This is a genomic window from Flintibacter faecis (assembly GCF_014287875.1).
Taxonomy (GTDB): Bacteria; Bacillota; Clostridia; order Oscillospirales; family Oscillospiraceae; genus Lawsonibacter; species Lawsonibacter faecis_A.
Map to the genome: position 1 here is coordinate 1 of NZ_JACOPN010000001.1, position 57,671 is coordinate 57,671.

The 57,671-nt window shown below is 59.3% G+C and carries 49 protein-coding genes, 1 tRNA gene, 1 pseudogene and 1 riboswitch (1 of these 52 running past the window's edge); of the genes and pseudogenes, 10 read left to right on the forward strand and 41 right to left on the reverse strand.

The genetic code is table 11. The features are described from left to right. The coding region (locus tag H8S55_RS14605; RefSeq protein ID WP_494545933.1) for a hypothetical protein at positions 1-175 on the forward strand (175 nt) is incomplete at its 5' end. Between the two features lie 41 nt (positions 176-216). Here the strand turns inward: H8S55_RS14605 and H8S55_RS00005 are convergent. From H8S55_RS00005 to H8S55_RS00145, 29 genes and pseudogenes are all read right to left on the reverse strand, one after another. Further along, a pseudogene (locus H8S55_RS00005) lies at positions 217-396 on the reverse strand (site-specific DNA-methyltransferase); the annotation flags it as partial. After that, entirely contained in the window at positions 386-526 is a 141-nt protein-coding gene (locus tag H8S55_RS14410; RefSeq protein ID WP_366467028.1) for a hypothetical protein, read from the reverse strand. The gene H8S55_RS14410 and the pseudogene H8S55_RS00005, both read right to left, overlap by 11 nt. A gap of 125 nt (positions 527-651) precedes the next feature. After that, a complete protein-coding gene (locus tag H8S55_RS00015) occupies positions 652-1,422 on the reverse strand; it encodes a DUF7768 domain-containing protein (protein WP_186877289.1) in 771 nt (256 codons plus the stop codon). Further along, positions 1,419-2,042, reverse strand: a complete 624-nt coding sequence (locus H8S55_RS00020) for a hypothetical protein (protein WP_243200406.1) — start codon at positions 2,040-2,042, stop codon at positions 1,419-1,421. Before H8S55_RS00020 ends, H8S55_RS00015 begins: the two co-directional genes overlap by 4 nt. A 26-nt stretch (positions 2,043-2,068) precedes the next feature. Then, positions 2,069-2,851, reverse strand: coding sequence for a phosphoadenosine phosphosulfate reductase (locus tag H8S55_RS00025; protein WP_186877290.1), 783 nt, complete (start codon positions 2,849-2,851; stop codon positions 2,069-2,071). Continuing rightward, positions 2,809-3,960 carry a methionine adenosyltransferase gene (metK, locus tag H8S55_RS00030; RefSeq protein ID WP_186877704.1) on the reverse strand — a complete coding sequence of 384 codons (1,152 nt, stop codon included), beginning with the start codon at positions 3,958-3,960 and terminating at the stop codon, positions 2,809-2,811. The genes H8S55_RS00025 and metK overlap by 43 nt, the downstream gene beginning before the upstream one ends. Further along, positions 3,950-4,339: a DUF3846 domain-containing protein gene (locus H8S55_RS00035; RefSeq protein ID WP_186877291.1), complete on the reverse strand. Its 390-nt coding sequence runs from the start codon at positions 4,337-4,339 to the stop codon at positions 3,950-3,952. Before H8S55_RS00035 ends, metK begins: the two co-directional genes overlap by 11 nt. A gap of 82 nt (positions 4,340-4,421) precedes the next feature. After that, a complete protein-coding gene (locus H8S55_RS00040) occupies positions 4,422-4,928 on the reverse strand; it encodes a gamma-glutamylcyclotransferase family protein (protein ID WP_186877292.1) in 507 nt (168 codons plus the stop codon). 1 nt (position 4,929) lies between these two features. Next, complete coding sequence (locus H8S55_RS00045) at positions 4,930-5,178, reverse strand: hypothetical protein (RefSeq protein ID WP_186877293.1); 249 nt, start codon at positions 5,176-5,178, stop codon at positions 4,930-4,932. 5 nt (positions 5,179-5,183) lie between these two features. Beyond that, on the reverse strand, positions 5,184-6,146 hold the full coding sequence (locus H8S55_RS00050) for an amidoligase family protein (RefSeq protein WP_186877294.1): 963 nt from the start codon (positions 6,144-6,146) through the stop codon (positions 5,184-5,186). Next, positions 6,143-7,288, reverse strand: a complete 1,146-nt coding sequence (gene dcm, locus H8S55_RS00055; protein WP_186877295.1) for a DNA (cytosine-5-)-methyltransferase — start codon at positions 7,286-7,288, stop codon at positions 6,143-6,145. Before dcm ends, H8S55_RS00050 begins: the two co-directional genes overlap by 4 nt. 14 nt (positions 7,289-7,302) lie before the next feature. Beyond that, positions 7,303-7,599: a hypothetical protein gene (locus H8S55_RS00060; protein WP_243200407.1), complete on the reverse strand. Its 297-nt coding sequence runs from the start codon at positions 7,597-7,599 to the stop codon at positions 7,303-7,305. Next, a complete protein-coding gene (locus H8S55_RS00065) occupies positions 7,589-8,515 on the reverse strand; it encodes a ParM/StbA family protein (protein WP_186877296.1) in 927 nt (308 codons plus the stop codon). The genes H8S55_RS00060 and H8S55_RS00065 overlap by 11 nt, the downstream gene beginning before the upstream one ends. Further along, positions 8,512-9,567, reverse strand: a complete 1,056-nt coding sequence (locus tag H8S55_RS00070) for a DUF4240 domain-containing protein (RefSeq protein ID WP_243200408.1) — start codon at positions 9,565-9,567, stop codon at positions 8,512-8,514. Before H8S55_RS00070 ends, H8S55_RS00065 begins: the two co-directional genes overlap by 4 nt. After that, on the reverse strand, positions 9,554-9,982 hold the full coding sequence (locus H8S55_RS00075; RefSeq protein WP_186877297.1) for a synapsin-1 (Synapsin I): 429 nt from the start codon (positions 9,980-9,982) through the stop codon (positions 9,554-9,556). Before H8S55_RS00075 ends, H8S55_RS00070 begins: the two co-directional genes overlap by 14 nt. Further along, positions 9,933-10,919 (reverse strand): ParB N-terminal domain-containing protein, encoded by a 987-nt coding sequence (locus H8S55_RS00080; RefSeq protein ID WP_243200409.1) that lies wholly within the window; start codon positions 10,917-10,919, stop codon positions 9,933-9,935. The genes H8S55_RS00075 and H8S55_RS00080 overlap by 50 nt, the downstream gene beginning before the upstream one ends. Further along, positions 10,919-11,293, reverse strand: a complete 375-nt coding sequence (locus H8S55_RS00085) for a single-stranded DNA-binding protein (protein ID WP_186877298.1) — start codon at positions 11,291-11,293, stop codon at positions 10,919-10,921. Before H8S55_RS00085 ends, H8S55_RS00080 begins: the two co-directional genes overlap by 1 nt. A 97-nt stretch (positions 11,294-11,390) precedes the next feature. Then, on the reverse strand, positions 11,391-16,304 hold the full coding sequence (locus H8S55_RS00090) for a SpaA isopeptide-forming pilin-related protein (RefSeq protein ID WP_366467036.1): 4,914 nt from the start codon (positions 16,302-16,304) through the stop codon (positions 11,391-11,393). Positions 16,305-16,319: 15 nt separating this feature from the next. After that, the gene (locus H8S55_RS00095; protein WP_186877708.1) at positions 16,320-17,087 is read right to left on the reverse strand and encodes a class D sortase; all 768 of its coding nucleotides are present in this window, start codon (positions 17,085-17,087) and stop codon (positions 16,320-16,322) included. Between the two features lie 2 nt (positions 17,088-17,089). Continuing rightward, positions 17,090-18,001: a hypothetical protein gene (locus tag H8S55_RS00100; RefSeq protein ID WP_186877299.1), complete on the reverse strand. Its 912-nt coding sequence runs from the start codon at positions 17,999-18,001 to the stop codon at positions 17,090-17,092. A 49-nt stretch (positions 18,002-18,050) separates the two neighbouring features. Then, positions 18,051-18,974, reverse strand: coding sequence for a toprim domain-containing protein (locus tag H8S55_RS00105; RefSeq protein WP_243200410.1), 924 nt, complete (start codon positions 18,972-18,974; stop codon positions 18,051-18,053). Between the two features lie 520 nt (positions 18,975-19,494). Then, a tRNA-Pro gene (locus H8S55_RS00110) sits at positions 19,495-19,571 on the reverse strand. A 114-nt stretch (positions 19,572-19,685) separates the two neighbouring features. Beyond that, a complete protein-coding gene (gene dapF / locus H8S55_RS00115; protein WP_186877300.1) occupies positions 19,686-20,498 on the reverse strand; it encodes a diaminopimelate epimerase in 813 nt (270 codons plus the stop codon). Positions 20,499-20,627: 129 nt separating this feature from the next. Next, entirely contained in the window at positions 20,628-21,167 is a 540-nt protein-coding gene (locus tag H8S55_RS00120) for an ANTAR domain-containing response regulator (protein WP_186877301.1), read from the reverse strand. Between the two features lie 29 nt (positions 21,168-21,196). After that, positions 21,197-22,528, reverse strand: a complete 1,332-nt coding sequence (gene glnA, locus H8S55_RS00125) for a type I glutamate--ammonia ligase (protein ID WP_186877302.1) — start codon at positions 22,526-22,528, stop codon at positions 21,197-21,199. 213 nt (positions 22,529-22,741) lie between these two features. Beyond that, a complete protein-coding gene (locus H8S55_RS00130; protein WP_186877303.1) occupies positions 22,742-24,892 on the reverse strand; it encodes a DEAD/DEAH box helicase in 2,151 nt (716 codons plus the stop codon). Between the two features lie 34 nt (positions 24,893-24,926). After that, positions 24,927-25,355: a GNAT family N-acetyltransferase gene (locus tag H8S55_RS00135; protein WP_186877304.1), complete on the reverse strand. Its 429-nt coding sequence runs from the start codon at positions 25,353-25,355 to the stop codon at positions 24,927-24,929. Between the two features lie 294 nt (positions 25,356-25,649). Then, complete coding sequence (gene rlmD / locus H8S55_RS00140) at positions 25,650-27,002, reverse strand: 23S rRNA (uracil(1939)-C(5))-methyltransferase RlmD (protein WP_186877305.1); 1,353 nt, start codon at positions 27,000-27,002, stop codon at positions 25,650-25,652. Between the two features lie 151 nt (positions 27,003-27,153). Further along, on the reverse strand, positions 27,154-28,572 hold the full coding sequence (locus tag H8S55_RS00145; RefSeq protein WP_227145421.1) for an alanine/glycine:cation symporter family protein: 1,419 nt from the start codon (positions 28,570-28,572) through the stop codon (positions 27,154-27,156). 156 nt (positions 28,573-28,728) lie between these two features. Then, positions 28,729-28,828: riboswitch (glycine riboswitch) on the reverse strand. A gap of 340 nt (positions 28,829-29,168) precedes the next feature. Between H8S55_RS00145 and secA the strand changes: the two genes are divergently transcribed. Then, positions 29,169-31,931, forward strand: a complete 2,763-nt coding sequence (gene secA / locus H8S55_RS00150) for a preprotein translocase subunit SecA (RefSeq protein WP_186877306.1) — start codon at positions 29,169-29,171, stop codon at positions 31,929-31,931. Positions 31,932-32,014: 83 nt separating this feature from the next. Here secA and H8S55_RS00155 read toward each other — a convergent pair whose 3' ends face one another. Next, positions 32,015-33,055 carry a hypothetical protein gene (locus H8S55_RS00155; protein WP_186877307.1) on the reverse strand — a complete coding sequence of 347 codons (1,041 nt, stop codon included), beginning with the start codon at positions 33,053-33,055 and terminating at the stop codon, positions 32,015-32,017. A 191-nt stretch (positions 33,056-33,246) separates the two neighbouring features. Here H8S55_RS00155 and H8S55_RS00160 point away from each other — a divergent pair, with 191 nt between their 5' ends. The 8 genes from H8S55_RS00160 to H8S55_RS00195 all read left to right on the forward strand — a co-directional run bounded on the left by H8S55_RS00160 (position 33,247) and on the right by H8S55_RS00195 (position 40,839). After that, positions 33,247-35,733 (forward strand): winged helix-turn-helix domain-containing protein, encoded by a 2,487-nt coding sequence (locus H8S55_RS00160; RefSeq protein ID WP_186877308.1) that lies wholly within the window; start codon positions 33,247-33,249, stop codon positions 35,731-35,733. A gap of 87 nt (positions 35,734-35,820) precedes the next feature. Next, positions 35,821-36,060, forward strand: a complete 240-nt coding sequence (locus H8S55_RS00165) for a hypothetical protein (RefSeq protein ID WP_147562502.1) — start codon at positions 35,821-35,823, stop codon at positions 36,058-36,060. A 22-nt stretch (positions 36,061-36,082) separates the two neighbouring features. Continuing rightward, the gene (locus H8S55_RS00170) at positions 36,083-36,742 is read left to right on the forward strand and encodes a hypothetical protein (RefSeq protein ID WP_186877309.1); all 660 of its coding nucleotides are present in this window, start codon (positions 36,083-36,085) and stop codon (positions 36,740-36,742) included. Beyond that, positions 36,739-37,557 (forward strand): hypothetical protein, encoded by an 819-nt coding sequence (locus tag H8S55_RS14310; RefSeq protein WP_147562500.1) that lies wholly within the window; start codon positions 36,739-36,741, stop codon positions 37,555-37,557. The genes H8S55_RS00170 and H8S55_RS14310 overlap by 4 nt, the downstream gene beginning before the upstream one ends. A 25-nt stretch (positions 37,558-37,582) precedes the next feature. After that, on the forward strand, positions 37,583-38,899 hold the full coding sequence (locus tag H8S55_RS00180; RefSeq protein WP_186877310.1) for a hypothetical protein: 1,317 nt from the start codon (positions 37,583-37,585) through the stop codon (positions 38,897-38,899). Positions 38,900-38,919: 20 nt separating this feature from the next. After that, positions 38,920-39,837: a hypothetical protein gene (locus tag H8S55_RS00185; RefSeq protein WP_186877311.1), complete on the forward strand. Its 918-nt coding sequence runs from the start codon at positions 38,920-38,922 to the stop codon at positions 39,835-39,837. 4 nt (positions 39,838-39,841) lie between these two features. Beyond that, on the forward strand, positions 39,842-40,642 hold the full coding sequence (locus H8S55_RS00190; RefSeq protein ID WP_186877312.1) for a hypothetical protein: 801 nt from the start codon (positions 39,842-39,844) through the stop codon (positions 40,640-40,642). Next, positions 40,639-40,839, forward strand: coding sequence for a hypothetical protein (locus H8S55_RS00195; protein ID WP_186877313.1), 201 nt, complete (start codon positions 40,639-40,641; stop codon positions 40,837-40,839). Before H8S55_RS00190 ends, H8S55_RS00195 begins: the two co-directional genes overlap by 4 nt. A 79-nt stretch (positions 40,840-40,918) precedes the next feature. Here H8S55_RS00195 and rpoC read toward each other — a convergent pair whose 3' ends face one another. The 11 genes from rpoC to H8S55_RS00250 all read right to left on the reverse strand — a co-directional run. Beyond that, on the reverse strand, positions 40,919-44,611 hold the full coding sequence (rpoC, locus tag H8S55_RS00200; protein ID WP_147562495.1) for a DNA-directed RNA polymerase subunit beta': 3,693 nt from the start codon (positions 44,609-44,611) through the stop codon (positions 40,919-40,921). Positions 44,612-44,631: 20 nt separating this feature from the next. Continuing rightward, positions 44,632-48,522: a DNA-directed RNA polymerase subunit beta gene (gene rpoB, locus H8S55_RS00205; protein ID WP_186877314.1), complete on the reverse strand. Its 3,891-nt coding sequence runs from the start codon at positions 48,520-48,522 to the stop codon at positions 44,632-44,634. Between the two features lie 459 nt (positions 48,523-48,981). Next, positions 48,982-50,394, reverse strand: coding sequence for an aminopeptidase (locus tag H8S55_RS00210; protein WP_186877315.1), 1,413 nt, complete (start codon positions 50,392-50,394; stop codon positions 48,982-48,984). 43 nt (positions 50,395-50,437) lie between these two features. After that, positions 50,438-51,046, reverse strand: coding sequence for a dephospho-CoA kinase (gene coaE / locus H8S55_RS00215; protein WP_186877316.1), 609 nt, complete (start codon positions 51,044-51,046; stop codon positions 50,438-50,440). 19 nt (positions 51,047-51,065) lie between these two features. After that, positions 51,066-52,091, reverse strand: coding sequence for an L-threonylcarbamoyladenylate synthase (locus H8S55_RS00220; RefSeq protein ID WP_186877317.1), 1,026 nt, complete (start codon positions 52,089-52,091; stop codon positions 51,066-51,068). Between the two features lie 55 nt (positions 52,092-52,146). Further along, positions 52,147-52,800, reverse strand: a complete 654-nt coding sequence (locus H8S55_RS00225; RefSeq protein ID WP_186877318.1) for an HAD family hydrolase — start codon at positions 52,798-52,800, stop codon at positions 52,147-52,149. Positions 52,801-52,814: 14 nt separating this feature from the next. Further along, positions 52,815-53,072 (reverse strand): hypothetical protein, encoded by a 258-nt coding sequence (locus tag H8S55_RS00230; RefSeq protein WP_186877319.1) that lies wholly within the window; start codon positions 53,070-53,072, stop codon positions 52,815-52,817. A gap of 49 nt (positions 53,073-53,121) precedes the next feature. After that, positions 53,122-54,180, reverse strand: coding sequence for a peptide chain release factor 1 (prfA, locus tag H8S55_RS00235; protein ID WP_186877320.1), 1,059 nt, complete (start codon positions 54,178-54,180; stop codon positions 53,122-53,124). An 88-nt stretch (positions 54,181-54,268) separates the two neighbouring features. Continuing rightward, positions 54,269-54,901: a YdcF family protein gene (locus H8S55_RS00240; RefSeq protein ID WP_186877321.1), complete on the reverse strand. Its 633-nt coding sequence runs from the start codon at positions 54,899-54,901 to the stop codon at positions 54,269-54,271. Continuing rightward, on the reverse strand, positions 54,898-56,805 hold the full coding sequence (locus tag H8S55_RS00245; protein WP_186877322.1) for an ABC-F family ATP-binding cassette domain-containing protein: 1,908 nt from the start codon (positions 56,803-56,805) through the stop codon (positions 54,898-54,900). Before H8S55_RS00245 ends, H8S55_RS00240 begins: the two co-directional genes overlap by 4 nt. Positions 56,806-56,868: 63 nt before the next feature. Beyond that, positions 56,869-57,671, reverse strand: the 3' portion of a protein-coding gene (locus H8S55_RS00250; protein WP_186877323.1) for a UDP-N-acetylmuramoyl-tripeptide--D-alanyl-D-alanine ligase. The gene runs 595 nt beyond the window's last position; 803 of the gene's 1,398 nt are visible here — the last part of the coding sequence; its start codon lies off the right edge, out of view; its stop codon occupies positions 56,869-56,871.

Genomic DNA, 57,671 nt, shown 5'->3' on the forward strand with positions numbered 1-57,671 from the left:
TTTCCTCAGCGAAGCCTTTCGCGGCAAGTATATAGCGGTCCGTGAATCCCATCTTCCGGGCCAGATCACCCTGCTTTTCCGGCAATTCCGAATCGGGCGTATTGACCTGGAAAAGCGGGTCTATACCATGAAGCGTATCTATCGTTTGGTAGATGACCCAAGAGAAAATGTGTAAACCATGTGCTTGCACAATCTGTAAACCATGTTGCTCTTGACAGCATTCTCCCCCATACTGGAATACTTCTTGGCGGTGGACTTGTTCTTTTCAGCCTGGGTCCGTCCGCCGGAGGCATACGGGGGATCGGTGATGACCGCATCAAAGGTGCCTGGCGCAAAGCCGCTCAGCACCTTCAAGGCATCCCCTTGGATGATCTCCCACTTCTGGTTATCGCTCATGCGTGTGATCCTCCTTCTTCTTGTTTTTTGTAGGGATATTGCCGGACAACTCCGTTTCCACATATTCGCTGATGATCCCCAGCGCTTCCTCGTAGCTGTGGCAGTCTCCGCCCATAATTCGGTCTTGCATTTCTTTTGCCTCGGCTGTCATACCGTTTTGCCGCAGTGTCCGGCTTGCAAGACCGATGAGATTGAAAATATTGCCGTTCTGCCCGACAAGGGGGCAGGACGGCTTTTTGCGTTCCTGTTCCAGCGTTATCGCTCCTTCCTGCCGGAACGCCTGGGCGGCGTCCGTCCAATGGTTGTCTGATCCGTCATCACGGGGATGCCCAGCTCACCGGCTTTATAGATCTCCTGCCACATCCCATCCGTCCAGACCGGACCGTACACATTCATCTGCTGGCAGGATTCCAGCAGGCGCAGTCCCATCGCCCTGGCTTTCTCGTCCTGGGCGGGATTGGTGGGATCTGCGACAGGCGGGAACAGCAGATGCGGACAGATGGGGATATTCCCCTCCGCAAACACCTCCTGCGCTTTCTGCCGCGCAAACTCTACATTGTTTGTCACATCGCCCCGCAGCGGAGCACAGATATAGACCAGCTTGGGGCCGCTCCGTTCCAGCTCCGGCGTGCGCTCCCGGAATGCGGACAGATACTGACCGACGGCATCCCGCAGAGCGGCATAGTCCGCGGCAGTGGGGTGATAGGCGTACCACTCCACTTTTCCGTAGTCATCCCACAGGTGGGGAATGACGCCGCTGCGGAAGTTCGGGTTGTTCGGCACCTGCTTTTTGCCCCAGACATCCTGAAAGCGCAGCAGCGTCCGTTCCACCACACCCTCCGTGCGGTTGAGCACCGTGAGGCGGATGGCGTCATATTGGCTGGAGATATGGGTAGAGAGAAACTCCGCCCGCACACGCAGGTCCTTTCCGAGATCTCCCACGCACACACGCCCGGAAAATTGAGGCCGATCCACGAGATCGCTGTGATCAAACAGCTTTCGCAATTCCTGCTCATATACGGTCATCGCTCCACACCTCGTTTCTTTAGCGTTTTTGTTTTCATGTGACTTACTTCTTTTTGCAGAGGTTTCAAGGTCTCACGCCCGATACCGCGGATCACGCTGCGGCTCTTGCCGCTCAGGACAAAGGTATCCCTTGTATCGTTGCGGACTTCCTCGCAGGGTAGGATCACGGCGGAGCCGGTGACGCGGACATCACCCTGTATCGTGCCATACACCTTGCAGTTGCCGGACAGGATGGGAGTCCCCATCGTATGGGGATCGTGAATGATCTGCGCGTTTCCGGAAGCCAGCGCTTTTCCGGTCATGGAGGCTCCGCGGAGATAGGCGTTGTCCTCGGCGCGGCTGTGACCGCTCATCACGCTGCCTTTGGAAATATAGGCTCTGTCACAGGCAATGGCATCGCCCCGCAGACAGGCATCCCGATCCACATAGGCGTCTCCCGCTGCGATAGCGTCATCGAAGATCCAGGCGCAGTCGGACGGGTCGGTTCCCAGATTGCTTTCACTCTCCACAAAGCCGCCCAGATCCCCCGCTTTCACCTGGTCGCCAACATCCCGCAGCGCACGGATGCGGCGGAGGAAGGGATATTCTTCGTGGGCAATGTCAGTGATCTCATATTTCAAATTGCTCGTTTTTATCAGCTCCTTCTTTATGCCGCGTTTTCAAAGAGAGACTTCTGGGCATCCTCCATGCGGAAACGGGCGTCGATATCTGAAAATGTTTCTGTGCGGTTGAATTTCTCAGACACCTTTCCCGGCAGGGCCTGCAGTTCCAGCATCCGTTCCCACAGCTCCGGGTGGTGATCATAGAGATGCCGAAGTTCTTTTCTCTTGGCGTTAGGGCAGAACCAGCATCCGCCCCGGTCGGTAAACGCATACACAGGAGAAAGCAGCCCCGCCTTATAGCAGAGCTGCTTCGCATCTTCCTCTGTAAACTTGTATTTTGCCAGCAAGGACACCTGATGGTTCTTCAACCGTGACAGCCGTTTTTGCTCATCGTAGGCGATGCCGATATACTGCACCGTGTCAGCAGGCAGGTTCTTTTGATACTGACAGATCGGTTTGATCTTGCAGTCGCGCTGGACATAACACTTTCCGCACAATGGGAAGGCTCGCAGCATCCCCTTCTTGGGTCCACGGGTGACTGTCCCTGTGAACAGATCTACATAGGTCTTCTCCGCGCGCAGGACACGCACTTCCACCCCCATCCGCTCCAGTTTGGGAATGGCAGTATGGTAGATAAAGTCTCTGTGTTCCGGTACCTCACCTGAAATGGTTTTATCAAACATCACCTCGCAGTAGACGGCTTCGTCCAGCGGTTCCCCATACTCCAGCGCCAGCAAAATGGTGGCAAGACTGTCCTTACCAAAGCTGCAGCTGACGATGTGTTTTAACGCTGCGATACTCCCGCCTCCTTCGCACGGCAGGCACATTCCAGTACCTCGGTCATGTCCGTCTGTTCCCAAGGCGCGTCATCGTGCGTGAAATGACCGTAATTGCAGAACCGGCGGAAGATGGGTCTGTCCAGTCCCAGCGTGCCGATCATGCCGTCCGGCGTCAGATTGAATACTACACGGACAGCCTGCTCCAGCACAGCATCGGAAAACTTGCCGGTGCCGTGGGCATCCACCTCCACCATGACCGGCTGCGCCTTGCCGATGGCATAGGCGAGGCTGACCGTGCAGCGCGCTGCCAGTCCTGCGGCAACGATGTTCTTGGCGATGTAGCGCGCCATATAGGCGCCGCTGCGATCCACCTTGGTTCCATCCTTGCCGGAGAGCGCACCGCCGCCGTGAGGCGCAAGACCGCCGTAGGTATCCACCATGAGTTTGCGGCCTGTGAGTCCGGTATCCGCTTCAAAGCCGCCCTCCACAAATCTGCCGGAAGGATTGATGAGGATCTCCGTATGCTCGTCCGGCGGCAGTTCCCGCAGGGCAGGACGAACGACATACTGCATCAGATCCCGACGCAGCTCATCCAGGTCGGCATCCGCTTTGTGCTGGCAGGAGAGAACGACCGCGGCAATGCGCTTGGGGCGACCACGCTCATATTCCACCGACACCTGGGACTTCCCGTCCGGGCACAGGCCGGGCACGATCCCCAGCACACGCACATGAGTCAGGATCTTCGTCAGGCGGTGCGCCAGCATCACGGGCAGCGGCAGGCACGCAGGCGTTTCATCGCTGGCGTAGCCGTACACGATGCCCTGGTCGCCTGCTCCGGTCTCTGTGCCGCTATTGACTGCTCCGGCGATATCGGGGCTTTGCTCATGGGTGATGACCTCCACCTCATAGTCGCTGCCGCCATATCCGGCTTCCCGCACAGTGCGGCAGATGACGGCAGGGATGTCCGGGAGCCGCGCTGCGGTGATCTCACCTGCCGCGATGATCTTGCCCGCGGTCGCCATGACCTCACAGGCAACGCGGGCAGCGGCGTCCTGCGTAAGACAGGCATCCACCACCGCGTCCGCGATGGTGTCGCAGAGCTTGTCGGGATGTCCCTCGGTGACTGACTCAGCAGTCAAAATGCAGTTATCTTTCATATTCATGTTTCTCCTTTTTCATCGGTTTCTTTTGTGCTTGCGGCTGTTTCGGAACAGAAAGGATCATTTCATGGCTGTATTTGTTCTTGTACTTTTCGATCTGCTGCTCCGTCAGGGATGTAAAATTCTCATCTCCAATTCCGACTACAAAAAAGGTGCCGCAGACAATGTCATACGGCACTCCGTGATCATCGGTCAGGGCGCGGTTCCACGGCAGGCCCAGCAGCTTGCCCTCGTCATTGCAGACGAGCGCCACCGGGTCATCGAAGGGGTAGACTGCCTGAATGGTGCCGCCTACGAGCTCCTGCATGGATCGCAAGCTGCCGTCGATCTCCTGTACAGTGGGCGTTTTCATCGGCTCCACGACGAGGATCTTCATTTTTTCTTTGCTGATAGGACATCCTCCTTCCGAAAAGGAAACGGCAGCAACAGTTTCCGTCTGTCGCTGCCGTTTGTGTTCATCATCTTTCTATATCTCGATGTTTCGTGCTTTTGGGTCGGTCGGGTCTCTCCATCGTTCCGGTGCATATTTCATCGATGGTCCTGTTCCACGCTTCCTCCAGCGACTCCACCGGCAGGCCGTTTGCTTCAAAACCTTGCTGAATTGCGCGGTAATAGCGTGGATACGGCAGTGCGGGCTGGCGGCACATCGGTTCCGCCATGATGTAAGCCATGACGGGAATTTTTGAGCCATCCGCAGTTTGTACCGTTACCGCTTCCTTGATATAGTGGCGGGGATACCCCTCGTAGCGATCTAGCGACTGTTCACACGAAGGCGTGAGTTTCCACAGCAGACCGTGGACGACACAATCCTTCTTGGGTGCAACGGTAGCAAAGCCGCTGCCGCGGAACTGCAATTCGTAGTTTTGCAGCGTCACCGGCCCAACGAGCAGGGCGTCTGGACAGCGATGCTTCATCTGTTCTAAATTGATATTGCTGCCGTAGGCGAAATACAGAGTTTCTTCCATCTTAGTCCTCCAGCAGTCTGAGTCCGCCGATCCTGTCCAGATGGCGGAACATGGCCTGCGCCTGCGTTTCCACATCGCCATCCGGCAGCGGGCAGTCCATTCCTGTGGTGCGGATCACATTGCTCTGTAAAAACCAAATATAGCTCTCAATATCAGGGAACTCTGTGGGGTCGAAGGTCTGATTCCGCAGGCGGCCCATGATCTCTGTGGCCGTTCCCTCATAGACGGTTTCTTCGATTTGTATCTTCAATGGCTTCACCTCTCCATTTCTCTGGATTTTTTCTTCTTTTTATTGGCTTCATAAGTATCCTTGTCATAGCGCCATGCCCGATCACCCTCCAAATTGGCCAGCAGATGATTGCGGGTATTCTTGAACTCGTCACCGTTGAGTCCCAGCCGCACCAGCCAGACGCGGAAGGTAAACAGTTCGTTGTCGCTATGGGTTTTCCGCATAACGGTGCTGCGCTGGCTAATGGCTTGAGCAGACATGGCAAGGCATAAATTCACATAGGCCGCGACCTTTCCGGCATGGAGCGTCGAGTTGAAACAACGCCACTCAACGGTTCCTCTATAAAACACAGAATGCAGATTCAGGGCATAATAGCGGGTCCAGTTATAGTGGTCTGCGCTGCCGTTATCCCCCTCATACCAGATATTCTCCAACTGCGTCAGATCCCTTGTCTCATCCGACGAGAGCCTGCGTGCCTGCTTCAGCATGGGTTCCCGCACCTTCTGACACCAGCGGGACGCCCGGCTTTCATTGACCTGCAGCGCTTTGAACAGGATATCCTCCTTGGAGTACATGATGCCGATGAGGTTTTTCAGGCTCTGCCGGTTATGATTGGCTGCGTCCACATGGACATGGATGCCGCAGGAGCTGTTGGCCTTGGCTCCTGCGTGGCGTACCTGCCGGACACATTCCTGCAGCTTGGGCAGTTCCGCGTAGGTGAGTTTTGGGGTTACCATCTCCACACAGTATCTGCGGTCGCCCGTTGCACGATAGCCGCTGCCGATCTTCTGCTCCCCGTGGATGCTGGAGTCACTCATGACCGTCCACTCTTTGCCGTCCCGATCCGTCACACACCATTTATCGTAAGCGCCGCCCACATAGCGGGCGTCCGTTGCAAAATACGCGGCCAGCGCTGTTGCCGCCTGCTCACGAGTGATGCCGGTCATCTCTACTTCAACGCCGAAGTATTGATCCTTCATTCCGATCATGCTGCGGCCCCCGCTTTCAATTCCTCGTCCACTGCCTGGATACGCTTGGCAATCGCCTCAATTACATTGACGGTGACACTGTTGCCCGCCTGCTTATAGGCCTGGGCATCGGACTGGATGGCGAGGATGCGGTCGATCTGCCATTCCTCAAATCCCTGGAGCCGCAGGCATTCGCGTGGCATGAGACGGCGGATGCGCCCACCGTTTTCCACGATCCCTTGGATACAGCTGGTTTCCAATGTATGGGCGATATCACGCCCAACGCGCCCGCGGCGGGTGTTGCTGCCCGCGTAGCCCAAGTCCACCGTATCGCCGGGGAGCGCTTCCTTATAGCCTTTCTTGGTCGCTTCCTTGATGAGCAGGATGCCGGAGCGTTCCGCCCGATGATTGGAGAGAGTTGTCTGCCCATACCGGGCAGTGAGGCAGCGGGCGTTATCCGTCCGTGCGGGGATTCCCGCGCACAAATCCACAAACGGCTCTTTGGGTGGGATGATATACAGTCCGGTCCGCCCGCCCATGCCGCCTGCACTGGCAGTCTGGGTGCAGGCTACTCCGTCTGCGCCATAGACACGGGAGCCTTGCGGCCCTCCGAGGACTTGTACAAGAGCTTTTCCACCTGTGCCGAAGACAGGTAATATTTTTCCGGCGCATCGGGGATCAAGATAGCCGATAAGGAACACCCTTCGTCTTGATTGCGGGACTCCAAAACATTTGCTGTTAAGCACAGTCCATTCGACATGATACCCCAGGTCATCCAGTGCGGAGAGGATGACCGAAAAGGTTTTCCCTTTGTCGTGCGATAAAAGGCCGGGAACATTTTCAAGCAGCAGATACGCAGGTCGTTTGGCTTGAGCCAGTCGGGCGATCTCAAAGAAGAGAGTGCCTCTGGCGTCGGCAAAGCCCCGTCTGCGGCCAGCCTGAGAAAATGCCTGGCAAGGGAATCCTCCGCAGATGAGGTCGAAGTCCGGCAGGTCTGCGGGATCGAGTTTGGTTGCATCAGGATAGTATCGTTCCTCCTTTCCCGGTTCGTAGATCGCTTGGTAACTGGCATTGGCGTGCTTGTCGATCTCGCAGTGTCCAACACACTGGAAACCGCCCGCGCGGGTCAATCCGGATCGGAAGCCGCCAATGCCGGCGAACATATCAAAGTATCGGATCAGGTCGTATCATCTCCTTCCTGCAGCGACGCAAGAAAGCCGAGGACATCGTCATCGACATCCCCGGCCTGCGGCGCTGCTTGTGCGATTTGGATCTGGCTGCCCTGCAATTCCTGACGGATGACCTGCCGCACAGCCTCCAGCAGTTCCCGCTGCTCTCTGTGTTCGCAGATCATGCGGCACACAGCGGCGGAACGCTGCCCGGCGGGGATATCCATCAGCTTTTTCCATGCCCTTTGTTGGACAGGGGAGGTCATAGAGAAGGACAGATTCAGCCGTTTTTTGTTACTGCTCATACCTTTGCGCCATTTGTTCCGTCAGTCGTTCATATCCTTTGGCGTTCAAAGACACATCATCCAAAATGATAGGCCGGCACAGGCCGTCCGCAGCGGAGACATACTGCTTGAGCAGTGCCGCACCACCACCCAGAAATACAGCGGGCATAGCTCGGACATCCAGGCCGCTCTCCGCGATGGCAGAGAGCAGGTGCTTGGTGTAGTGCTCCGCCTCCTGACGGATGATCTTTTTCGCATCCTCATCCATGCGGCTGGCATCGGCTCGAAGAACGCTCTCGATCTGCGCCGCTGTCATAGACAGGCCGAGGCTGCGGCGGATTTGTTCGCTGATTTCATCCAAACAGCGGATCATCCCAAGCTCCATACTGCGGCAGGTGGCAGCGTTGGGAATACGATCATCCAGCCGCATGAGATCCACCGTCCAGCCGCCGATGTCCGCAACGATGACGGACGGCTCGTCCAGCAGTCCGTTCTGCGTCAGCACGGCGGCGTAACCCTGCGGGAACAGAGACACTTTGGAGATTGTGACGGCATAGTCATGTCCTTCATAGCGGAAGGACACCGGTTTTCCGCCCCGGCACAAGTAGTCCTGGAACGCTTTCTTATCCCTGCCGAAGCTGGTGAGCGGCAATCCGGCTGCCAGATGGATGTCCGCTGCCGTTCCGGCATTGCGGTATGCCAGTTCCTTTGCGATGGCGGCCAGCGTAAGAAGGTAGTAATCCTCCGTCTGTGTCTTGTTCTTTTGGATCGGCTGGCGTCCGCTGCCCACCACATAATATTTACCGCCGTATTCCAACACATCGTTCAGCGTATATGGCTCATGCTCATAGGCCACCAACCCGGTCGGAAAGGAAAAATGCGCGGTTTTCATGGCAGCGTAGCCATGATCCACACCGATGATGATGGATTCGCTCATCTGGCCTCACCTCCATGACTGCGGTGTTTCTTTTTGGGCGCTTGCCGCTGGTCATACGCCTTTCCGGCACGGACAAGGTCCCGGATTTCCTTCAGCTGCAGATTCCAGCGCGTTTGACCGTCCCAATCCGGATGCTTCGCGCAGAGCCGGGGCAGATATTTCTTCAGATCCGCGCCCTCTCTGGGAAACTCGATGCCGCCCTTATAGACGATATCCTGTTCCAGCTTCATCAGAAGCGCTTCATATGCGCTCCAATCTGTCTGATCATAGGCGCTTTTGCCGGTGAGCTGCTCATAGGCATAGTCCCCGACATAGCTCAACTGCTCAAAGCGGCAATCGCCGTAGGGAACGACATCCGCAAGGTTGTCCGGGTCTGCCAGCGCGGCAAAATAGACCTCGCGCCCCTGTGCGATGAGCCAGGCGCGGAAGTCGATAAAACCGTCATCGCTGCAGCCGTATTCCTTCATGATCCCTGCCGCGTCCCACAGGCCGTACTTGTCCGCGAGATCTTCATAGGCGTGGATGATATCGTGGAAATTCTGCGCCTGCGCGGGGCCCATAGAAACCAGCCGGTCTTTCAGATAGGCCAGCATGGCGTCCATATCCTGCCCGCAGGCGTTTTTTGCCTCATGGATCAGGTCCCAGAAGGATTCTTTGTTGATCTCTGTGATCGGTTCCTTCACATTCTTCATCTCCTTTCCAATACGTTTTTTGATGTGCGCTGCCGCACCCGCGCAGACCTTTTGATAAAACGCACGATACTTCGGTGAGGTTTTGTCCACCTCACCGAGGATGGCACGCTCATAGGGTGTGCCGGGGACGAGCTCCCAGGTAACGGTCCCAAAGTATGCCGCTTCCAGATACCGCAGCAGCGTGTGTCCGTCTGCCATCTCAAACATTCCACGGTTATCCTCATAGGGAAATTCTTCATAGACCTTGAGCCCGGTGACTTCTTCCGCGGCGGCATACAGCGAGAAACCGTCTGCGTCCATCGTCGGCGCAAGCTGCCCGTACTGTTCCTCCGGGGACAGCATTTCCTCATGCCGCTCCATCTGACCGCTCCTTTCTTACCCAGCCCATAAAGCGCTCCAAAAGGTGAACCCGTCCGCGCACCTTCCCGGCAGATACATCCAGCCCATTCATCTGCGCCTGAATGCGGCGCTGGATGGCTTTCAGTTTCTGTGGGTCATTGCAGCAGTCTACGATGACATACTCGCCGCCGCTGGTGGAGAGGATTTCCCGCTTGCCGTTCTCGTCCCGGATGCCGGACAGGAGCCGCTGTCCCAGCCGTTTCCGGTAGGCGTCCTGGAGCGCGTCCATATCTCCGCAGACATCGTGCTTTTTCAAGATCTCCGCGATCTCACAGGAAGTGATCTTCGTCTCGGCAGACAGCTTTTGCAAAATCTCCGCCTGCGCGTCAGGCGGGATTCCCGTCCGGCTGGGCATCGTTTTCTTCACTTTCTGCATTGGTACACCTCCAATCCGCGGGCAGGATCTTCTGCTCGATGATATCGGCAATGGCAGCGAACACCTGGGCAATCTCACGGGATTCCTTCACGGTATCCCGCATTTCCTCCGGGGTCATCCGCGTCCCGTCCGTCCAGCAGCGGACATTTTCCTCGGACGGCGTCAGCAGGATGGCTTTTTCATACGCCTTACAGAAAAGCGCTGCGATCTTTCCTTTCCGGTCGATCTCGGCATCCTGCTTTTTCAGTTCTTTTTTCGCTTTTTCGTATTCCAGCGCTTCGGCGGCCGCCTGCTCCCGCTGCTCTTCCGGAATATCCTGAAGCTGCCGGGTCAGGTCATAACCCTTGTTGATGGAAAGTTCCTTCTTATCCAGAGCCTCCTTGATGACCTCCGGGGCGTTCTCATCGATCTGCATGACCTTGCCCATCGTGCGTTCGCCCAGACCAACTGCTTCGGCCAGCTCCTTGCGGGTATCTACCGCTTTTTCAACAGAAGGAAGGTTTGGCAATGTTGCCAAACCTTCCTCGGCCTCGCTGGGGCGGAAATTCTGTCCGCCAGCAGCCATGTTGGCTTTGGCCTTGGCTTCAATCTCGGGTTTCAGCTTCAGGGCGATCTTGCCCAGCTCCCACTTTTCCAGATTGCGGCGGTTTTTCTGTGTGTCCAGCGCCCACTGTTTGGCTTCCAACAGATCCTCAAAGGAAAATACCGCCATCGTATAGGGCAGGCCATGCTTTTCACACAGTGACTGACGGTTATGCCCATCCACGATCACCATGTCCTCATTGACGATGATGGGGGAGTAACAGCCGTTTCGCAGCAGATCCTCTTCCAGAGCGGCAGACTGCTCCGCGCTCAAAGGCGGGAGCAGTTCGGCCATCTCCGGCAGGATCACAGGGCTGCGTTCTGCGCTGGTATATGTGATCCCGGTGTTTTTCATCAGGCAGCGACCTCTCCGGTACTCTCATTCTCCAGTGCAGCAGCAGAAGCCTCCGCCTTGCGGGGAGACAGGAACTCCACATCGTTGGCTTTGATGAGAAAGCCGGGCTGGCGCTCCGGCTCATTCTCAAAGGTGATGGTCTCGAAATCACCGAACGCCGCCAGCTTGCAGCCCTTCCAGGCAAACTCGGCGCAGCGCTCGGCCAGAGGACCGCGCACCTTGATGGAGATAAAGTCGGTGAGACGATTGCCGGCCTTATCCTTGTAGCGGCGGTCCGAGGCGATCCGCAGAATGGCGTAGGGCTTGCCGGTGGTCTCGTTCATTTTCAGTTCCACATCGTTGGTCAGGTTACCAATAGCAGTGATCTTCAGCATAGTTCAGTTCTCCTTTTTTTGTTTGATATGTTGTTGAATGGGATAGAAAAAGCGGCAGACGCTCCGCTTCGTGCGTCTGCCGCAGTTTTCATGTGAGTCAATAGCCCGTCTTGGGCAGTGTGGGAATGACAGGTTTTCCGTAGACCGTTGTGACCCAACGGCTGATGCCCTGTACCCAGGTGCCGCCATAAGTGCCGCCAACATCGGCTACATTGACGAAGGAACCTGCGGACAGCCCGGTCACCGCCTTGCAGTGGAGGTACGGTTTCTCTACCTGTGCAAAACCCGCGGGAGCCTGTCCGAACACGAACATGATCTCTGTCACGCGCTCATTGGATGCCAGTTTCAGCGCCGTGGCCGATGCGGCAAGCGTATAGTTCTTCTGCGTAGACAGATTGTCGGCCAGTGTGCGGTGATCGCCGCCGTTGACGCGGTAGACGATCTTATAAGTATCGGCTCTGTTGTAGGTGCCGGTCACTACGGTATCCAACCGCACCTGCGCCGGCAGCGTATCGCGCCAGTAGAAATTGCTCAGGCTGACATTGGAGGTGTTGGCGATGCCGGAGAACGCATAACGCACCGGCTGTCCGGCCACGATTTCCTTCGGTCCTGTTTTTGTGATAGCTACGCCGGTACTCAGGCTCTTGTCCTCCACCTCAAAGCGCAGGATCTGACCCTCGTATTCCAGATAGGCAGTCAGCTCCTTGTCGTTGATACCATAATGCTCCGGCGCCTTGATCTCTCGCACAAAGTAGCGGGACAGGGGTAGTTGCTTGGAAACAGCCAGTCCTCGGCTGTTAGAGCGAATGGTATCGACCACATTGCCTGCTTTGTCAGTGATCTCAAAGACTGCACCCTCCAGCAGTGTCCCGGCTGGCAGGCCGTTGGTGGGATTATAGTCGGCAGACTTTTTCACGATCTGGATCTGGCCTGTGATGGGCGTGTTCTTCCATGTGATCGTAGAAGTACCGCCATATTCCACATAGAAGGTGCGAACCGTGGTGTCCAGCACATAACCGTCCGCCGCCTGGATTTCCCGCACCAGGTACTTTCCGTCCGTCAGCGTCTTATCGATGTAGACATAGCCGTTCTGGTCGGAGGTGTACTGGCCGATGGGATTGCCCTTGCTGTCCGAAACGAGGAAGGTCACGCCGTAAATGCCCTTGCCAGTCACACTGTCGATCTTGTGGATGAGCATGGAGCTGGCCTGTGTGTTCTCGACGGTCAGCGAGGTCGTCCTACCAGCCTTTACCTCGAAATTGTGGGGCGTACTGTCCAGCAGATACCCCTTTGCGGCTTTAATCTCGGTGGCGGTGTACCAGCCGTCCGCAAGCTGCGGGAGCGTGATAATGCCGTTGCTGTCCGTGGTATAAGTGCCGATGCGCTCACCATTCATCTTGGCGATTTCAAACTGCACACCCTTGATGCGCTTGCCACTGTCCGCGTCCACCTTGATGATCTGGCCGCCGCCGATGGGCGTGTTGGTAAAGGTCAGTGTCTGCGTGTCGTTTCGGTCAACCTTGACGGTCTGCGAGGTGCTGTCCAGTACATAACCGTCCGGAGCCTTGATCTCCGTTACCACATAGGTATCCGGTTTGAGGTTGACCAACTTGATCTGGCCGTTGCTGTCCGTGGTGTAAATGCCGTTGGAAGTGACCGTGCCGCCGTAATTGCCGACAAAGGAGCCGTCCGAGTTCGTGATCTTGAACTGTGCGCCGGGAAGCGGCTGCTTGGTCACGCTGTCGATCTTGTCGATGATAAGATCGCCGTGTTTGCCGTTGGAAAACTCCACCGTCACCACATCCTGCTCCTTACCGGAGAGATAGACGGTCTGCGGCGTGTCGTCGATCTCATAGCCTGTGGGGGCTTTCGTTTCCTCAACGACATAGATTCCGGCCTTCAGCCCGGTAATGACGATGGTGCCGTTGGCCGAGGTGGTGTATTCTCCGATGACCGTGCCGCCGGTGCCCGAGGTCCCGCCCAGATAGCGCACACGGAACTTTGCGCCTTGCAGCATGGTGCCGCTGTCTGCGTCCACCTTTTTGATGATGAGCGCTGAAAGGGGCGTGTTCTCAAAGGTCAGCACTTTGCCGGTGCCTGCCTGAATGAAACAGTCCTGCGTGGCCGGGTCTTTGATGGCGTAGCCCGCTGCCGGTTCCACTTCGGTCACACGATACCAGCCGTCGCGCAGCTTGGTGAGTTTGATTTGACCGTTTTCATCGGTGAAATAAGTGCCGAGGTCATTCAGTTCTCCAGTGAAGCTGTTGTTGCTGGCATAGGTGATGTGGAACTTTGCGCCCTTGATCGGGTCTTTTGTGACGCTGTCCACCTTGTCGATGGTCAGGGTAGGCTTTGGATAATTGCGGAAACGCACCGTACCCGTTTTATTGGGGACAAGAGTAATGGTCTGCGGTTCGCTGTCCAGCAGATAACCGTCCGGCACACCGGTTTCACGCACCACATACACACCGGGGTCAAGGGCGGTGAGCAGAGCCTCGCCGTTGGCGTCGGTCTTGACGGTGGTGAGCGTGCTGCTGTCTGCCTTATTTACGGTGAAGGTCACACCAGAGATCGGTGCGCCGGTCACAGCGTCAGTCTTTACGATTTTGAGATTGGGCTTCTTCTCGTTGTTCACCACCAGCGTGCTGTCCTTGCCGGGAAACAGCTCTGCATGGTATTCCGTGTCGTTCAGCACATAGCCGCTGGGCGCTGCGATCTCCTTGACCGAGTACACGCCCGGTTCCAAATCAGAGATGGAGATGCGCCCGTTGGTGTCGGTCACGCGGTCGAGATAGTGGCTGCCGTCCTCGATCTTTGCGATCCTAAAGGTTGCACCGGCGAGATAGGTGTCGTTCTCCGCGTCGTATTTCATCACGGACAGGACCGGCTTTTCCGTGTTGGTGAACACGAAACGAGCATTTTCTCCGGCGTTGATCTGGATAACGCGCTTGTCATCATCCGTCAGATAACCATTCGGCGCGGTGATCTCCTCCACGGTATATGCACCCGGCTCCAGTGCAGTCAAATCGATCTCGCCGTTCTTGTCGGTCACATATTCCTTGGAGAAGGTGCCGCCCACCAGAGAAATGCGGAACTTGACATTGGTCAGCGGCTCCATCGTGCGGCTGTCCACCTTGATGATGTGGATACCGGGCTTGACGGTGTTGAAGAAGGTCAGTGTTTTGATACCGCCGCCTGCGGTCAGCTCGATCTGCTGCGGCGTGCTGTCCAACACATAGCCTGCACTGGTGGAAACCTCTTTCACCAGATAGGTTCCCGGCTGGAGGTCGGTCAGGCGGATCTGGCCCATCTCATCTGTGGAGAACGAGCCGATGAGGACGGTATCGCGGGTAACTTCAAAGGTCACATCGGGCAGAACTTCGTGGGTCTGCTCATCATATTTAGTGATGATAAGACCCGGTTTGGCCTGATTTTTCAGCACAAAGCTGGTTTCCGTGCCGGAAGTCACATTCACGGTGTAGGTCTGGTCGTCCTTGACATAGCCGCCGGGGGCAGACACCTCCCGCACCTGATATGCACCGGGCTTCAGCTTGTCGAAGTACACACTGCCGCCGAGATCAGTTTTTCCGGTCTGCGTGACGCCGCTTTCGATGTGCTTGATCTCCACCGTTGCCCCTGCGAGAGAAGCGCCGCTGTCCGCGTCGATCTTGTCCACGCGCAGATTTCCGTAGGGCGCGTTTTCAAAGGTGACAGTCGCGGTATTGCCGTAGTCCACGGAAACGGTCTTGGTGGTTTCCGTACCCAGCAGGTGCCACTTGGGCGCTGCTTTCTCTGTAATGACATACTGGCCGGAGAGGGTCAGCGGAATAATGATCTTGCCGCTGGTATCCGTGACAAAGCTGCCGAGGACCGTCCCATCCGGTGCCTTTACCTCGAAAGTTGCGCCGGAAAGGGGCGTATTCGTTCCGGTTTCTACCTTTTGGATGATAAGGGTCGTTTCTGTGGACGTTTCCGGTTCGTCTGGGGTATCAGACGGCGTGGAAGAATAGCGGCTGAAGGTAGACTGGCGGATTTCCGTCGTAGGATCGGTGTCGCACATATAGCGCTGGAGGGTGCCATACTTGTTGGTTTCCGCGCACAGAGCGTAGTAAATGGCGTATTTGTAGACATTAGCGTGCAGCGACATCTGCACCGCGCCGGTCTGGTCGCTTACGCTGTCCTTGGGGTACAGCACCTTGAACTGACCGGCATAGCTGGCACCATTGGGCGAGGTCCTGATCTTGGTGATGTCGTTGTTGTTCATGTCTACGATGCGGGTGCCATCCGGCACTTCATCGGGCATGGTGAAACCGATGTCGATGTCGTAATCGCACACCCATGTTTCCGAATCCGCTGTGAACACCTGCTGCAAGTATTCCTTGCCGTCTATGGTGACGGGATAGGCCGAATCTTTATCGGCTGTCACCGTGATGGTAGGCTGCGGCACACGGTTCCACCAGATACCGCGTTTGTAGATGTCCTTTGCCGCCGCCAGCAGCTTTTCGCCGCGTTCCTTCTCCACACCGGACAGGGACGGGTTGACCGTCAGCCGGTCAATGCTCCAGCCGTCGATGAGATAGCACCAGAGTGCCATCTTCGTGGCGTAGTACGCCTGATACTTATTGTCCAGCTTGAGTTCAGACAGACCGCGATGGGGGTAGCCATTGGCGATGATGCCGACGATCTTCGGGTCGTTGCTGGCTTCGTTTGCAATATATTTGATGCTCGTGCCGGGACTGACCGTCTGCGGCACACCCTTTGTTGTAGGGTTGATGCAGTAGGCGGGAATCTCCTTGATTGCGCCGCTGGCCGACTTGAAATTGAAGTAGGTATAGGACTGGGAACGGACAACGCCGTTCATGCTGAGATAGGACATTTTATAGCCGCCGTTGGTGATGTTCACCTCGCCCAGCGCACCGCCGATGGTGCTGCTGGCGGCAAAAGCGGAGATGGGGAAAAACCCAAGCGCCATCACCAGCACAAGGAACATAGAAATCAATCGTTTTTTCAAGGTCACACCTCCAATTTATTGTGCTGCTGCTCGGACCATCCATCGGTACGAGGGCTGATCCATGACACAGGTGTACAGAGTCAGGCAGTTCTCATCAGAAGCAGAGGCTCCGCTGGTATCGGTGTACAACACCTTGGAAACGCTGCGGACCGTGTAGCTTCTGGTGCCGAGCTTCGTCGTATAGGTGATGATGGTTCCTGTTTTCAGCGTATGGATCTTACCAAAATGATTGGCGACGCCTCGGTTATGCCCCGCAAGGCAGACATTTCCGTCCCATACGCTCGTTTCTGAGAAGTGTCCCGCCCCTTTCCGCAGTGCGGCACTGTCCGTGCCCTGGTAGACCTTGACATTCAGACAGATGGACGGAATGCTCAGAGTTCCAAGATGATCGTCATTGTAATAGAGGTTTGGCGTGACCGCCGTAAAGGATGTACCGGTCCAACGATCCGCAGTCGAGTCAACCGTCGGATAACTCACTTCGCTGCTATCCGTTTTGACTGAGCTGATCAGTCCGCCGGACATCGCGCCGGGGAGCAGGTTCGGCGTCAACGGCTCGCCGCTGCCCGGCAAATAGCTGGTGGCCGTTCCGAAACCGGGCGGGATCAAGGCGGTGTTTTTCCCGCGATCCACATTGTTCGATTCCTGCTCGTACACAGTTCCTTCACTGGTGGGCGTGCCGAACAGATAGTCCTCCGGCGCATCTACGGTGTATTCCAATGCGCTGGCCTGTCCAACACACAGAGTACAGAGAGCCGCAGCCGCGATCAGGCTACGAAATTTCATTTTCACGATTCGTCCCCCTTTCTTTTTTTCTTTTTGATCTGTGTTGCTGCTCCGCCAAGCATTGCTCCCAGCAGTGCCGCGCCGCCAAGCACAATGGGCAGGCGGTGATCCGTTTCTTCCACCGGCTGTTCCCCTTCCAGAGGCCTACTGTCAAAGATCGCTGTGTAAACGACAGTATCACAGCTTGTTTTTGTGACCCTGCCGGAGTAATCCGCAGTGACCGTGTAACCGGTCACATACTGACTGCTGCTTTCTCCGGTGTACTGTGCGGTAGCACAGTAGCGCACCACGGCTTCGTCTGCTTCGGTTTGGTAAGCACTGTCCCACCGGACATCTGCCAGCGTGAGGGTATGGCCATTGTCCTGGATCGTCTTGGGGATCAGAGCTACATCGGCATCCGACAAATTGGGATAGGTGCGCGTCGCTGAGAGGGTGCGTTTCTTTGTACCATACCCGTCCGCAGTTACCTTGACGCTGGTATGATCCAGTGTCAGAACTCCGGTATGACCATCCTCTGTGGTGACCTCTTTCTGCGCGTCCAGTCTCTGGAGGATCTGCTCCATCTCTTTGGTATCGCTGGACAGCTTGACCGTTTCGCTGTGTTCTTTCGTATCTACGCCGATCTTATCCTCTTTCGTCATGTCCAAAAGGTAATACCGTCTGCCGTCGCGCTCAAAGTCTGCGACAGGGAGTTTTTGCGGGTCATCCGAAACGCTCAGCTGGTAGGTCTTTCGGATCATGGGATTCCCGGCGTCATCTTCGGTCATTTCCACCGAGGTGGGATAATACGAAGACTTATTGTCGGTTTTGGTTGCTGGCTGCTGTGTGGGATCTGCCGCGAAAGCAGTGACAGTCAGCGCTGCCGTCAGCACGAGCATGAGCGCCGTGCTGTGAACAAATTTTCTCGGTCTCATCGTGTTTTCCTCCTTGTTGTTTTTTCCCGGCTATTGTGGATCGATCGCGTCATCGCCCCCTTTCCGGTGCTTTCCTTTTTTGCAGGTACTCGTTCCAGTCCTTCCCGCTGCGGGGCTTCTCCTGTGATATCTCATATCCCAGTTCCGCATATTTTTTTCGGAGCTGTTCCGCCGTCTCTTGCCCTGGTTGATCCATATCCAGACAAAGAATGATCCGCTTGATCTGGGGATTGTTCCGAAGATAGGTTCGCAAGGCGCCATCATACAGCCCGCACAAGGCGACTGCATTGCAGCAGCTTCGGTGGAGGGTGTAATAACTCATAAGGTCGATAGGCGCTTCAAAGACTCGGACTTGGTCGGAAACAGGATTGCAAGGGATAGCGAAGCCGATATCTTTGTCACTGCCGGATACATCTCCACGAAATCCTTTCCCGTCACGGTCATAGGTGCCGCGCAGTCCTGCATATCTGGCTTGTCCGGTGTGATCTCTGCCAACAAAAACGCAGTTGTGATGGACTGCATCCTCATACAGTGATCCGCTGTTCATAAACTGACGGATCACCTGTGTGGCGATGCCGCGTTTGCGAAGATAAGCGAATACGCGGCGGTCATCGGCATTGCGCGGTGGCAATGCAAACTCTTTTGGCGGCTCGTCCTGCTTGGTGACTGGTTTTGTTTTGACGGGAGCGTCTCTCGGTCTGCCTTGAAAGGTCAGCAGGTACTCTACTGCCTCCGGAAAAGACTGGTTGCAGAAATGCTGCAGGAAAGTGATCGCGTCGCCGCCGATGCCTTGAGAGTAGCGGAACCAGGTGCGCCGATCCTTGATGCGCAGACTGTCCATCTCCGCAGTGGTGTGGTACCTGCCGATGCGTTTGACCTGATAACCCAGATGGGTCAGCAGCTCCGGCAGGTCGGTTTCTCTGGCCGTCTGCATTTCTGTGTCTGTGAAGCGTCTTTTGATCTCGCTTGTCATTGTGATGTCCTCCTCTCTGGTGAAATGCAAAAAGCCACCCAGGGCATCCGAATATCTCGGATGCCCTGGGTGGCTTTTCCCTAAATCGTGTTCTTTTGTTTGGGCTTTAACGTGGGCCTACACGGCGTTATCTTCGTTGGGGGTGTCCGTGCCTGTGGGGACGGTCTCGTTGGCTACACAGGGCGCGACAGGGGCCTCAGTGTGGGTGTTCTGCTCCATGGCGTTCTCAGCGCCTGCGTGAGTAGGTTCAGCACGAAGTCCCGCTGGAAGAGTTCCTCGGAGATTTGGAATACCATGGTTCTTCCTTTTTATTCTTTTTTTGGAGCCTTGGTGTTCGAGTCACACCAGTCCATAAAAGAGTTCCGTTGCATCTCTGAAATGTCGCCTCTCGCGTGGAAAAACTGATTTTCCGAAAAAATCGTTTTTTCGAACTTTTCCCTGCATGAAACGGCGTTAAATATGCGAAAACACCGCACTTTCGTGCGGCGTTTTCGGTGTTGCATCTTTCATCAACACATTTTGGTCCGAGTGCTGAGATTCGAACTCAGGGCCTCTTGAACCCCATTCAAGCGCGATACCAAACTTCGCCACACCCGGAAGTATTTTGTTGGCCGTCCGTGTCAGACAGCTTAGTTATAATAGCATACCTCCAGGAGAAATGCAAGCCCTTTTTTCGATTTTTCGAGATTTTTTCTTAAAACCTTTTACGCCTCAGTTTTCTGTCTCAGAATGCCATAAAAAGTCGGTTTCGCCCCGGAAAACAGTGTGGGCCGGGCCGGTCATGAAGAGTCTGTTCTCCCGCTCCTCCACCCGCAAGCTTCCCCCGGGCAGGTGGACCTGCGCCTTTGGTCCGCACAGGTCCCGGCGGCGGGCGGCGGCAAAACTGGCGCAGGCCCCGGTACCGCAGGCCAGAGTCACGCCGCTGCCCCGCTCCCACACCCGGACAGTCAGGTGTTCCCGGTCCTCCACCGTCAAGAATTCGATGTTCCGCCGTCGGCCCAGCCGGGGGCAGTGCTCTAGCAGAGGGCCCACTCGGGCCGTCTCCTCCTCCGTCCACTCCGGGCAAAAGACCACCCCGTGTGGGTTGCCCACCTCCACCGGCGTGACCCAAAAAGCCCCCGCCGCAGTCTGGCAGTACACCTCCTCGTCTATCTGAGCCTGGCCCATGTCCACCGTCACCTCCGCCACCCGGCCGTTCCGGACGGACAGCTCCAGTCCCCTGGGGCCAGCATCGGTCTGGATGGTCAGGCAGCACTTGCGGGTCAGGCCGCTGTCGTACACAAACTTGCCCAGGCAGCGGATGCCGTTGCCGCACATGGCCCCCCGGGAGCCGTCGGCGTTATACATCTCCATCGTGAAGTCCCCCGCCTGTCCCGGCTTGACGCAGATGAGCCCGTCCGCCCCCACACCGAAATGCCGGTCGCTGAGCGTTTTCGCCAGCCGGGGCAGCTCCGGCGGCTCCCCCTCCAGGCAGTTGAGAAAGAGATAGTCGTTGCCCAGGCCCTCCATTTTTACAAACTTCATCCCACGCACCACCCTTGTACCAAGATATAGCTGGTACTAAGGTATGCCGGCTCCCATAGAGTTATGAGTTAGGAGTTAGGAGGGATGAGTGGAGTGGCCAACTCCTAACTCATCCCTCCTAACTCCTAACTATTTTTCTAGCTCTCGAATGACCTGTCTTGCCGTGTGGCTCAGGCGGGCTCCGGTATCCATGCTCCGCTTTTGCAGCTCCCGGTGGGCCTGGTCCTCCGTCATGCCCAGGCGGTCTATGAGCAGCCGTTTCGCCCGGTCTACCACGGCCTGGTCGCTCCCGCTGCGGCGGGCGGCAGTGAAGCGCTCCATCCGGTGTCCGAACTGGAGCAGCAGTTTCACGGTGGACACCGTCTCCTCCCGGCGGATGGGGGTGGCCAGGGTATACACGTCCCGGCTGGCGCAGGCATCCAGCATGTGCTGTGGCCCCACCAGCAGCAGGGAGCAGGCCGGAGGCAGGTCCTCCGCCAGCCACTCCGCCGGACCGTCGGACAGATGGGGGCCGCAGACCACGCAGTACACCGTCTGTTTGCTCATCAGGCGGCGGACCTGGTCCCCGGAGCGGCAGAGGAGACATTTGGCCGTGCCGGTGTTCTCCAGCAGCTCGCCAAAGCGCTGGGCCATGGTGCCGTTTTCAAAGGCCACGATCACCGTCTCCATTCCCTTTCCCCCTCTCTGTCACATAGCGGTCAACAAGTCACCAGGTACTTCTCCAGTTCCCAGCTGGACACCCGGGTCTGATACTCGTTCCACTCCTTGCGCTTGCCCTGGATATAGTGCCGGGCCACATGCTCCCCCAGCACATCCATGATCAGTCTGTCCTGCTCCATAGCGTCCAGGGCATCCTTCAGCGTCTCGGGCAGGGCCCCGATGTTCTGGGCCGCCCGTGCCGCGTCGTCCATGGCATACACATCCCCGGATATCTCCTCCGGCGGCTCCAGCCCCTGGGCGATACCGTCCAGCCCGGCGGCCAGACAGGCGGCCACCGCCAGATAGGGGTTGCAGGAGGGGTCTGGGCTGCGCAGCTCCACCCGGGTACTCTGCCCCCGCACCGAGGGGATGCGGATCAGGGTGGACCGGTTGCCCGAGGACCAGGCCTTGTATCTGGGGGCCTCATACCCCGCCCCCAGGCGCTTGTAGGAGTTCACCAGGGGGTTGGTCAGGGCGGTGAAGCCATCGGCGTGGCGCAGCAGTCCGGCAATAAAGGACCGGGCCGTCTTGGACAACTGCCGCTGGCCCCCCTCGTCATAGAACACGTTCCGCCCGTCTTTAAAAAGGGACATGTTCAGGTGCATCCCCGACCCGGCCACGCCATACACCGGCTTGGGCATAAAGGTGGCGTGCAGGCCGTTTTTCTGGGCCAGGGTCTTCACGGCCAGCTTTAGCGTCATGATCTTGTCCGCCCCGTCCATGGCGTCCACATATTTAAAGTCGATCTCGTGCTGACCGATGGCGCACTCGTGGTGGCTGGCCTCGATCTCAAAGCCCATCTCCTCCAGGTTCATGCACACCTCCCGCCGGGTGGATTCCCCGTGGTCCAGTGGGCCCAGGTCAAAATAGCCAGCCTCGTCCCGGGTGATGGTGGTGGCCCGGCCCATTTCGTCGGTCTCAAACAGGAAGAACTCCAGCTCCGGGCCGATGTTAAAGGTGTCGAAGCCCATGTCCTCCGCCCGGCGCAGCACCCGGCGCAGGACACCCCGGGGGTCGCCCACAAAGGGGGTGCCGTCCGGGTTATACACATCGCAGATGAGCCGGGCCACCTTGCCCTGGGAGGGCCGCCAGGGGAAAATCGTAAAACTATTCAAATCGGGATACAGGCACTGGTCCGACTCGTTGATGCGGGTGAACCCCTCGATGGAGGAGCCGTCGAACATGATCTGGTTGTTCACCGCCTTCTCGATCTGAGAGGCGGTGATGGCCACGTTTTTCAGCTGGCCAAAAATATCCACAAACTGCATGCGGATAAACTCGATCTCCTCGTCCTCTACCAGACGGATGATGTCTTCCTTGGTGTGACCCATGCAGAACGCTCCTTTTCTCCTCCCGGGGGGAGGGGTCTTCTGACATTGATAAAAGCTGTTTGTTTTCCTTCTTTGACGTGTGTCAGCAGCATTGCCGTCTTGACAGATGCTTTTCATTCATTCTACCACAGATCGCGTCAAAAGACGAGAGGCTTCCGATCATAGGTTGCACAGGCATCTGCTCACTTTCCAACGTTAATAATCAGCACCCCTTTACTTTGTATTGCCATACTTGGCATTAATTCGGTCTATTTCTTCTTTGATGATATTTCCGAAAGTACGATCATCTATTTGCTGGCTCTCCGCTGCTGCAACTGATTTATCAGCAAAGGCATCAAATATAGCCTGCTTGCTTTCCAAGGTTGACATGATTTTTTCATCAACTGTCCCCTCGCATAAAAGGCGATACACAAGAACATTTCTTGTCTGTCCCATACGGTACGCTCTTGAAATAGCCTGATTTTCTATGGATGGCTTAAATTGAGGTTCACATAGCACCACCACACTAGCAGATTGAATATTTAATCCAGTTCCCCCGGATTGTATTTGAGCTACAAGAACAGTTCCTGCCGGAGCCTTATCAAATTCATCAATAATTTCCTGTCTTCGTTGCGGTGTAACAGATCCATTGATTGGATTAGTACACCGATTTCCAAGCAACATCGTCACCTTGCGAATTGTATCCAAAAAGAAAGAAAACACGATTACTTTTCGATCTTCAGATTCAGCTTCCTCAACAAGTTCTAACAGCCTTGAAGCTTTTGAAGAATCCTTTAAGTCATCTACATTCCAAGATACTCTTCTTGCTTCTGCATAATTTTTTGATAAAACAGCATGCTCATAAGCAAGCTCTTCATTATGTGATAAACTACACCACTCTTTGCTTTCAATCAGATCCGGTAACTCTGTAAGAACATCTTCTCGTTTCCTGCGATAATAAACTGGCGCAACCGCCTTTCTAAACTGTGGAGCCGCAGACATAAATGCCATTCCCTGAATCTGCGATGCAATGTGTGGTTGGAGGATACGTATTAGAGAAATCATTTCTTCAACTTTATTTTCCAAAGCTGTACCTGTCATGAATAGCAAACGCTCTGCGTGCATACTGATATTCTTTACATTTATACTTCTTCTTGCTTCTGGATTTTTTATGTAATGAGCTTCATCGACTACCAACATCTTAAATTTAAAATCTTCTGGCGGTTCAAAATACGCTGTAGTTTCATACGTGGTAACCGCAACTCCACCACTCTTGATCCAAGATTGGAGCGCTGCTTTACGGCCGGTACCATGGATTTTTGTGACACTAAGCAAGCTCATTTTTCTTATTTCACGGCACCAATTTGTAATGACACTGGCCGGGCAAACAACAACGAAGTGCGTTCCTCCCGTATTACGAAGAGACACCATCGTCGCAATAGCTTGAACTGTTTTTCCTAAGCCCATTTCATCGCCAAGAAGGATTCTTTCCTGATGAAGCGCATATTTTACACCCCATTCCTGATAACGTCTCAATTCACACAGGAGTCCATCTGGGAAAAAACACTCCTCTTGGACTTCTCGCGCAAGATCCTCTGGCAATCCGTACATCGAATCATCATTTCCCAATACACCTGGATTGATATCTTCCAGATCATTGAAAAATCGAACAGAATTCGTTGCAAAATCCTGCCAAGCATCGCTATTTAAGCTTCTATCAATTACATCAGCGTTGGAAATTTGAGTTTCCGCTTCACTTCCATAATCGCCATTGATAAGGCCAATTAGACTGTTATATGCTTCCGTAGCCTTTTGCTTTTTCGCTTTGGATGAGAGCAGCCACTTCAGAGTACCCGTTGAAGAATTCAGGTCTTCCACAGCATAATCGATTGTTTGCTTGTTTTTATTAAGCAGCTGTCTGCATTCATCTGCAACTTTTTGGCTTCGACGATATTGTGATAATGCAAGCACAAGTGCTGTTGCCTCTTTAGAACGATTGTCTGTGCTTAACCTAATTTTTACTCCCTGTCTTGCCTTGGAAACAATATCATTTACGATACTTTTAATTGAGTACGCAGCATCTTCACTTATTCCATGAACAGAAGCAATAGAGTATACCGATGCTGTTGATATGTCAGCTATCGTTCTATAGCCATAGTCTCTTAATACTTTTACGCGAATGCCTCTTTTATCTCGATTAATTTCCTCTATCGGAATATCAGCAAGAACTTTCAGTACTTCCTGCGCTACTAACGCATCTGACGTCTCTTTTGCCTTTGTGCGGTATTTCTCCACAGAGGATACAGCATTATTCAGTTTTTCAATTATGTTTTGATGCCGTTCAATTATTCGCTTTGCATCAGTAGCGCTGAATGGTCTTGTCATGACTATACTCCTCTATGATTTTATAAATAGGAATTTAACGCTTCCATACCATTGTAAATTCCTTTTCTCCCGTATTATCATCTACACATTCAGATTGGATACTAAATTTTTCTCGTAGATAAAATTGAATTGCTCGCTCATTTTTTTGATAAACGTTCAATTTTAGAGTGGACTTGATTTTCTTCACCTGATCCAATAATTGTTTTCCGATTCCCTTTGACTGTGCTACAGCTTTTACAAAGATTCCTTCAATATAGTCGTTATTTAATCCAATAAATCCATCTATCTGATTTGCATTGTCAACTTCATGCACATATATTTCTGCAAGTGGCATCATTTCTTTTACCATATCAAAGTTGCTTTTCCAGTAATCTTGAGATATAAAACTATGTGCCTGAATATTCGTACTCAACCATATTTGCATTACTGCGTCTATATCACCATCAACGTATTTCCTAATCATTTCATCGTCTCCGCAAATTCCGAGTTGTTAAACGCTTTCTCTGTCCCAGCTTCTTGCCCTTCGGACAAGAAGCATCCCTCGCTCTAAAGAGCTCGGTCAATTCCGACTCGCCATTTTTTCCTTCACATCTAATCCACTGTCTCAAATCGCGCCATCTACTCCGAGGTTACAACCTGACACACATTTTGCAGCAGATATGTTTCCATATAAGAAAACCGAGCTTTTTCAGAAGTCTGGCTTCAAATCCAAACCTCCGAAAAAGCCCGGAAATACGCCGCTTTCTGGCACTTGATTTTATTTCCTTGACATCAAGACTACCGTCTCCACGTGGCACGTTCTTGGGAACAGGTCCACGGCCTGTGCTTTCTGCACCTGATAGCCCAGTTCTCCCAGCCGTTTCACGTCCCGGGCCAGGGTGGCGGGGTCGCAGGAGACGTAGACGATGCGCTCCGGGGCCATGGAGGCCAAGATAGCGGGAACCTCCGGTCCCAAGCCCTTTCTGGGCGGGTCCACGCAGATGACCCGGGGGCGGACTCCTTCATTGGCCAGCTTTTGGGCCACCGCCCCGGCATCGCCGCAGAAAAACTCTGCATTCTGGATATCCGCCCGGGCGGCATTCTGTTTGGCATCCTCAATGGCCTGGGGCACCACCTCCGCCCCGATGACCTGCCCCGCCTGCCGGGCCAGGGCCAGGGAGATGGTCCCGATGCCGCAGTACAGGTCCAGCACCGTCTCGTCCCCGTGCAGCCCGGCAAAGTCCAGGGCCACCTGATAGAGACGCTGGGTCTGGGCCCGGTTGATCTGGAAAAACGACGGCACCGACAGCCGGAAGGTCAGGCCGCACAGCTCCTCCTCCAGATAGTCCCGGCCCCACAGGGTGCGGTATTCCTCTCCCAGGATCACGTTGGTATCCCGGGTGTTGAAATTCAGCACCACCCCTACAAGGCCCGGGCACACCCGGCGCAGAGCATCCACAAGCTCCTGTTGGAAGGGCAGGCCGGTCCCGTTGACCACCAGGCAGCACAGAGCCTGGTCACGGCTGTTGGTGCGCACATACAGGTGCCGGATCAGTCCGGTTCCGTCCTCCTCCCCATAGGCGGGGACCTGATATCGCTCCATCCATTCTTTCACGGCCCCCCGCAGGGCGGTGACGGTCAGGGGCTGGAGCAGGCAGTCCGGCGCATCCAGCACGTCGTGGCTGCGGGGGCGGTAATAGCCGATGGCCAGCCCCCGCTTCTCCTGGGCCACAGGGAACTGCACCTTATTCCGATAGCGCTCCGGCTCCTCCGCCCCCAGCACCGGGGGCAGTTCCAGCTTCACGCCGCCCACACGCTCCAGCGCATCGGCCACCCGTCGGCCCTTGGCCTGCAGCTCCTCGGCATAGGTCATGTGCCGGAACTGACAGCCGCCGCACCGGCCCGCCAGGGGACAGTCGGGTTCCAGCCGCTCCGGGGAGCCCTCCAGCAGCTCCACTCCCCGGGCCCAGGCCACGTTCTTCGTCACCTTCTCCAGACGGACGGTCCAGCGCTCCCCCCGGATGGTCCCGGGGACAAAGACCACCCGGCCCTCCAGCCGGGCCACCCCCATGCCCTCGGCGGTGTAGCCGGTGATCTCGGCGGTGTGGACAGCATTTTTCTTCCAGTTCATGCGGTACATCCTCTCTCCCCCGGCACTCCGGGGCCTTGCGTCGCTCTTGTATGCTCTATCATAACACGCCCCGGGGCCGGGGACAAGAGAAAAGCCGACAGCGCAGCAACGCAGTCGGCCTTTCTGGATGCTCTATTAAATAAGGAGAAGATCACTTCTCGATCTTCTGGCCCTTGTTGGCCGCCTTGTGGACGGAGGACAGGACCATACCGGTGAGGGCGAACAGAGCGATGGCGTTGGGCAGGACCATCAGGTTGTTGAACATGTCGGTGAGCTCCCAAACCAGGTCGTTGGACATCACAGTGCCCAGATACAGGAACACCAGAGCGATGACGGCATAACCCTTGGCGGCCTTTTTGCCAAAGAGATAGATGACGTTGATCTTGCCGAACAGATTCCAGCTGAGCACGGTGGAAAAGGCGAAGAAGAACAGGCACACGGCCACAAAGGCAGAGCCCACGCTGTCGCCCAGCACGCTGCCGAAGGCCAGCTGGGCCAGGTTGGTCTTGTTCACGCCCTCGGGGATAACGCCGTCAGCCAGCATACCGCCGTCGGTGTACAGGGTGCAGATGATGACCAGGGCATTCAGGGTCAGGACGATGAAGGTATCGATGAACACGCCCACCATGGCCACCACGCCCTGATCGTGGGGGTCCTTCACATTGGCCTGGGCGTGGGCGTGGGGGGTGGAGCCCATACCGGCCTCGTTGGAGAACAGGCCGCGCTTGGCACCCTGGCTGATGGCGGTCTTGATGGCATAGCCGAAGGAGCCGCCGATGATGGCCTGGGGCTGGAAGGCATACTTGAAGATGAGGGCAAAGGTAGCGGGGACATCCTGGATACGCACCACCAGGATACCCACAGCGCCCACCAGGAAGATGACGGCCATCACGGGCACCACCTTTTCGGTGACAGCGGCCAGACGATTCACGCCGCCCAGGAAGATGAAGCCGCAGAAGATGACCAGCACCACGCCCACAAACTGAGAGGGCACGCCAAAGGCGGTCTGGAAGGCGGAGCCGATGGAGTTGGACTGGACCATGCAGCCCATAAAGCCCAGGGCCAGCGTGATGGCCACGGCGAAGAAGCTGGCCAGGAACTTGCCGAAGCCGCCCTTAAAGGCGGTGGTGATGTAGTACGCGGGGCCGCCGTGGATGGTGCCGTCCTTGTCCACCCGGCGGGTCTTGATGGCCAGGGTGGCCTCAGCATAGATGGTAGCCATGCCGAAGAAGGCGATGACCCACATCCAGAAGATGGCGCCGGGACCACCGGTGAGAATGGCGCCGGAGGCACCCACGATGTTGCCGGTTCCCACCTGGGCGGCGATGGCGGTGGCCAGGGCCTGGAAGGAGGTCATGCCGCTGGACTGCTTGCCGCCGTTGAGAGACAGGTTGCCGAACACCTTGCGCATACCCTCGCCGAAGAAGCGGATCTGCACAAAGCCGGTGCGGACGGTGTACCACAGACCCACGCCGATGAGCAGGAACACCAGGATGTAATTGGACAGATACTCGTTGATCCGGCAGACCACAGGATAGAGTACTGCCTCTACGGAAGCGAACATAGACATTTGCGATCTCTCCTTTTGCGCCCTTGGCGCACACACAGAATTTCTCCCCCTGAAAACAAACATGGACCGGGGAGCCAACGCTCCACAGTCCATAAGAAAAGCACCTGCAACGACTTCCCCGTGTGCGAATAGAATTGCGCACACCGGCCAGCCGGTGGGTTTTCCTCTGTCCTTTTGCCTGAGAGATTAGCGGCGTTCAGCCGCATTGCACCTTCGGCACTCGTATCGTGGGGCGAGCTTCTCCAGAGTCACATCCGTGCACAGTCCTCGTCCCCCATCCGGGACACCTGAGAGTGTTACTCCTTCGGCAAGCGGACCCCCGCTGTTTTCCTGCACACTTCGTCTGTCTGATTCAGTTGTGACTGTAACAATAGCACAACCGGGGCCGTTTGTCAACCCACGAAAAACATTTATGCGTCTCTGACGGATTTCTTCCGGTTTCGGTTCTGGATTCTGTTGGAAAGTTTACAATTTGGTCTTTCTTCCACCGGAGAATTGTGATATACTAAGTCGATATTGTTAAAGTGCGGGATTATGGTCATCCCGCCGCACAAAAACAGAGACAACAAATCACGACCAAGAGGTGTTTTGCGAATATGAGTTTGTTTACCAAGATCTTCGGCACGGCCTCTCAGCGGGAGCTGAAGTCCATCTATCCCATTGCGGACAAGGTGGATGCCCTGGAGGAGGAGTATAAGGCCCTGACCGATGCCCAGCTTCAGGCCAAGACCCCCGAGTTCAAGGCCCGTCTGGCCAACGGCGAGACCCTGGACGACATCCTGCCCGAGGCCTTTGCCGCCTGCCGCGAGGCCGCGTGGCGTGTGCTGGGCCTGCGCCCCTATCGGGTGCAGGTGGTGGGCGGCATCGTGCTGCACCAGGGCCGCATCGCCGAGATGCGCACCGGCGAGGGCAAGACCCTGGTGGCCACCCTGCCCGCCTATCTGAACGCCCTGGCCGGAAAGGGTGTCCACGTCATCACCGTGAACGACTATCTGGCCAAGCGCGACTCCGAGTGGATGGGCAAGGTCTACCGCTTCATGGGCCTGACCGTGGGCCTGGTGGTCCACGGGGTCATGGGCCCGGAAAAGAAGGCCGCCTATGATGCCGACATCACCTATGGCACCAACAACGAGTTCGGCTTTGACTATCTGCGGGACAACATGGCCATCTACTCCCAGGAGTTGGTCCAGCGGGGCCACTCCTTCGCCATCGTGGACGAGGTGGACTCCATCCTCATCGACGAGGCCCGCACCCCCCTGATCATCTCCGGTCAGGGCGAGGAGTCCACCCAGCTGTACACCATTGTGGACCAGTTCGTCTCCCGCCTGAAGTGCAAGCGTATCGCCAAGGTGGACGAGAAGGAGGAGGAGGACGTCGACATCGACGCCGACTATGTGGTGGACGAAAAGGCCCGCACCGCCACCCTCACCGCCCCCGGCATCCAAAAGGCGGAGGCGTTCTTCCACCTGGAGAATCTGGCCGACCCGGAGAACACCACCCTGTCCCACCACATCAACCAGGCCATCAAGGCCCGGGGCGTGATGAAGCGGGACATCGACTATGTGGTCAAGGACGGCGAGGTCATCATCGTGGACGAGTTCACCGGCCGTCTGATGTTCGGCCGCCGGTATAACGAGGGCCTGCACCAGGCCATCGAGGCCAAGGAGGGCGTTCAGGTGGCCAACGAGTCCAAGACCCTGGCCACCATCACCTTCCAGAACTATTTCCGCCTGTATGACAAGCTGTCCGGTATGACGGGTACCGCCATGACCGAGCAGGAGGAATTCGGCACCATCTACGAGCTGGACATCGTAGAGATCCCCACCAACAAGCCCATCGCCCGTATCGACCATCCCGACGTGGTGTATAAGAACACCGCCGGAAAGCTCCGGGCCATCCTCAACCAGATCGAGGAGTGCCACAAGAAGGGCCAGCCCGTGCTGGTGGGCACCGTGTCCATTGAGAAGTCCGAGGAGCTGTCTGACCTGCTGCGCCGCCGGGGCATCCCCCACAACGTGCTCAACGCCAAGAACCACGAGAAGGAAGCCGAGATCGTGGCCCAGGCCGGCAAGTTCGGGGCCGTCACCGTGGCCACCAATATGGCCGGCCGCGGCACCGACATCATGCTGGGCGGCAACGCCGAGTATCTGGCCAAGTCCGACCTGAGACGGGCCGGCCTGTCCGATGCCCTCATCGCCGAGGCCACCGGCTTTGCCGAGACCGACGACGAGGACATCCTCAACGCCCGGAAGATGTTCACCCAGGCCGAGGCCAAGTATAAGGAGTCCATCAAGGCCGAGGCCGCCAAGGCCCGTGAGGTGGGCGGTCTGTTCATCCTGGGCACCGAGCGCCATGAGTCCCGGCGCATCGACAACCAGCTGCGCGGCCGTGCAGGCCGTCAGGGCGACCCCGGCGAGACCCGTTTCTTCCTGTCCCTGGAGGACGACATCATGCGCCTGTTCGGCTCTGAGCGGGTAATGGGTATGATGGAGAAGCTGGGCGTGGACGAGGACACCCCCATCGATGCCAAGATCCTGTCCGGTGCCATTGAGAACGCCCAGAAGAGCGTGGAGTCCCGGAACTTCCAGACCCGGAAAAACGTGCTGCAGTATGACGACGTGATGAACACCCAGCGCGAGGTCATCTATAAGCAGCGCCGCCAGGTGCTGGACGGCGAGGACCTGCAGGCCTCCATCCAGACCATGCTCCACTCCATGGTGGAAAACGCCATCCACGGCCACATGGGCGAGCAGAAGCACATGGATGCCGAGGCCTTCCGAGAGGCCGTGGCCCCCTTCCGTACCATGTTCCTCAAGCCCGGCGAGCTGGAGCTCACCGACGAGGAGCTGCAGCAGTACGATGCCGAGGGTCTGGTAGACCTGGTCAGCGGCAAGGCCCACGAGGTCTATGCCCAGAAGGAGCAGGAGATCGGCGCGCCCCTCATGCGGGAACTGGAGCGGGTGCTCATGCTCCGGGTGGTGGATGAATACTGGATGGACCAGATCGATGCCATGAACGAGCTGAAGCAGGGCATCGGCCTGCGGGCTTACGCCCAGACCGACCCCGTAGTCGCCTATAAGAAGGAGGGCTACGAGATGTTCGAGAACATGGTGGCCGCCATTCAGGAGGAGACTCTGCGCCGCCTGTTCCTGGTCCGTCTGCGCAAGAACGAGGAGGTCAAGCGTGAGCGTGTGGCCAAGGTCACCTCCGAGTCCGGCGGCGGCGAGGATGTCATCCGCAAGGAGCCCGTGAAGCGGGTCATCAAGATCGGCCGCAACGACCCCTGCCCCTGCGGCAGCGGTCTGAAGTGGAAAAAGTGTACCTGCGCCCAGTATCACCCCCAGGGCACCCAGGAATAAAACGTAACACTTAAACTGAAAGGAAAGCTGCGGAGAACGCCGGTTCGGCAAGTTCTCCGCAGCTTTTTTATGCTTTTCTGTCTTTATGCTTTCATCTCCACGCAGGGTATCTCATATCGCTCCGCCATCTGGTACAGCTCCGTCATAAAACCGTCCCTCCCGCGTCTGAGCCGGGCCAAGTTCAGCTTATACACCCTGCCCTGGGTGTACAGCCGCAGGGTCTTCCAGACCCTGACCTGCCCCTTGACCGGGACCACCTCCACCCGCTCTATCTCCCGCCAATAAACCTCCCGCTTTTTTCTCAGGGGATACCGGAGGACCAGTTTCTCCTGGGAGTAGCGAATGCTGGTGGCGGCGCAGATGAACAGCCCTATGATGCTCACCAAGCCGCACACCGGGGCAAACCAGACGGCAAACCACTGGGAGGGCTCCCGCTCCAGCAGCATTTCGATCAACTTTTTGCCCCCCAACTGGGCCAGCATAGCCAGATAGACCGCCAGGATCAAAATACCCATGCCAGCCAGCAGGAAATACTCCCCGCCATAGCCCAGGGCGTGTGTCTCGGGTCTCTCCTGGGTCTGCTCCCAGTAGTAGTCCGCCACGGCCCCGGGGCACGCCTTTTTCAGCACCAGGAAGAAGACGTCATAGTTCAGCATCCCCACGTCCACCGACAGGATTTTTGTCCCGTCGAAGAGATACAGGTGGAGTATTCGGTCAAAGCTGCCGGATATTCTCCGAATGTCGCTCCAGCGATAGACCTGAGTCTTTCGGAAGGCCCGGTGTATCTGAAGCTCCTCCCCGTTAAAATAAACGCACTCCCGGGCCATCATGTTGCCCCCCAGGGTGGTGACCACCATGGTCAGGATGGCCTCTGCGATACACAGGGCCCACATGGGCCGCGCCTTCTCCGGCGCTCCGTCCAGGATATACAGGACGCTGAAAAAGGCGACCACCGCCGCCACCACGACCCCCAGGGCATAGAGCACATAGCGCTTCCCCGGCGGCTGGCACAGGATGCCCATCCCCTCCGGTATTTTTGCCACCTGCCGCCGTCCGCCGCCAGTAATTAGTGAGATGACCCACGCCACCACGGCCAGGGCCAGCGTAAATAACAGTCTGCTCATCCTTCGCCCCCGTTGTCTGAAAATCTTGTCGTATTGGTACTATCCTACCACACTCCCCCGCCGGTGACAAGGATTCTGGTCAGGGCGGTTTTCTTTTCCGGTATCTACCCAAATTCATCCTGCTATGTTACAATACAGGAAATGATGACCCAACAAAAGTTGTAACTTCTCAGAAAATGGAGGGCACTGTTATGGCCAAGCGGAAGGGCGACCTGAATACCGTCTATATCTCGGAGCGGCTGCAGGAGTGCCTGCGGCCCATCGCCCACTGTGCTCTGACCACGGTGGTGGCCCCCATGGGCTATGGCAAGACCACGGCGGTAAACTGGTACCTCTCTCAGCGCGCCCAGGAGGGGCCGGTCCATATCGTCCGGGTCAGCGTCTACTCCGACAACCTGGCCATCTTCTGGAAAAGCGTGCAGGATGCCTTTGTCCACGCCGGACTGGATTTTTTGGCCGACTGCCCCTGTCCCACCGACGATGCCGGGGCCAGCCTGCTCTCTGACGACCTGTGCCGGGCCTTTGCCGGGGAGACACCCTGGTATATCTTCATCGACGACTTCCATCTGCTCACCGATGGCCGGGCCGCTGCCTTTCTGTGTACCCTGGCCAACCGGCTGCCCCAGTCTGTCCACCTTATCGTGGCCAGCCGGGACCGCTTTCTCCCCCCGGAGGAGACCGTCCGCCTGGGGCGGCGGCTGTGTCTTATCGGCACGGACCAGCTGCGGCTGAATCACACGGAACTGGCCGTCTATGCCCACCGGTGCGGGACCCAGCTCTCTGAAAGGCAGATCGAGACCCTGCTCTATTCCAGCGAGGGTTGGTTTTCCGCCATCTATCTGAATCTGCGCACCCTGGCCGAGCGGGGTGCCCTGCCCGACAGCCGCTCAGACATCTATACCATGTTCTCCGCCGCCCTGATCGACCCCCTGCCTCCCCGCCAGCGGGAATTTCTGGCGGTGATGGGTCTGGCCGACGAGTTCACTGTGGACATGGCCCGGGAGATCACCGGATATGATGACGCGGAGGACATTCTGGCCGCCCTCACCGGACAGAACGCCTTTGTCACCCGCCTGCCCGACGGCTGCGCCTATCGCTTCCACCACATGATGAAGGAGTGCGCCCAGCGGGCCTTTCTTACCCTGCCCCAGGGGCGGCAGCAGGACTATCACCGCCGCTACGGCAGGTGGTATGAGGCCCGGCGGCAATATCTCCATGCCATGTCCGCCTATCACCGGGGCGGGGACGACCACGCCCTGCTGCGGGTGATTCGGTTGGACGCAGGTATCCTGCTCGCCTCCTTAAAGCCGGAGACTGTGCTGGACTTTCTGGACAACTGTCCGGCGGAAACGCTGAAGGCCCACCCCCTGGCCCTGCTGGTACTCATGCGCAGCATGTTCAACTGGCGGCGCATCCCCAAAATGCTGGAGCTGAAAGAGCTGCTGTTGTCTGCCATCAGCGAAGCCCCGGACATGGACCGGTCAGAGCGGGGAAACCTGCTGGGGGAGTGCGACCTTATCATGAGCTTTTTGATGTACAACGACATCAGCGCCATGAGCCGCCTGCACCGCAGCGCCAGCACCCAGATGTCCCGCCCTGCCATCAGCATCCAGAACAGCGGCGGCTGGACCTTTGGTTCCCCCTCGGTGCTGATGATGTTCCACCGCCAGAACGGAGCCCTGGACCGGGAGCTGGCCGAGATGGACGAATGTATGCCCCACTACTATAAGATCACCCAGGGCCACGGCCAGGGGGCGGAGACCATCATGGCCGGGGAGGCCGCCCTGATGCAGGGCCGCTTTTCCGATGCCCACATCCATTTAGAACGGGCCTATGCCCAGATCGAAGGCAACGGCCAGGAGAACATGGCCCTGTGCGCCGACTTTTTGGCCCTGCGCCTGTCCCTGTGCGCCGACACCCCCCTGCGGTACACCCCGGAGCAGCGCCGCGCCGCCCTGCTGGGCCAGCACAATGCCTCCTGGGTGAACATCTTCACCGCCGCCTGCTCCTATTACTATGCGCTCTTAGAGGACACGGACCGGATACCGGAGCTCTTCGCCGGGCACCGGCTGTCCTCGGTGAACTTTCTGGCCCCGGGGCGGCCCATGATGGACCTCATGGAAAACCAGGTCTATCTGGCCCAGGGGGCCTGGGCCAAGGTCATCGGGCGCGCCCCCGGCCTGCTGGCGGCCTGCGGCGGGCTGCACTATGCTCTGGTGGCCCTCCATATCAATTTGCAGACGGCGGCAGCCTATGCCATGCTGGGCAAGGAGCGGGATGCCCTGGCTCTGCTGCACACCGCCCTGGCCGAGGCCCAGCCAGACGGGCTGATCCTGCCCTTTGTGGAAAACCTCCGCTATCTGAAAGACCTGCTGTCCCTGTGCCCCGTCTCCCCGCTCACGGAACAGATCGCCGATGCAGGCTCCCGTTGGCTGGTCCGGTGCTGCCGCCTGACGGAGCGGGATGCCTGCCCCGCCGCCTTCGCCTCCCTCACCCAGCGGGAGCAGGAGGTGGCCGCCCTGGCCGTCCAGCGCCTGAGCAACCGGGAGATCGCCCAGCAGCTGTTCCTGTCCGAAGGCAGCGTGAAGCAGTATATCAATCAGATCTACTCCAAGCTGCACATCGAAGGGGATGCCCGCACCAAGCGGGCACAGCTCATCCAGCTGGCAAATTCCTAACCATTGGTTAATACCCTAAAATCAGCATCCACCGTACAATAAAGCTGTACGGTGGATGTTTTATTTTTCGGGAAAGGAGGAGGGCGCTTGTACCGGAAGTATATCTCGTCAGTCGCGCCCCTGGCCGACTATATCCTTCAGGTGGACTTTGTCTCCGGCAGCCGTCTGCTGCTGGACATGAAGCCCTATCGGGACAAATTCCGCTTTCAGTCCATCTTTCAGCCCCAGGTGTGGAACAGCGCCGTGACCAACGGCATCTTTGTCCGCTTCGGCGGCGTGGAGCTCAGCCACGACGAAATTTTAGCCATGGCAGAGCGGGAGCACTGACACAATGCAAGGAGGAATACACATGAAACGACTCAGCCGATCCCTGGCGGCGGCCCTGATGCTCGCCCTGCTGGCCGGATGCGGCCAGGCCCAGCCCGGCACAGACGTGAACGGCAGCAGTTCGTCTGTCGGTCAGCCCAACCAGTCTGTGTCCGACAGCAGCGACGGCAGCACAGGCGGTCAGACCGTCCCCGCGCTCATGGGCGGTGCCCTGCCCTTTACGGGGATGGAATCCGTTACCGCGGAGAACTATCCCGACGGCACCTACTTCTATCAGGATGTGACCCAGGACGGGCAGACGGATGTCTTCAACGTCTGCCAACCCAACCGCATCATCGACGGGGTGGATGAGGACGACTATCTCTGTGCCGCCGCCCGGGCCCTGGACCCGGAATCGTCCACCGCCTATCAGTTTGGTGATGTGGTGCAGGACCCGGACGATTCCCAGGCCCTCTCCTACCCCGTGTACCGCATCACCTTCACCACCGGAGCGAATGAGGACCAGCGGGACTGGACCGTGTTTGCCCTGAACACCGACAGCCACACCTACTTCTATGCTTTCCGCGCCACGCCCCAGGCTGCGGAGGACCTGTCTGATCTCTATGCCGACATATTTTCCCAGCTTACGCTTGCCGACCCCGCCCAATCAGGCAACAACGCCATCAGGAGGAATCAAACATGAAAAAACAGAACTATCTTGCCCCCGCTCTGGGCCTGGCCCTGGCTCTGACCCTGCTGTGCTCCGGCTGCGGCAGCAGCGACACCACAGACGGAAGCCCGGACCTCACGCCCCCGGACTCCATGTCCATGGTCAAGGACTATGACATCCAGACGGATGCCGACGCCTTTGTGGGCACCTGGCTCCCCGAGGGGGACAGCGCCTATGCCTATCTGGAGATCACCTCCGGCGACGGCGAATATCTGTGGGGCCTGTACAGCCAGGAGGACCTGGCGGCCAGCGGCTATCTCCAGTATGAGGCGGACTATGACTGCATCTATGCCCACAACGACCACGACGGCGTGGGCCACCCCATCACCCTGAACGACGACGGCAGCCTGACCCTGGCCACCTTCGGCACCTTTGTCCCCGGCCAGATCGACTTTGGAGACGACAGCGGCGACGGCAGCTGGATCTACATCAGCGGCACTGACCCCACAGACGGCGACACCAGCACCAACTACGACACGAATGAGAGCGGCTGGTCCGCCGCCGAGGCCGACCCCACCGCCTTCGCCGGCATCTGGTACCGCAACGGCGATTTAGACGCGGACAGCTTTATCGTCATCGACTCCGACGGCAGCTGGCACCTCTACCAGCGGGCCCCCGGAGCGGAGAATGCCGAGATGGACTACGGCTCCATCATCCCCTCCGACACCGAGCCCTACACCTATTACGCCGTCTCCGACCCCTACGGCCTGTCTTATCGCATATTCGACTATGACACCGACGAGATCACCTGGGGCGAGGACAACGAGTACTACGACCGCCTGGAGTGACCGTTTTTCAGAAAGGAGCAGTGACATGAACATCCGCAGTAAATCCCTCGCCCTGATCCTGTGCGCGGGAACGGTCCTCTCCCTGGCCGCCTGCGGCGGGGATGGGGACGTGGCCGGGGACGACTGGCGCACCACCGGCCTTGTGGCGGCCAGCGGCACCATCACCCACGACGGACAGAGCGTGGACGTGGTGGTCACGGTGGACGAGGAGAGCGCCGCTTTCTATTGGGACCGGCCGGAGCAGCTGCTGTATGACAGCGTGAAATTTCCCATGACCGTGCCCAACGCCCGGGACAACTTTGACAGTATCTCCTTCGACGATCTCAACGGCGACGGGGAGACCGACGTGACCGTGGACTTCTCCACCGCCGACGGGGGGGAGACCCATCTGGTCTGGCTGTGGGAGCCTGAGACGCGCTATGTGTTCCAGCCTGACCAGTCCTATGACACCATTGGCGGGGACGAGGACCCGGTGGCCGCCTATGTGGGCCTGTGGGAATATCAGGACGAAAACCTGTGGCTGCGCATCCACGAGGATGCCTCCTGGGAGTTTGTCAACTCGGCGGACGAGGTGCTCTATGACGGCGTGGTCCTGGCTGACAGCTCCGGGGTGGAGCTCCACTTCGACGGCAACGGGGATACCCTGCGCCTGGACGCTTCCCCCGACGGGACCCTGCTGGACAACGTGAACGGCGGGGTGCTGGTCCCCACGGATACCATCCAGTCCTCCGTCCCCTTCTTTGAACAGAAGGGGCTGGAGCTCACCGCCCAGACCGACGGCGGCAGCTATCTGCTGAAAAACGGCCTGGCCTGCTACACCGCCGGCGGGAATGACTACACCCTGCGGGACTGCTATTGGTCGGTGGACATCATCCGGGACCAAACCAGCGGCGGCCAGCGGCAGCTGGAATTCAACGCCGTCTGCTATCTGCCCGACCTGCCCATCTTCAACAGCACCTTTGCCACCACCGTGACCAGCGGCCTGTACGACTATAACACCGGCACCTGGCTCACCGACACCGCCTCCTACACCCCCACCGCCTCCGGCGGCGCGCCGGACACCCAGACCATCCAGTGGCGGGGCAGCAGCTATGACATCGAATTTCGCACCACGGTGAATTGGTCGGGTACCACCGGGGATGTCTACGACGTGATGACCAAGACCTATGTGGTCACCATGCCGGAGGACTATCACGGTCTGGTCCTGGCGGTGGAGGCCCAGCCTGGTACCTATGCCGAACTGAGCAAGCGGGAAAATCTGGACAGCATCTGCCCCGGGGGCAACATCATGGACATGCCCACCATCGACCCCTACACCAGTCTGTATTTTGACTTAGGGTAAGCCGAAAGGAGGCCAACGAGATGAAACGCACTAAACGGTTCCCCCTGCTGGGGCTGTCCGCTTTGCTTCTGGGCCTGACCGCCTGCGGCGGCGAGACAGAGCCAGCTCCTCCCCCGTCCATGACGGCGGAGGAGCTGGCCGGAGTGTGGACCGACGGGCTGCAGAACTTCCTCCTGCTGGACCCGGACAACAGCCGCTATCTCTACCTCACCTACTATGGCCGCCTGGGCTCCGGGGACATGGATTTAGAGGACCGGCCCATGCTGTCCTATGACAACTTTCTCTATGACTTTCTGCCCCAGGGGGAGGGCTTCGTCCTGGACCAGAACGGCTCCTCTGACCGGGAGAATATAGACGGCATGGTCTTCACCCGCTTTGACCAGGAGGAGACCATGTGGGACCAGCTCCTCCAGGCCGACGAGGGACAGCTTGCCGCCCTGGACGGCGTGTGGCAGGACCCCCTGGACGAGCTGCTGGTCATCGACACGGACCGGATGGAGTACATGGCCTACAGCAGCCAGTCCAGGGGCGTGGCCAGCGGCACCCTGGCCGATGCCCACGATGGACGGGGGCCCTATCTGTTCCTCAACGGCAGGGCATACCCCAAGTTCAGCCTGGGGAACGACATTCTGATGCTCTATTTCTCTCCCAGCGAGACCCAGGAGCCGGACGGCACCTTCTCCGGTGTCTTTTATCAGCAGGGCACGGCCCAGGAGATCGCCCTGTACCACCTGGATCAGGCCAAGTTCACCTATTTCGAGGGGCGCCTGGTCTATTTCGACGGGCTGAGAATGTTCTATATGCCCGAAAACTATTCCGTCGGTGAGGACGGCCTGGCCTACGACCAGGACGGGAATCTCTTCGCCGCGGGCTTTGACTTTACGCCCCTGGACCCCGCCGAACTCTGGGGCCCGGACTGGGCGGACAACTGGGGGTAATACCATGAACGAAAAATTAAGTGAGGAGCTCCTCTCCCAAAAGCTGATGAAGCTCCAGCGGAACAGCCGCCGGGGCCTGCTCCTATTCCTGCTGGGTTTTATCGGGGTGGTCTGCACGCTGATCGGCTGGCTCTTCGGCCAGGGGGAGGGGAACAAACTGCCCATACTCCTCTTCACTGCGGTCCTGCTGGCGGGCATCGCCACCACCCTGCTCTGCGACAAAAAGCGCAATGCCCTCATCCAGTCCCAGCTTGGGGATGAGCTCCGTGCCATCACGGAGGGGGCCTTCGGCCCCGACTCCCCCCGCTCGGGCCTGACGTTAGACGAGAGTCTGCTCCGCCAGGTGTGGCCCCAGGGGCAAAACTGGGAGCGCTGCAGGCTGGAGCAGACCCACACCGGGCACTGGCAGAACGTGCGCTTTTCGGCGGCCAACGGGACCCTGGAGCACGTGTACCAGGTCGAGCGGGACCAGGTCCACTCCGACGAGACGGAGGAGGTCTTCTCCGGCCTGTGTCTCACCCTCCAGATAGAAAACGCCCCGGCGGCCCTCTCCCAGGCCACGGAGGAGGCTCTCACCCGGGCCGCCGGGACCCCGCCCGAGGTGGTCCATCTGGAGCCAGGGCGGCTCTTCCTGGCCATCCACACCCCGGTGCGCTTTGCCCAAGTGCCATTTGATGCCGACCCCAGTGACATCGACAACCTGCGCCGGGGCTTTCAGCGCTCGTTGGAATATGTCCAGGGCATCCTGAACGTGCTGCTGCAGGACCGGGACCTGTTCCCCGCCGGGAAAGGTGGAACATCATGACCCTGGGTGCGGCGGCGGGGCTGCTCCTGCTCTTTGCCGCCGGGGCCCCCCTCTCCCAGAAGCTGCTCCGGGGCCGGCCCCGTCTGCGCCGGTTCTGCACACTTCTCTGTGTCCTGGCCGCTCTGGCCTGTGGGGTCTATCTGGGGGCGGGACTGCTCCTGCTCTCCGCCATTCAAAGTCAGTCCCCTGCCCCATAAGAACTAAAAAACTGCCGCGCTTCCGTTTGGTCGGAAGTGCGGCAGTTTTTATGGTTGATTGCAGCAGGAACGTCAGGCATCAGGCCTGGGGCTGGTCGCTCTCAGTGGGCTTCTCCAGCTCCATAGCGCCGACCTCAAAGAACAGATCGTCGTCCTTGTCAGCGCCGTCAGCATCCTCCTGGGTAGGCTCTGCCAGGGGTTCGGCCACCACAGAAGGGGAGGTGACGTTCATCCCGGGCAGGTTGCCCTCGTCGTCGATGGGGTCGTCCTTGCGGTACTGAGCCAGGCCGGAACCGGCGGGGATCAGCTTACCGATGATGACGTTCTCCTTCAGGCCCAGCAGGTGGTCCACCTTGCCCTTGATGGCGGCCTCGGTGAGGACCTTGGTGGTCTCCTGGAAGGAGGCGGCGGACAGGAAGGACTCGGTGGCCAGAGAGGCCTTGGTGATACCCATGAGCAGGCGGGTACAGGTGGGCAGACGCAGCTCCTCGCCCATCTCGTTCTTCTCCCCGGCGGCGATGCGGGCCTTCACGGCCTCTTCGGCATCCCGGAACTCGGTGATCTCGATGGTGGAGCCGGACAGCAGATCGGAATCGCCGGCCTCCTCCACGCGCACCTTTCGCATCATCTGGCGGACAATGACCTCAATGTGCTTGTCGTTGGTGTCAACGCCCTGCTGACGGTACACCTTCTGCACCTCGCGGATCAGATAGTTGTGGCAGTCAGACAGGCCGCGGATACGCAGCACCTCGTGGGGGGACAGAGCGCCCTCGGTGAGCTCCAGGCCCTTGGGCACCGTGTCGCCGTCTTTCACCTTGATGCCGGCGGAGTAAGGCAGGGCGTAGGTCACCACCTCGCCGTCGTCGGCGGTGATGGTCAGGTTGCACATGACGTTGCGCTTGGTCTCCTCGATGGAAACCTTGCCGCTGATCTCGGCCAGCTGGGCCATCTTCTTGGGCTTGCGGGCCTCGAACAGCTCCTCCACTCGGGGCAGACCCTGGGTGATATCGCCGCCGGCCACGCCGCCGGTGTGGAAGGTACGCATGGTCAGCTGGGTACCGGGCTCGCCGATGGACTGGGCGGCGATGATACCGACAGCCTCGCCCGCGCCAACGGGCTCGCCGATGGCCAGGTTGATGCCATAGCACTTAGAGCACACGCCGCTTCTGGAGCGGCAGGTCAGCACGGAGCGGATCTTCACAGAGTGGATGCCGTGGGCCTCCAGCTTCTCGGCATCGTCCTTGCGCATCATGGTATCCCGGGTGATGAGCACCTCGCCGGTGGCGGGGTCCACAATGTCCACAGAGGGATACCGGCCATGGATACGCTCGGCAAAGGTCTCGATGACCTGGCCATACTCCTCGATCTCGGCCACGTCGATGCCGTCGGTGGTACCGCAGTCCTCCTCCCGGATGATGACCTCCTGGGACACGTCCACCAGACGGCGGGTCAGGTAACCGGAGTCGGCGGTACGCAGGGCGGTATCGGCCATGCCCTTACGGGCACCTCTGGAGGAGATGAAGTACTCCAGTACGGACAGACCCTCACGGAAGTTGGCCTTGATGGGGATCTCGATGGTACGTCCGGCAGTATCGGCCATCAGGCCGCGCATACCGGCCAGCTGACGGATCTGGGCCATAGAACCACGGGCGCCGGAATCGGCCATCATAAAGATGGGGTTATAGCGGTCCATGTTCTCCTGCAGGGCCACGGTGACATCGGCGGTGGTCTTCTCCCAGGCAGCCACGGACAGGCGATAGCGTTCCTCGTTGGTGATCAGACCACGGCGATACTGGCGGTCGATCTTGATGATCTCCTTCTCCGTCTCGGCGATCAGCTCATACTTCTTGGCGGGTACGGTCATATCCGCAATGGCAACGGTCAGAGAGCCCACGGTGGAGTAGTGATAGCCCAGGTCCTTGATGGCATCCAGCATACCGGCGGACTTGGTGAAGCCGTGCTTGTTGATACACTTGTCGATGATCTTGCCCAGCTGTTTCTTGCCCACCACGAAGTTGATCTCCGGGTCGAACATGTGCTCGGGATCGGTGCGGTCCACAAAGCCCAGGTCCTGGGGAATGGCCTCGTTATAGATCAGGCGGCCCACGGTGGTCTCCACCAGCTTGTGGCGCATCTCACCGTCGATCTCCTTATAGATGCGGACCTTGATGGGGGAGTGCAGGGTGACCACGCCGGCATCGTAGGCCAGCATGGCCTCGTTCTTGTCGGCGAAGATATGGCCGGTGCCCTCCTCATCCCGGGTGAAGGTGAGGTAATAGGCACCCAGGATCATATCCTGAGAGGGGATGGTAACAGGGCCGCCGTCCTGGGGGCGCAGCAGGTTGTTGGCCGAGAGCATCAGCACCCGGGCCTCGGTCTGGGCCTCGGCGGACAGGGGGACGTGAACGGCCATCTGGTCGCCGTCGAAGTCGGCGTTAAAGGCGGTACACACCAGGGGGTGCAGCTTGATGGCGCGGCCCTCCACCAGCACAGGCTCGAATGCCTGGATGCCCAGACGGTGCAGCGTAGGCGCACGGTTGAGCATGACGGGGTGCTCCTTGATGACGAACTCCAGAGCGTCCCAAACGGCGCCCTCGCCCTTCTCCACCATCTTCTTGGCGGCCTTGATGTTGTTCGCCAGGCCGTCCTCCACCAGCTTCTTCATGACGAAGGGGCGGAACAGCTCGATGGCCATCTCCTTGGGCAGGCCGCACTGATAGATCTTCAGGCTGGGACCCACCACGATAACGGAACGGCCGGAGTAGTCCACACGCTTGCCCAGCAGGTTCTGACGGAAGCGGCCCTGCTTTCCCTTGAGCATGTCGGACAGGGACTTGAGGGCGCGGTTGTTGGCTCCGGTGACGGCGCGGCCCCGGCGGCCGTTGTCGATCAGGGCATCCACAGCCTCCTGCAGCATGCGCTTCTCGTTGCGGACGATGATGTCAGGGGCGTTGAGCTGGATCAGGCGCTTGAGGCGGTTGTTGCGGTTGATGACCCGGCGATACAGGTCGTTCAGGTCAGAGGAGGCGTACCGGCCGCCGTCCAGGGGGACCATGGGACGGATCTCGGGGGGCAGCACGGGCAGCACGTCGATGATCATCCACTCGGGCTTGTTGTGGGACAGCCGGAAGGCATCCACCACCTCCAGCCGCTTGACGATGCGGGCCTTCTTCTGGCCGGAGGCATCCTTCAGCTCGGCCCGGAGCTGCTGAGACAGCTCCTCCAGGTCGATCTGCTGCAGCAGCTTCTTCACGGCCTCGGCACCCATGCCGGCATCAAAGTCGTCCTCATACTTCTCCCGCATGTCCCGGTATTCCTTCTCAGACAGGATCTGATTTTTGGACAGGGGGGCAAAGCCGGGGTCGATGACGATATAGGCGGCGAAATACAGCACCTTCTCCAGAATGCGGGGGCTGATATCCAGCAGCAGACCCATGCGGGAGGGGATGCCCTTGAAGTACCAGATGTGGGACACGGGGGCGGCCAGCTCGATGTGGCCCATGCGCTCCCGGCGGACCTTGGCCTTGGTGATCTCCACGCCGCAGCGGTCGCAGATCTTGCCCTTGTAGCGGATCTTCTTATACTTGCCGCAGTTACACTCCCAGTCCTTGGTAGGCCCAAAGATCTTCTCGCAGAACAGGCCGTCCCGCTCGGGCTTCAGGGTGCGGTAGTTGATGGTCTCGGGGCGCTTGACCTCGCCAAAGGACCACTCGCGGATCTGCTCGGGGGAGGCGATGCCGATGCGGATGGCGTCAAACTCAGCGTAACTCATTTTTTAATCTCCTCCCGTTTTCAGATATCCTCGTCAGAGCCCAGCCCGTCGTCGGAGCTGTCTCCGCCCTGGAGCTCCAGGGTCAGGTCGTCGTCATCGTTGTCGCCCTTGAAGGTGAAGCCACCGGCGGCGGCAAAGTCAGCGTCGTCCTTCTGATAGGTGAACTCCTCGTCCCGGTCGTAGTAGTCGTCCCGGGTGGGCTTGTAATCGTCCTCGTCGTCGTCCTTCAGTTCGATCTCGTTGCCGTTGGCATCCAGAACGCGCATATCCAGGCACAGGGACTGCAGCTCCTTCATCAAAACCTTGAAGGACTCGGGCACGCCGGGCTTGGGCACGTTCAGGCCCTTGACAATGGCCTCATAGGTCTTCACGCGGCCTGTCACGTCGTCGGACTTGACGGTCAGGATCTCCTGCAGGGTATAGGCGGCGCCATAGGCCTCCAGGGCCCAGACCTCCATCTCGCCGAAGCGCTGACCGCCGAACTGGGCCTTGCCGCCCAGAGGCTGCTGGGTGACCAGGGAGTAGGGGCCGGTGGCGCGGGCGTGGATCTTATCGTCCACCAGGTGGTGCAGCTTCAGGAAGTACACATAGCCCACGGTGACGGGGTTGTCGAACCGGCGGCCGGTGCGGCCGTCATACAGCCAGTTCTTGCCGTCCACCAGGCGCAGGCGGCCCTCGTGCTGCCAGGCGTTGATCTGCTGGGTATCCGCCATCTCCTCCTGGCTCAGGGCCTGCATCCCGTCGCCCTCCTCGTCGGCCAGATACAGCTGCTTGCCGATGAGGGGCTCGTCCCGGCCCACCTGGCGGGCCAGACCTGCCAGCTTCAGGCACTCCTGGATGTCCGCCTCGTTGGCACCGTTGAAGATGGGGGTGGCCACCTTCCAGCCCAGGGTCTTGGCGGCATAGCCCAGGTGGACCTCCAGCACCTGACCGATGTTCATACGGGAAGGCACGCCCAGGGGGTTCAGCACGATGTCCAGGGGGGTGCCGTCGGGCAGGAAGGGCATATCCTCCTGGGGCAGAATGCGGGAGACAACGCCCTTGTTGCCGTGGCGGCCGGCCATCTTGTCGCCCACAGAGATCTTACGCTTCTGGGCGATGTAGACCCGGACCACCTGATTGACACCGGGGCCCAGCTCGTCGCCGTTCTCCCGGGTGAAGATCTTCACGTCCACCACGATGCCGGCCTCGCCGTGGGGCACCTTCAGGGAGGTGTCGCGGACCTCACGGGCCTTCTCACCGAAGATGGCCCGCAGCAGCTTCTCCTCTGCGGTGGCCTCGGCCTCACCCTTGGGGGTGACCTTACCCACCAGATAGTCGCCGGCGTGGATCTCTGCGCCCACGCGGATGATGCCGTGCTCATCCAGGTCCTTCAGGGCATCCTCGCCCACGTTGGGGATGTCCCGGGTAATGGTCTCGGGGCCCAGCTTGGTGTCACGGGACTCGGTCTCATACTCCTCAATATGGATGGAGGTGAACACGTCGTCCTTCACCATGCGCTCGTTGAGCAGGATGGCGTCCTCGTAGTTATAGCCCTCCCAGGTCATAAAGCCCATGAGGATGTTCCGGCCCAGGGCGATCTCGCCGTGGTCGGTGGAGGGACCGTCGGCCAGCACATCGTGATACTCCACCCGCTGACCGGCCTCCACAATGGGGCGCTGATTGATACAGGTGGTGTGGTTGGAGCGCAGATACTTGGTCAGGCGATACTCCTTGGTCTCGCCGTTGTCATAGGCCACGGTGATATACCGGGCGGACACCTTGGTCACGGTGCCGGGGCCCTCGGCCAGAATGACGATCTCAGAATCGATGCAGTTCTTGTGCTCCTGGCCGGTGGCCACGATGGGGGCCTCGGGCCGCAGCAGAGGCACGGCCTGGCGCTGCATGTTCGCGCCCATCAGGGCACGGTTGGCGTCGTCGTTCTGCAGGAAGGGGATCATGGCGGTAGCCACGGACACCATCATCTTGGGGGACACATCCACATAGTCCACCTGGTGCTTATCCACGGAGATGGTCTCGTTGCGGCGGCGGCAGGTGATACGTTCGTTGACAAAGCAGCCGTTCTCGTCCAGGGGCTCGGTGGCCTGGCCCACGGTGAACTGATCCTCCACGTCGGCGGTCATATACTCGATCTGGTCGGTGACCCGGCCGGTCTCCTTGTCCACCTTGCAGTAGGGGGCCTCAATAAAGCCGAAGCGGTTGATGCGGGCATAGGAGGCCAGATAGGAGATCAGGCCGATGTTGGGACCTTCGGGGGTCTCGATGGGGCACAGACGGCCGTAGTGGCTGTAGTGGATATCACGCACATCGAAGGAGGCGCGGTCACGGGACAGACCGCCGGGGCCCAGGGCGGACAGACGGCGCTTGTGGGTCAGCTCGGCCAGGGGGTTGGTCTGGTCCATGAACTGGGACAGGGGGCTGGAACCGAAGAACTCCTTGATGGCGGCGGTGACGGGCCGGATGTTGATCAGGCTCTGGGGGGTGACCACGTCCAGGTCCTGGGTGGTCATGCGCTCGCGGATGACGCGCTCCATGCGGGAGAAGCCGATGCGGAACTGGTTCTGGATCAGCTCGCCCACGCAGCGCAGACGGCGGTTGCCCAGATGGTCGATGTCGTCGGGGGTGCCCACGTGGTGGGCCAGGCAGTTGAGATAGTTGATGGAGGCCATGATGTCGGGCACGGTGATGTGCTTGGGAATCAGGTCGTCGATGCGGTCCCGGATGGCATCCTTCAGCTCCTCGCCGCTAAACTCGTCCAGCAGCTGGCTGAGCACGGGGAAATAGACCATCTCGTCCACGCCCACCTCGGCGGGGTCAAAGTCCACAAAATTCTCCAGATGGACCATGTTGTTGGAGAAGACCCGGATGGTCTTGCCGTCCATGTCCAGCAGGGCCTCGTTCACACCGCAGTCGTCCAACTGGTGGGCCCGCTCGGTGGTCAGCACCTCGCCGGCCTCAGCAATGATCTCGCCGGTGCGGGGGTCAGCGATGGGCATGGCCAGCTTCTGGCCCCGGATACGGGCCCACAGCCCCATCTTCTTGTTGAACTTATAGCGGCCCACGGCGGACAGGTCATAGCGCCGGGGGTCGAAAAAGGTGGCCTTGAGCAGAGACTCGGCGGAGTCCACTGTGGGGGGCTCGCCGGGACGCAGCTTGCGGTAGATCTCCAGCAGGGCCTCCTCATAGGTCTTGCAGGCATCCTTCTCCAGGGTGGCCACGATGCGCTCGTCCTCGCCGAACATCTCGATGATCTCGGCATCGGTGCGGGGACCCAGGGCACGGATCAGGCAGGTGATGGGCAGCTTGCGGTTTTTGTCGATGCGGACATAGAAGATGTCGCTCAGGTCGGTCTCATACTCCAGCCAGGCGCCGCGATAGGGGATGACAGTGGTGGCATAGGTGTGGTTATCGGCCTTGTCCTTGTTATCGGCATAGTACATACCGGGGGAACGGACGATCTGAGAGACGATGACACGCTCGGCACCGTTGATGACAAAGGTACCGGCCTGGGTCATGATGGGGAAGTCTCCCATGAAGATCTCCTGCTCATTGATCTGGCCGTTCTGCTTGTTGCGCAGCTGCACCTTCACCTTGATGGGGGCGGCATAGGTGCAGTCCCGGGCCTTGCACTCCTCCACGTCGTACTTGGGCTTCTCATCCATGGAGAAATCAATGAAGGACAGCTCCAGATTACCGGCGTAATCGCCGATGGCACCCACATCCTTGAACACGTCCCGCAGGCCGGTGTCCAGGAACCACTGATAAGAGGTCTTCTGCACCTCCAGCAGATTGGGCATCTCCAGGATCTCCTGGTACCGGGCAAAGCTCTTGCGCAGGGTCTTGCCATAGTACACGTCCTTGGCCCGCTGTTCCACCTTCTGGCGAACTTCGTCCATGTTTACCTTGACCATTTCTAAAAATCAACTCGCTTTCTGTTTGATCCACGGTTGGTTCTGTCGGGGTTCTCTCCCGGGTGCAGGGAAAAACGTCCGTGCCGTTTGTGATTTTGCACAATTCCGGTGGGGGATCGCTTTTCCGCACACCCGGCCAAGTGGTTTGTTTCCCTGTGTTTGCTCTTGTCATTTTCCCTCTGCCATGTTAAACTACGTTCACGGTCTAAGAGAGGAAGTTTTGCCCTGTTAGGCCATAAGAGCATTTTATTGTACCATGTCCGCACACGGCTGTCAAGGCCATGTGCTTTATTTTTGCCCATTTTTCCACATTTGTGGAAAACTCCCCGCTCTCCTGCCCTGTTTCGGCGGCGGATGGGGAAATTTTTTTGCCCTGAACACCGGCCCCTGCCCTGCGCAAAAATCAACGGCCCCGGGAATTTTCCTCCCGGAGCCGCTGACAAATTTTCAGGGAATTTTTTATTTTGCCTCAAAGACCGCCTTCATGCCCTTGAAGGTCATATAGCAGTCCAGCTTGCCCACCGTCTCGAAGGGGGCGTGCATGGACAGCACGGGCACGCCGGCGTCCAGGGTGTCGATGTTCCGCTCGGCCATATAGACGGCCACGGTGCCGCCGCCGCCGGCGTCCACCTTGCCCAGCTCGGCCATCTGCCACATCACACCGGCATTGTCCAAGGTGGCCCGGACATAGGCCACCAGCTCGGCGGAGGCATCGCTGGCCCCGGACTTGCCCCGGGCCCCGGTGTATTTGCAAAGGCCCATGCCATAGTTGACCAGGGCGCTGTTGCGCTTCTCATACACCTCGGCAAAGTTGGGGTCATAGGCCGCCGTCACGTCGGCGGACAGGCAGAAGGACTTCTCATAGCAGGCCCGCAGGGGCACGTTCTGTCCGGCGCACAGGTCCTCCATAAAGGTGTCGAAGGCGGCGGACTTCATGCCGGACACGCCCTCGGAGCCGATCTCCTCTTTATCAGCCAGCATACACACGGCGGTGCGTTCCGGGGTGCCCAGCTGGAGCAGGGCGGCCAGGGCGGCATAGGCGCACACCCGGTCATCGTGGCCGTAAGAGCCGATGAGGGAGCGGTCAAAGCCGATGTCCACGGCGGAGAAGGCGGGCACGGCGCACAGCTCGGCGGAGATGAAGTCCTCCTCCACGATGCCATACTTCCGGTTCAGCAGCTCCAGAACGGCGATCTTCACCCGGTCGCTGCCCTCGTCATCGGCCAGGGGGCGGCTGCCCACCAGCAGATTCAGGCTCTCGGCGGGGATGGCCTCCCCCAGGGGCTTGCGGGACTGTTCGGCCCCCAGGTGGGGCAGCAGGTCGTCGATGGTGAACAGGGGGTCCCCCTCCCCGTTTCCGATGGATACCCGGATGGTCTGGCCGCTCTTCAGGGCCACCACGCCGTGGAGCTCCAGGGGAATGGTCACCCACTGATACTTGCGGATGCCGCCGTAGTAGTGGGTCTTGAGGAAGGCCAGCTCGTCGCTCTCATAGAGGGGGTTCTGCTTCAGGTCCAGACGGGGGGAGTCGATGTGGGCCGCACCGATGTTCACGCCCTCGCCAAGGCTCCGGCGGCCGATGACCGCCAGCATGATGGCCTTGCCCCGGTTCACCTGATAGAACTTGTCCCCCGGCTTTACCGCCATGCCCCGGACAAAGGGCTTGAAGCCAGCGGCCTGGGCCATGGATACGGTGCGCTCCACGCACTCCCGCTCCGTCTTGCCGTTGTCCAGAAACTGCTTATAGCCCTCGCAGTAGGCATCCATGGCCTCCAGCTCGCCGGGGGCCAGACGGTCATAGCCGTTCTTCTTCTGATAGGACAGGGCCTTGCGCAGGGCCTCGCCCCGGCTCATCTCCTTGTTCTCGTCCATAATAAAACTCCTCCTTTTCCGGTCTTGTTTTGACTTCGGGCCGTTACCGGCCCTTGTGTTCCTGTAAGATGCGCTCCAGCAGGGTCCGGGCATTTCTTCCGAATTCCTCCGCCGTGGCGCAGTCGTTGACTAAAGTATACCCGCAGGCGGACCGATAAAACTCGTCGCTCTGCTGGGCGGCCACCCGGGCCCTGGCATACTCCTCCGGGATGCCCTCCCGGGCCATGATGCGCGCCACCCGCACCTCTGCCGGGGCGGTGACGGCCAGGGTGGCGTCGCACAGACCGGCCAGGCCGTTTTCCACCAGACGGATGGCGTCGATGGCCGCCGCCGGACGGCCCTCTTGCTCCGCCGCCGCCAGCCGGGCCTTCAGCGCCCGGTCGATATAGGGGGTGACGATGGCGTTTAAGTCGTCCATGGCGGCCCGGTCGTGAAAGACCACCCCGCCCAGCTTCTTCCGGTCAAAGCTGCCGTCCGCCCCGGTGAGAGGGCCGAACCGGCTCTCCAGCGCCCGGCGCAGATCGCCGTCCTCCTCCAAAAGCTGGTGATACACTGCGTCCGCATCCAGCACACAGCCCCCCAGGGCCTCCAGCTGGTTCAGCGCCGTGGTTTTCCCCGCCCCCGTGGGGCCGGTGATGCCGATGACGATCATAGTGAGTCCTCCGCCTTTCTCATACCCGGATGATGTGAAAGCCCGCCGCCTTGTTCAGGCGGTTGGCGATGGCCAGGCCGATGCCGTCGGTGTCGGGGCACTGGGCCCAGATGGCAGTGACGGCGGTGTGGTCAAAGGCCCGCAGGGCATCGAAGATATGCCGGGCCTGCTCCCCCTTGTCCCCGGCTGGGCCCAGGTCCATGACGGGCCGGGTCTGGTGCCCCTTCGTGAACAGGTCCTTGAACTCGTCAAAGCAGATGACCCCGTCCTCCGGGGCGGCGTGAGCGGCGATGTACTCCGCCGCCTTCTTCGGGTCGCCCGCCACCACCGTCACAGGGGCCTTGGGGGCATAGTGGCGGTATTTCATGCCGGGGGCCTTGGGCTGCTCCCCCGCCCCCATCAGCCGGGTGACGGCGGGGTCCACCTCCACCTGGCCCAGGGTGTCCTGCAGCTGCTCCAGCGTCACCCCGCCGGGGCGGAGGAGCCGGGGGGGCGTACAGGTCAGGTCGATGATGGTGGACTCCACCCCCACGGCGCAGGGACCGCCGTCCACAATGGCATCGATCTTCCCGTCCATATCCTCCAGCATATGCTCCGCCGTGGTGGGGCTGGGGCGGCCGGAGGTATTCCCCGAGGGGGCCGCAATGGGCACATCCGCCGCCGCAATGATGGCCCGGCACAGGGGATGGGCCGGGCAGCGCATCCCCACCGTGTCCAGCCCCGCCGTGACCACGTCGGGCACCAGAGACCTGCGGGGCAGGATCATGGTCATGGGGCCGGGCCAGAACCGCTCTGCCAGGGTCCAGGCCGCCGCCGGGATGTCCTGACAGCAGCGCTCCAGCCAGCCCGGCTCCGGGATGTGGAGAATGAGGGGGTTATCCTGGGGGCGGCCCTTGGCCTGGAAAATGTGGGCCACCGCCTCCGGGTCAAACCCGTTGGCCCCCAGACCGTACACCGTCTCCGTGGGGATACCCACCAGGCCGCCTTTTTGAAGGATCTCCGCCGCTCTGGGGACATCCTGCTGCGTTAAAAGCTCTGTTTTCAATGTGAGGACCTCGTTTTCTTATGGAAAGGGCTGCTTTTTTTGCGCATTGCCCGAATCATTGCCCTAAAATGACCCGCTCCAGCTCCTCCGGGGTCTGAACCAGCACGTCCGCCCCCTCGGTCTCCAGCTCCTGGCGGGAGCGGAAGCCCCACAGCACGCCGCAGCCGGTGAGGCCGCCGTTTTTGGCGGTGCGGATGTCCACGTTGCTGTCCCCCACGAACAGGGTGTTCTCCCTGGTGGCGTTCATGCGCTCCATCAGCTTATGCAGCAGGGTGGGGTCGGGCTTGGTGGGCATTCCGGGCAGGGCCCCCTGCACGGTGGGGAACAGACCCGGATAATAGGCATTTACCACCGGTCCCGCCATGGGGTCGGCCTTGTTGGTCAGCACCGCCATATTCACCCCCGCGGCCTTCAGCCGGGCGATGAGGTCCACCATGCCGGGATAGGCGGCGGTCTTGTCCTCCTTATGGGCATCGTACCGGGCGGAGAACTGCTCCAGGGCTTCTTTCAGGGTGGCTTCGTCCCGGTCCCCCTCCGGGGCAAAGCGCTCCACCAGCTTGGGGATACCGTTGCCCACCATGCGCTTATACTCCTCCACGGTGTGCTCCGGCCAGCCCCGCCGGGCGCACACCCAGTTGCCCGCATCGGCCAGGTCGTCGATGGTATTCAGCAAAGTGCCGTCCAGATCAAAGATCACATTCTGATACATGCCGCGCCCTCCGCTTATTCGTAGATGCCGATCTCCATGCCGCCGATCTCGATCTTGGTGGTGGGGGCAAAGGCGGCGCGCTGGAGATACGCCTTCACGGCGATCTGGGCAAACTTGGGGTTCACCTTCTCGTCCTCCAGGTCCAGGTCGATGCGGCCCTGTTCGCCGCCGCACACCCGGCCGCCCTCCTCCAGCACGTCGTTAAGCTCGCCGACGATGTCGGCCAGCTCCTTGTCCTGGGGCAGCTCATGATAGTGAATATAAATCTCCATTGGTTCCAACTCCTATTTGTTTATGATTAGTTTTGCTTTGCGTACTCACTTAGTCCTGTTCTTTCAGCCGCTGCGCCTGGTCGGCGGCGGCCAGGGCATCCATCAGCTCGTTCAGGTCGCCGTTCATGATGCTGTCGATCTTATACAGCGTCAGCCCGATGCGGTGATCCGTCACCCGGCCCTGGGGAAAGTTATAGGTGCGGATGCGCTCGTTGCGCATCCCGGAGCCCACCTGGCTGCGGCGCTGGGCGGTGTACTCCGAGGATATCTTCTCCTGCTGGGCCTCGTACAGGCGGGAGGCCAGGATACGCATGGCCTTGTCCCGGTTCTGGAACTGACTGCGCTCCTGCTGGCACTCCACCACCGTGCCCGTGGGCCGGTGGATCAGCCGCACGGCGGAGGAGGTCTTGTTCACGTGCTGTCCCCCCGCGCCGCTGGAGCGGAACACCTGCATCTCGATATCCGCCATGTCCAGGCGCACGTCCGCCGTCTCCATCTCGGGCAGCACGGCCACGGTGACGGTGGAGGTGTGGACCCGCCCGCCGGACTCGGTCTCGGGCACCCGCTGCACCCGGTGGACGCCGCTTTCATATTTCAGCCGGGAGAAGGCCCCCTCCCCCTCGATGGTAAACGATATCTCTTTCACGCCCCCCAGCTCAGTCTCGCTGACGGAGTCCACCTCCGCCCGCCAGCCCCGGCGCTCGGCGTACATACTGTACATGCGGTAGAGGGAGTGGGCGAACAGGGCCGCCTCCTCGCCCCCTACTCCGGCCCGGATCTCCACGATGACATTTTTGTTGTCGTTGGGGTCCTTGGGCAGCAGCAGGATCTGAATCTCCCGCTCCAGCCGGGGGATGTCTTTCAGGGCCTGGTCATATTCCTCCTGGGCCAGTTCGCGCATCTCCGGGTCGCCCAGCAGCGCATGGGCCTGATCCCGGGCATTCAGCGTCTGCTGATAGGTGCGGAAGGTCTCCACCAGGGGGGCAAGCTCCGCCTGCTCCTTGTTCAGCCGGGCCACCTGTGCCGGGTCGTCATAGGTCTCCGGTGCGGCCAGCCGGGCCTCGATCTGGCTGTATTTCGCCTCGATGGCGATCAATTTGTCCAGCATAGCTGCGCCTCCTTTGGTCGGTATGGGTCGGGCCGATGAGGACATCGGCCCCTACTAAGCCTTCTCCTGGGGGAAGGCTTTCTATCCCTCACCGGTCCGCCACGAACGACTTCACCAGGGCCAGCGGCTCCCGCAGGTACATCTTCAGGCGGGAGGGCAGGTGGCTCTCCGGGGCGGCCAGAGTGGATACCTCTTCAAATCCGCACCGCTGGGCCAGCATTCTGGCCCGGGCGAGGTGAAAGCCGTTGGACACCACCACCACCTGGGTGTGGGCCGGTTCCAGCTTTTCCTCTGAGAGCAGTCTGGCGGCGTTTTTTAAATTCTGGTGGGTGTTGTGGGAGTCCTCGTCCAGCAAGATGTGCCCCTTGTCCACGCCGTGCTCCATGAGATAGCCGGCGATGGCCCGGGCCTCGCTCTCCGGCTCGTCGGCCCCCTGGCCGCCGCAGGCCACCACCGTCATGTCCGGGTGGTCCTGCAGATAGGCCAGAGCCGTGTCCAGCCGGTCCTGCAGCAGGACAGACGGCCCCCAGGGCTTGACCTGACAGCCCAGGACGATCATCACCTGGGGGTCGCCGCTTACCGAAGAGTGGGCCCCGGAGAGCACCACCCCCAGCAGCACGGCAAAGACCATCGCCCCTGCCAAGATCAGGGTCAGCAGGGCGTTCAGCCAACGGGGTCGGCGGCCCTTATAGCTGGCCACCTCGATTTTGGGTCTGCTCATCCCCTCGCCTCCTCCAGCTGGGCGGACAGGTCCTCCCACTTGCCGTAGAGCTTTAAAATTTCTTCTTCCAGGGCTTCTTTTTGCTCATACAAGTCCTGGAGCTTTAAATAGTCGGCGGCGGCGGCCTCCATCTCCTGCGTCAGGTCGAACATCCGCTCCTCCGCCTTGGCCACCGCCCGCTCGGCGGCGGCCACCTCCTTCTCCAGGTTCTTGGTGCCGCCGGGGCGCTTGGGCTTCTCTTTTTTCTCCTTGGGAGCCTGGGCCTGAGTCTGGGCGGCGGTCTGATTTTGGTTCTTCTGCCGCTGGCGCATGGCCAGATACTCCTGATAGGTGCCCTTAAAGTCGGTAATGTGTCCGCCCTCCAGCATCCAGATACGGGTGGCAAAGCGGTCGATGAAATAGCGGTCATGGGAGACGAAGAGCAGGTTGCCCTCATACTCCTCCACTGCCTCCTCGATCCACTCCCGGCTCTGGATGTCCAGGTGGTTCGTCGGCTCGTCCAAGATCAGCAGATTGATCTTCGCATCCATGAGCATACACAGCCGCAGGCGGGACTGCTCCCCGCCGGACAGGGCGGACACGGGCTTGAACACGTCCTCCCCCCTGAACTGAAAGGCGGCCAGGCGGTTCCGGGCGGTCTGGGCCGTGCAGTCCAGGTCATAGATCATGGTGTCCACCAGGCTGCGCTCCGGGTGGTCAAAGTGGATGATCTGGGGCAGATAGCCGATCTTCACCGTGGGGCCCAGGCGCAGCTTGCCCTCGTCGGGGCTCTCCTCCCCCATGAGAATTTTAATAAGGGTGGACTTGCCTGTGCCGTTGTCCCCCAGCAGGGCGATTCGCTCGCCCCCGGCCACCTCCAGATTCACGTCATCAAACAGGGGGCGGCTGCCGAAGGACTTTTTCAGGTGCTTGATGGTCAGCACCTCGTCCCCCCGGAACTCCCGCTCTCCAAAGCGTACCTCCATCTTGCGGGTCTTTTTGGGCCGGTCGGTCACCCGCATGCGCTCGATGCGCTTTTCCATGGACTGGGCCCGTTTGAACGTCTTGTCCATGCCGGAATAGGCCCATGTGCGCAGCTGCTCGGCGGCCTTTTCCAGCTGCTGGATCTTGGCCTGCTCCTTCTCATACTGGCGCTGGCGCTCCTCAAAGCGGCGCTCCTTCTCCACGGCGTAAAAGCTGTAGTTGCCGGAGTAGAACTCCGCCTTGCCCCCCTGGATCTCAATGACCCGGTCCACCACCTTGTCCAGGAAGTAGCGGTCGTGGGACACGGTGAGCACGGTGCCTTTGAACTTCTCCAGATACTCCTCCAGCCACTCGGTGGCCCGCAGGTCCAGATGGTTGGTGGGCTCGTCCAGCAGCAGGATGTCCGTGTCCTCCAGAATCAGGCGGCCCAGGTTCACCCGGGTCTTCTCCCCGCCGGAGAGATTGTCAAAGGGCCGCTGGCGCATCTGGGCGGAGATGGACAGGCCGTTGCACACCTTGTTCTTGTTGGTGTCCATCTCATAGCCGCCCCCGGCCTGGAAGGCGGCGGTGAGCTTGTCATACCGGGCCATGGCGGCCTCGTCCTCCCCCCGGCCCATGGTCTCGGCCAGCTGGGTCATCTCCCGCTCCATGGCGTGGAGGTTGGCAAAGGCGTCATCCAGCACGTCCTCCACCGTGTAGCCTGCGGGATAGACGGGGATCTGGGAGATCAGACCCACCCGCTTGCCCGGGGCGATGACCACCTCTCCCTCGTCATAGTCCATCACGCCGGTGAGAATGCGCAGCAGGGTCGTCTTGCCGCAGCCATTCGGCCCCAGCAATCCGACCCGTTCTCCTGAGTCTACCTGAAAGGTGAGTCCATCTAAAATTTTACTGCCAACCTCGAATTCCTTCACCAGGTTGGTCACGGAAATGTCGATCATAGCGTCCTCGCATCATAACCATTGCAAGGGCCGATGCGGACATCGGCCCTTATACGGCAGTCGTTAATTCTTGGCCGGGATGGTATGCTCCATCAGAAAGGCGGTGAGCTCCTCCAGCTGCATTCCCCGTGAGGCCTTTACCAGGATGGTGCTGTCCGGGCGGACGACCTGCTCCAGCAGGGTCTTGGCCGCCTCCTTATCCGGGCAATGGTGGACCTGGGGCACGCCGGAGTCCCGGGCCCCCTGGGCAATGTAGGCGGACATCTCCCCCACGGCGATGAGGCAGTCGATCTTCTCCCGGCCCAGGCACTCGCCCACCTCGGTGTGCAGGGCAGGGGCAAAGGGCCCCAGCTCCAGCATGTCGCCCAGCACGGCCACCTTCCAGGCGCTGTGGCTGTCGGCCAGCACACTGATGGCCGCCCGCATGGACTGGGGGTTTGCATTATAGGTGTCGTCCAGAATGGTGATCTGCCCGTCCCGGCGGAGGATGTTCATGCGCATCCGGGTGGGAACAAAGCGGGTCAGTCCCTGCTGGATCTCGTCAGCAGTCAGGCCGAAGAATTCCCCGACGGCCGAAGCGATGAGCGCGGGATAGATCATGTGCTCCCCCAGGGCGGGGATGCGCACCTGGCGGTCCATGTTGGGGGTGGTCAGGCGGCAGAGGATATGGCTCTCCCCGTCGCCGCCCACGGTCTGGGCCCGATAGTCCAGGCCCTCCCCCTGGCCGCAGAACACGGTCTTTACGGGGGTGCTGCCCCGCAGGGTAGCCAGCAGGGGGTCATCCCCGTTGAGCACCAGCAGTCCGTTTTTCTGAATGTGGGGCAGCAGCTCGCACTTGGCCTTGAAGATGTTCTCCCGGCTGCCCA

Excerpts from the sequence above, each read along its gene's own strand:
- H8S55_RS00065 (WP_186877296.1), bottom strand. The coding sequence starts at position 8,515 with ATGAGCGAATCCATCATCATCGGTGTGGATCATGGCTACGCTGCCATG.
- H8S55_RS00190 (WP_186877312.1), top strand. The coding sequence starts at position 39,842 with ATGAACGAAAAATTAAGTGAGGAGCTCCTCTCCCAAAAGCTGATGAAG.
- H8S55_RS00240 (WP_186877321.1), bottom strand. The coding sequence starts at position 54,901 with ATGAGCAGACCCAAAATCGAGGTGGCCAGCTATAAGGGCCGCCGACCC.
- H8S55_RS00095 (WP_186877708.1), bottom strand. The coding sequence starts at position 17,087 with ATGAAATTTCGTAGCCTGATCGCGGCTGCGGCTCTCTGTACTCTGTGT.
- H8S55_RS00105 (WP_243200410.1), bottom strand. The coding sequence starts at position 18,974 with ATGACAAGCGAGATCAAAAGACGCTTCACAGACACAGAAATGCAGACG.
- H8S55_RS00025 (WP_186877290.1), bottom strand. The coding sequence starts at position 2,851 with ATGTGCCTGCCGTGCGAAGGAGGCGGGAGTATCGCAGCGTTAAAACAC.
- H8S55_RS00075 (WP_186877297.1), bottom strand. The coding sequence starts at position 9,982 with ATGCAGAAAGTGAAGAAAACGATGCCCAGCCGGACGGGAATCCCGCCT.
- dapF (WP_186877300.1), bottom strand. The coding sequence starts at position 20,498 with ATGAAGTTTGTAAAAATGGAGGGCCTGGGCAACGACTATCTCTTTCTC.
- H8S55_RS00155 (WP_186877307.1), bottom strand. The coding sequence starts at position 33,055 with ATGAGCAGACTGTTATTTACGCTGGCCCTGGCCGTGGTGGCGTGGGTC.
- rpoB (WP_186877314.1), bottom strand. The coding sequence starts at position 48,522 with ATGGTCAAGGTAAACATGGACGAAGTTCGCCAGAAGGTGGAACAGCGG.
- H8S55_RS00225 (WP_186877318.1), bottom strand. The coding sequence starts at position 52,800 with ATGTATCAGAATGTGATCTTTGATCTGGACGGCACTTTGCTGAATACC.
- H8S55_RS00210 (WP_186877315.1), bottom strand. The coding sequence starts at position 50,394 with ATGGACGAGAACAAGGAGATGAGCCGGGGCGAGGCCCTGCGCAAGGCC.
- H8S55_RS00170 (WP_186877309.1), top strand. The coding sequence starts at position 36,083 with ATGAAACGACTCAGCCGATCCCTGGCGGCGGCCCTGATGCTCGCCCTG.
- H8S55_RS00085 (WP_186877298.1), bottom strand. The coding sequence starts at position 11,293 with ATGCTGAAGATCACTGCTATTGGTAACCTGACCAACGATGTGGAACTG.
- H8S55_RS14310 (WP_147562500.1), top strand. The coding sequence starts at position 36,739 with ATGAAAAAACAGAACTATCTTGCCCCCGCTCTGGGCCTGGCCCTGGCT.
- H8S55_RS00080 (WP_243200409.1), bottom strand. The coding sequence starts at position 10,919 with ATGAAAAACACCGGGATCACATATACCAGCGCAGAACGCAGCCCTGTG.
- rlmD (WP_186877305.1), bottom strand. The coding sequence starts at position 27,002 with ATGAACTGGAAGAAAAATGCTGTCCACACCGCCGAGATCACCGGCTAC.
- H8S55_RS00120 (WP_186877301.1), bottom strand. The coding sequence starts at position 21,167 with ATGGAGACGGTGATCGTGGCCTTTGAAAACGGCACCATGGCCCAGCGC.
- glnA (WP_186877302.1), bottom strand. The coding sequence starts at position 22,528 with ATGGGTCACACCAAGGAAGACATCATCCGTCTGGTAGAGGACGAGGAG.
- rpoC (WP_147562495.1), bottom strand. The coding sequence starts at position 44,611 with ATGAGTTACGCTGAGTTTGACGCCATCCGCATCGGCATCGCCTCCCCC.
- H8S55_RS00070 (WP_243200408.1), bottom strand. The coding sequence starts at position 9,567 with ATGGAGCGGCATGAGGAAATGCTGTCCCCGGAGGAACAGTACGGGCAG.
- H8S55_RS00130 (WP_186877303.1), bottom strand. The coding sequence starts at position 24,892 with ATGACAAGACCATTCAGCGCTACTGATGCAAAGCGAATAATTGAACGG.
- H8S55_RS00050 (WP_186877294.1), bottom strand. The coding sequence starts at position 6,146 with ATGATCGGAATGAAGGATCAATACTTCGGCGTTGAAGTAGAGATGACC.
- H8S55_RS00135 (WP_186877304.1), bottom strand. The coding sequence starts at position 25,355 with ATGATTAGGAAATACGTTGATGGTGATATAGACGCAGTAATGCAAATA.
- H8S55_RS00145 (WP_227145421.1), bottom strand. The coding sequence starts at position 28,572 with ATGTCTATGTTCGCTTCCGTAGAGGCAGTACTCTATCCTGTGGTCTGC.
- H8S55_RS00100 (WP_186877299.1), bottom strand. The coding sequence starts at position 18,001 with ATGAGACCGAGAAAATTTGTTCACAGCACGGCGCTCATGCTCGTGCTG.
- H8S55_RS00035 (WP_186877291.1), bottom strand. The coding sequence starts at position 4,339 with ATGAAGATCCTCGTCGTGGAGCCGATGAAAACGCCCACTGTACAGGAG.
- prfA (WP_186877320.1), bottom strand. The coding sequence starts at position 54,180 with ATGCTGGACAAATTGATCGCCATCGAGGCGAAATACAGCCAGATCGAG.
- secA (WP_186877306.1), top strand. The coding sequence starts at position 29,169 with ATGAGTTTGTTTACCAAGATCTTCGGCACGGCCTCTCAGCGGGAGCTG.
- dcm (WP_186877295.1), bottom strand. The coding sequence starts at position 7,288 with ATGTTCGCCGGCATTGGCGGCTTCCGATCCGGATTGACCCGCGCGGGC.
- H8S55_RS00015 (WP_186877289.1), bottom strand. The coding sequence starts at position 1,422 with ATGACCGTATATGAGCAGGAATTGCGAAAGCTGTTTGATCACAGCGAT.
- H8S55_RS00245 (WP_186877322.1), bottom strand. The coding sequence starts at position 56,805 with ATGATCGACATTTCCGTGACCAACCTGGTGAAGGAATTCGAGGTTGGC.
- H8S55_RS00060 (WP_243200407.1), bottom strand. The coding sequence starts at position 7,599 with ATGAGCAGTAACAAAAAACGGCTGAATCTGTCCTTCTCTATGACCTCC.
- H8S55_RS00180 (WP_186877310.1), top strand. The coding sequence starts at position 37,583 with ATGAACATCCGCAGTAAATCCCTCGCCCTGATCCTGTGCGCGGGAACG.
- H8S55_RS00195 (WP_186877313.1), top strand. The coding sequence starts at position 40,639 with ATGACCCTGGGTGCGGCGGCGGGGCTGCTCCTGCTCTTTGCCGCCGGG.
- H8S55_RS00040 (WP_186877292.1), bottom strand. The coding sequence starts at position 4,928 with ATGGAAGAAACTCTGTATTTCGCCTACGGCAGCAATATCAATTTAGAA.
- H8S55_RS00160 (WP_186877308.1), top strand. The coding sequence starts at position 33,247 with ATGGCCAAGCGGAAGGGCGACCTGAATACCGTCTATATCTCGGAGCGG.
- H8S55_RS00230 (WP_186877319.1), bottom strand. The coding sequence starts at position 53,072 with ATGGAGATTTATATTCACTATCATGAGCTGCCCCAGGACAAGGAGCTG.
- coaE (WP_186877316.1), bottom strand. The coding sequence starts at position 51,046 with ATGATCGTCATCGGCATCACCGGCCCCACGGGGGCGGGGAAAACCACG.
- H8S55_RS14410 (WP_366467028.1), bottom strand. The coding sequence starts at position 526 with ATGCAAGACCGAATTATGGGCGGAGACTGCCACAGCTACGAGGAAGCG.
- metK (WP_186877704.1), bottom strand. The coding sequence starts at position 3,960 with ATGAAAGATAACTGCATTTTGACTGCTGAGTCAGTCACCGAGGGACAT.
- H8S55_RS00185 (WP_186877311.1), top strand. The coding sequence starts at position 38,920 with ATGAAACGCACTAAACGGTTCCCCCTGCTGGGGCTGTCCGCTTTGCTT.